The following is a 57,671-nucleotide window of genomic DNA, read 5'->3' as shown; positions in this document are numbered from 1 at the left end:
TGCAAAGCGCCGACATCAACCTGGAAGCCCGCGCCACCATTGAGGTGCGTTACACCCCCAAAATTGCCCTGGGACCGATCAACAATCCCGAGGCCCTGCCCGGCGGCGAACTGAGCAGCGACGACACCCAGACGAGGGCGCTGGCCTTCCTGAACCGTGAGCTCTGCTTCCAGCACACCTTGAAAAACCTTGGCGACGTGGACGACAACCTCAGCGTCAGCGGCCAGGTCGTCACCGGCAACGCCACCATCCGCTTGACCGAACTCGGCGGCGCGCCACTCAAGCAGCCCATCGCGCTGGCTCCCGGTGGTCTTTACTCCTTCGCGGCCTGTTACACCCCCACCAGCGTTGCTACACCTGCCGGAGCCGAAGCGTTGCGGGTCGTCCTGACCGCCACCAGCGCCCAGGGCGGCGCGCAAAACCAGACCATCGACGTGGTGACGACCATTACCGACGTGTTGCCGCAGCTCCTCAAGACGGTTGCTCCCAGCGGTGTGGTCAAGCAGGGCGCGCAGCTCACCTACACCCTGAACGTGACCAACCCGCTGAGCGTGCCGCTCAGGAACGTGGTCATCACCGACTCGCTCGATGCCAATCTCACCTTCGTATCGGCAGACAACGGCGGCACCCTGCAAGGCGGCGCGGTCATCTGGAAGTTCGACAGCCTGGCGGCGGGAGCCAGCATCAACCTGACGCTGGTAACCCAGGTCAAGCCCGAGACGCCCGACGACACCGTCATCAAAAATAGCTTCACCCTCAAGAGCGACGAATTCGGTGAGCAGATTCCTTCCAACGAGGTCACGACCCCGGTGTTCGGCAGCTCGCTGATCTTCGCCAAGACCTCGACCCCTGCCGAGGCCGCCATCGGCGACACCATCACCTACACCTTTACCGTCACCAACCCGTCCAAAGCCGCCACCTTCCGGCGTGTGGAAATCGTGGACACCATGCCGGTGGGCATTCAGTACCAGCCGGGATCGAGCCGCCTGGACGGCACGCCCATCGGTGATCCCAGCGTGGACGGTCAGAAGTACACCTGGGTCATCAGCAACCTCGGCCCCGGCCAGACGGCAGCCATCACCTTCGAAGCGCTGGTCACGCCCAACGTCGGCACGACCATCACCAACGTCGCCATCGTCAACGCCATCAGCAGCGAGAACGTGCCGCAGAGCAACCAATCACAGGCCACCAACCGGATCCGGGCGCGCGTCTTCGAACCGATCTGCGATATCGTCGGCTCCGTCTTTATCGACGTGAACCGCAGCGGCACCTACGACAAGGGCAGTGATATCCCGATGGTCAACGCGCGGGTCATCCTCGCCAACGGCCGCACTGCATTGACGGACGTGCAGGGCCGCTACCACTTCGCCAACCTCAAGGAAGGCTTCTGGGCGCTGCGCCTCGATCCCAGCAGCATCTACGCCCAGAACCTGAGCGTGCCGCAAGACGGCGGCCTCTCCGGCAGCCGGGGCGTGATGTGCCGCCAGCTCACCAGCGTGGACTTCCCGCTGGCCCCCATCGCCGGTGATATCGGTGTGATCCGCGACACCACCCTCAAGATGGGCAGCTTCAGCGTCCACAAGCAGGTCTTTACCACCCCCGAGGCCAACACCTACCTCGTGCAGCTCACCCTCAGCACCCCAGCGGCGCTGCCCGGCTTTACCCTGCAAGACCCGCTGCCCCAGGGCGCGACGCTGCTCGACGGCCAGAACACCCTGAGTCTTGATCCGCTGCCGGAGGGAAGCCGGGCTGTGACCTACCGCTTCCGCTTCGGCGGCGATCAGAAAGCCGCTGTCACTGACCCGTCAGCCGAGTGGAGGTACTGAGTGAAACGCGCCATCACCACCCTGACCGCCGCGCTGATCGCCAGCGCCGCCGCCCAGGACATCGCCACCTCACTGCCGCTGACCAGCGTGGGCAACAAGCTGCTGTGGACTGTGGGCGACCAGGACCTCAAGTTGGTCGTGGGCGTCAGCAGCAGAGTGCAGCTCGACCTCTACAGCGCCCAGTTCGACCCCAACGACTACCGCTCGGCGACCTACTACGGCGACGAGTCCTATGCCGATCCGAGCGTGGACAGCACCTTCTCGCTGATTAAGCTGACCAAGGTGGCTGGACAGCCCGACCAGGAAGAGGTGCTGCTCACTAAGGACTTCGGGCGCGGCCCGCAGGACTGGCAGACCTTCATCAACCAGGATTTGCCTGCCGGGGAATACACCCTGCGGGTGCAGACCGAAGGCAACGGCAAGAACACCTTCGCCATCCGGCTCAAGTCGATCAGTGCCGCCATCCAGTCCGACCACCTCAACATCAACATCCACTCGCACGACTGGGTTCCGGCGCTCAACGTCTACAACAAGGGCGGCCCGCTCGACATCCGCATGTACGACGGCGACGGCCCCGGCGAGTTGCAGGCCGAGCTGCGCGACGCAGCGGGTCAGGTGTACCCGGTCAAGGTTTCCGACCAACTCGACTGGGAAGACGTGGCGATTCCCGAGGCGGCAGGCAACTACACCCTGTATCTCAAGCAGCCGGGCCAGGAAAAGCAGTTTTCCAACACCGTGGGCTTCGACCTGCGCCGCGCCACCGAACCGGCAGGGCCGATTACCGTGGTGCAGGCCGATACCACCGGCCAGCTCGATGTCACCGCTCAACTGGTGCTGCCGGAAGGCAACGAGCCGACCCAGGCCACCGTGCAGGCGGGCGACAAGACCCTGGACGTCAACGGCGAATTCAGCTTGCGGGTCCCTGCCGGGGACTACCCGGTCAGCGTGGCGCCCGTCACCGGGGCCGAAGTCAGCATCGACAAGTCGAGCGTCAGCGTGCCCAAGCAGGGCGTCGGCAAGGTCGCCGTGCTGGTCAAGCCGGACGTGGCGCTGAGCTTCTCGGCCAACAAGCCCGAGGTCTGTATCGGTGACGTGGTGACCTTCACCGCCCAGGCGACTACCGCCTTCGAGCGTCAGCCCCTCAATGCGGCGCTGCAAGTGCAGTTGCCTGAGGGCTTCAGCGCGAATGGGTCAACCAGTCTGGCGGCCAAGGTGGACGCCAAGAACCCCGCCGTCCTGACCTTCGAGGCGATCGCCACCGCCGCCACGCCCGAGGCCAGCACCATCACCGCCGCGCTGACGCCCTGGAACAAATCCCAGACTGCCAGCGTGCGGGTGCTGCCCACGGCCACCCAGATCGAGCTGCGCCGCGCCGACCTCGCGCCGGTGCAGCCGGGTGACATCGCCACCATCACCCTGAGCCTCAAGAACACCAGCGCCGCGCCCGCGCCTTACACCCTCACCGACAGCAGCAGCGACCTGCTTGAACCGCTCGACCCGCCTACCTTCAGCGGGACGCTCGCGCCCGGCGAGGAAAAGACCCTGAGCTACCGTGCCCGCGTCAAGGCGCAGGGCGAGGCCCAGGCGCCGCTGGCCGCCACGCTGACCAGCAACTGTGATAGCAGCCAGCAGCTCGCCGGGGTGCTGGTCGTCACGCCGCCGCCGCCGGTCCCGGTGGTCGTGGCCCCGCCGACGCCCGACGTGGCGGTCGAGCCACAACCTGTCGAAGCGCCGCCGGTGGTACCCACACCTGCCCCGGCCACCGCGCCGGTCATCATGCGCGAATCGGTGGTCCAGATTCCCTTCGACGCTCCGCGCAGCGCCAACCAGATCATCATCGCCCACACCGCTCCGGCAGGCAGCAGCTATGTCGCGGGCAGCAGCGCCCTGAACAGCAAGCCCATCAGTGATCCGCAAATCGGTCCCAGCGGGCGCTTTTACTGGACCACCCCCGGTGCGCCGCAGGGCATCCTCACCTACAAGGTGACGCACGAGGGCAGCTTGCCTGCTTTGCAGTCGCCCGCGCTGGTCGGACGCTACGCCCATGACCGCCAGGAAGTGCTGATCGGTGACGTGGACCTGGCTGACCTCAACGCCGCCAGCGACGTGCAGACCCAGAGCAGCAGTGAGAACGCGGGCGCGGTCAAGTTGCCGCTCTCCGGCAGCGTGTTCCGCGAGCGCGACCGCATCACGCTGGCCGTCTCTGGCACGCCCGACGACACCAGCCTGCCCAGTGTCAACGGCGTGCCGGTATCTGCCGACTCGCTCGGCAAGACGGTCCTCGACACCGCCAACAACGTCAAGCGCCGCGAATTCTACGGCGTGATGCTGCGGGCCGGGGCCAACACCATTCAATTCGGGAGCGAGAGCATTCAGGTGTTCCTGGCCGGGGTGCCGGTCAAGGCTCAGATCTCGGCGCGCCAGCTGGTCGCCGACGGCATCAATCCGATTCAAATCAACATCAAGCTGCTCGACGCCCAGGGCATCAGCACCTTCACGCCCACCGTGACGGTGGAGAGCAGCCTGGAGCCGACGGTCAAGGACGCCCAACCCGCCGTCGCCAGCTACCAGATCGCCCTCAAGGATGGCGAGGGGGTGCTGGAGTTGCAGCCGCTGGCCGCACCCACCCGTTTCAACGTCAAGGTGAAGGTCGGTGACAAGGTCTTCGAGGAGAAGTTCGATGCCCAGCCCAGCCAGAACCGGGTCGGAATCGGCTTCCTGAGTGCGACCGCCGGACTTGATCTGGCCGGGGCCGACAAGTCGCCGTATTACGGCGTGCGCGGGGCGGCTTACTACGAGACCCCGCTTGGCGGCGGCAAGCTCTACGTGGCGGGTGCGGCAGCCGGAACCGGCGGGCAGGGCACCAGCGGTTTCTCGCTCGACGCCTCGCAGGGCCTGGCCAAGTCCACCAACCCGCTGGAGCGCTACTCGACCTTCGGCGACAGCAGCAGCGAGGACCTTCCCCTGCAGGGCAGTGACCCGCTGGCCTTCCGCTACGAGCACCCCAGTTTCAACGTGCAGTACCGCCAGTCGAGCTTGCCGATCAGTGTGTTCGGCATGAACATCACGCCCACGGCGCTCTCCGGCTTCACACGTACCAACCCCGGCGTGTCGGGCTTCGCGGCCTACGTGTCGGGCGACCAGATCAACGAGGACCTGAGCGCCAACGGCACCCGCGTTCTCAACCTCTCGCACACCGATGTGACCCGCGACAGCGAAACGGTGCAGCTCGTCTCGGTCAGTCCGCTGACCCAGACCGAAACGGTGCGCAACCTCAAGCGCTACGTGGACTACACCCTCGATCCGGTGGCCGGGGTGCTGTACTTCAGCAGCCCCGTGAATCTGGTCGACGAAACCGGCTCGCGTCAGATCGTGCGGGCCAACTACACCCTGGTCAACGCCGACCAGAACCGCTCGCTGGCCTGGGGCGTGCAGGTGCAGCAGGACATCGGCTCGCAGTTCAACGTGGCCGCCGCCGTCGTCAATATCGGGGGCGTGATGAGCAGCGGCGCGCGGGTGCGCTACACCGCGCCGCAGGCCAGCGGCAGTGTGCTGGCGGCGTATGCGGGCGGCTTCCACGCCGACGGCGGACTGGCAGGCACGGCGGGTCCGGTCACCTTCGGGGCTTCGTTCCGCTACCAGGACGCCGATTACGCCGGACTCAACAGCACGCCGGTCGGCACCGCCGCTGTCGGTCAGGCCGATGTCAAGCTGACCGACCGCTTCGGCGTGCGCCTCGGCGGTGACTACACGTCTACCAACGCGGTGGACGATCAGGCTGGAACCTCCCAGGCCACCACCCGGCAGGGCCACGTCAGCTTGCTCGGCACCTACCTGCTCGATCCTTTCAAGGTGGGCGCGGGCCTGGAGTACGGTTTCGGCGACACCGCCGGACTCGCCGGGGTGGCCAGCCTGGGCTACGTCAAGGGCGACAACAGCGTCGATCTCCAGCACAGCCAGCCGATCAGCGGTGACCTCAAACCCCACACCAGCCTGCGCGGCAAGGTGGGCCTGGGCCAGAATGTCACCCTGAACGTCAGTGACGACTACGAGTGGGGCGGCGACAACGCGGCCACCATCGGCCTTCAGAGCACCCTCGGCGGCACCAACCTGAGCGTGTCGTACGATCTGCCCGGTGCGGACGGCAGCGGCAACCGCGCCCGCTTCGGCGTTGATACCAGCTTGCCGCTGGGCGAGCACGTGGGCCTGGGACTATCGGGCAGCTACGCCTACAGCATCGCCACCCAGAAAAGCGAGTGGAACCTGGGGCCGAGTCTGAAGTACACCACCGACAATCTGGTGGCGACGGCGGGCGTGGACCTGGCCCAGACCGATCACCTGCGCACCGTCGTCAAGGGCGGCGTGAGCTACAGCATCAGCGATCAGTTCAGCGTGAGTCTCGACGGCACCAAGGTCTTCTCCGGCGTGCAGAGCGAGACCGGCAACCAGTTTGCGGTCTCGGCGGCGCTGCGGAACGGACCCTGGCAGGGCTTGAGCTACCTGCGCTACGCCGACGGCGCGCTGGGCGGCACCAACCCGCAGTTCATCGGCGAGGCCAACCTCGAATACCACCGCGCCCAGTACGCCCTGCGCGCCGGGCTGGCCGGGCGGATGCTGGCCGGGGACACCGGCAGCCTGACCTTCCAGCCCTCGGCCAGCGGCACCTACTACGTCACTGACGCCATCGGCATCGGGGCGGCGGCGCGCGCGCTGTTCCAGCCGGGCAGCGGCTACTCCGCCTACAGCCTGGGCCTGGAAGCCAGCGCCCGCGTGCTGCCCGGCACCTGGGCCACCCTCGGCTACAACCCCATCGGTTTCGAGGGGGTGGCCAGCAACCTCTATACCCGCCGTGGCCTGTATGTGCGCCTCGATTTGATGCTCGACGACGGCCAACGTCAAAACAGTTTGGGCTTGTCCCAGGGAGATACGAAATGAGCCTGCCACGCTTCATGCAGCCGCGCCGCAGCGCCCGAGCGGCGGATACCTCGCTCCCGCTGGCGGTTGAGACGCGGCCCAGGCGGGTGTGGCTCAGTCGTCTGGCCCTGGCCTGCGCAGCGTTGTCCGGCGGACTGGCCAGCGCGACCACAGCTTTCCCCACTTCGTGCCAGGAGCAGGGCGGAACGTTGTCGGCCAACCTGATCACGGCGGAAAACGGCGGCACCTTCGGCAGTCTTGCTCAGACCTCCCCCAGCTACCGCGATCTGGAATCGGCAGACCGGCCCGGCGCGCCCTACAATTACACCAACAACACCGACGGCACCGGCCGCATCCGGCCTGAAGGCACCTACGCCGTGACGTCCTCTTACGGCAGCGGCAGGCTGCTCGATACGTTCGGTCCCTGGCAAGCCTACACGGGGCACACCAGCGGCAGTGCCAGTGACGCTTACCTGGCCGTCAATGGTGCGGTTTCGCAGGCCACCTTCCTCAACCAGAGAATCACGGTCGAGGCCAACACCAACTATGAGATCGGGTTGTGGGGCCGCTCGACCCACGCGGCCAATTCGGCGTACGGCGGCAGCGATCAGGCCGCCCGGCTGGCCATCTACGCCGGAACGATGGCCAACGGCGTCACCAACAACCTGGTGCGGGGTGACGACTGGGAGCGCGGCTCGATCATCTTCAACTCGGGCAACCAGACCAGCATTCCCGTGACCTTCCGCAACATCTCGACGGCGGCAAGCGGCAACGACTTTTATGTCGACGACCTGTTCCTGCAAAAATGCGTGCTGCCTTCCGGCACCATCAGTGGCAAGGTCTACCGTGACAACAACGGAAACGCGACGCAGGACGCCGTAGAACCCGGCATTCAGGGCGTGAGCGTCAAGGCCACCGACAAGAACGGCTCGGTGGCGACGGTCATGACCGATAGCACCGGCACCTACACCTTCTCCAACCTGGCGCTCAGCAACGGGCCTTACAAGATTGAGGTGGTCGGCAGCTCGGCTCCGCTCTCGGGCCTCACAGCCACCACGCCGACCTCCACTTCGAATGTCGGCCTGAAAGCCAATACCACGGTGCCGGGCGGCAACTTCGGCTACAAACCGCCCACGCCGCCGGTCCCGGATTCGGGCGTCTGTAAGGTGGGCGTGCCTTACGTCCAGAGCTTCCCCACCTCCGGCCCGCTGGCCGAGGTCCGTAACCACAACTACCTCAGCAACGCCGACACGGTGACGACCACCGACGGCACCTACAGCGTCTGGAACCAGATCGACCACACCGGCAACGGCGGCTATGGTCTGTATTACAACGTCGCCAACTTCGAGAACAAGAACGGCGGCACGCTCGCCGCGCCCGGCCTGCTCTACGAAAGCCAGATCACTGTCCCGGCAGGCGCGAACATCGATTACGAGAACTGGATTCGCAGCCACTCGAACACTGCCACCCAGTTGCAGTACCGCTTCTACGACGGGGTCAGCGGCACACTGCTCAAGAGCGTGAACGGCGCAGTGGCGAGCACCATCTACACCAAGCAGACGGTGGGCGGCTTCACCTCGACGAGCAGCAAGCTGATCATCCGGATTTACACCCTGAAAGATGGGACCACCGCCGACGCCAACGTGGTCAAGCTCGACGACCTCAAGCTGAGCTGTGGGGACCTCCCGACGCCCCCGGCCCTGAGCATCACCAAGACCCATAGCCCGGCGACCTTCCAGGTCCTTCAGCCCGGTACCTACAGCCTGAACGTCTCGAACGCGGCGGGAACCAGTCCGACCAGCGGCACCATCACCGTGAAAGACCAGTTGCCCGTCGGCATCGGCGCGGCGCTGCCCAGCGGTTTCTCCCCAGCCAGCGGCTGGAACTGCACCTACAGCGGCGAGGCCGAGCAGGGTGTCGGCTACGCGCCGAACCCCAACGAGGCCCAGCTCCTGACCTGTACCTCCAGCACCGTGATTGCGGCGGGCGGCTCGGTCAGCCTGACGATTCCGGTCAACGTGACCCCGGCAGCAGGCAGCAGCGTGCTCAATAAAGCCAGCGTTGGGGGCGGCGGCGACCTGGATGTCCAGCCCAACCCGGCCACCTGCACCGTCGGCGCGCAGTGCGCCCAGGACACGGCCGCAGTGACCCCACTTCCCACGCCGCCCACCACCTGCACCACCGGCACCCCCACCAATCTGCTGTCCAGCACCCTCAAGGGCTACCAGGACAATGACAGCGCCACCATCCAGACCGACGGCGTACTGATTGCCAACGCCGCCGCCTACAGCACCGGCACCGGCCCCTCGGGCAGCTTTGTGATCGACGGCTCGTACTTCTTCAACAACGGCTACGGCAACGTCAGCAAGGCCAGCACCCTGCAACTGATCGTCAACGGCACGGTGTATGCCAGCTTCCTGACCGAGAACGCCTACAGCGGACGGGCGACCGTGACGCCGCAAAATGGTGCCACCCTCCCCGGCAGCGTCAGCAGCATGACGCTCAACCGCTACAGCAACTCGCGCATCTGGATCACCTTACCGGCCAGCCTGAAGGCGATTGCCAGCGTGCAGATCAAGTTCATCTCCACCGGCGGCGGCGGTGAGGTCAGCGACGACTACAACTACAACCTGCCCACCCTGCTGGCCTGCGTGCCGCCCACACCGCCCAAAGCGGTGGTCGGCAAAACGGTGCAGAACATCAGCGCTGGCGGCCCGGTGACCAACGCTGCCATCGGCAAACCCGGTGACATCCTCGAGTACTGCATCAAGGCGACCAATATCGGCGGCAGCAGCGCCACCAAGCTGGGCCTGGGCGACAACATCCCCGCCAGTACCGCTGCCCTGCCGGGTGGCTACGGTGCGGGCAAGGACATCAAATACACCCTCCCCAACGGCACGGTCCAGTACCTGACCTTCGCCGCCGACGCCGACGCGGGACTGCTCGGCAAGGACACCAACGGCGTGATCCCGCGCGTGGTCGTGAGTGATCCGGCGCTGGTCCTGGCTCCGCAGCAGAGCTTCGAGGTCTGCTTCCGCACGACCATCAACTGAGTCGTCTCTCGGCACACAAACGAAAGAGCCTGCCTTGTTTCTGGCAGGCTCTTTCGTTTGGCGTTGCGCTCAATACAGCTTGTCCAGCACCTCATCTTTGATGATGAAACTGTTTTCTTTGGCCGGGAACGTCTTGCTCCGCACCTCGCCCGCGTAGGCTCTGAGCGCCTCAGTGGCGAGCTGGCCGAGTTCGGCGTAGCGCTTGGCAATCTTCTTTTCGCCGTCGGAGACGCCCAGCACGTCGTGGTAGACCAGCACCTGACCGTCACAGTACGGCCCCGCACCGATGCCGATGGTGGGAATCGTGGCCCGCTCGGTGATCAAACGCGCCAACCGTGCCGGGATGACCTCCAGTACCACCGCGAAGGCTCCGGCTTCTTCCACCGCCCGTGCCGATTCCAGAATCCTCTGCGCGCCGACCTCGTCGCGGCCCTGCACCTTGCGCCCGCCGAGCGACACCTCGGTCTGGGGGGTCAGGCCGAGGTGGGCCATCACCGGAATGCCGTTGCGGCTCAGCACCGTGATGGCCTCCAGCACTTCCGGCGACGCGCCTTCGAGCTTCACCGCGTCCGAGCCGGTTTCCTGAATGATCTTGACAGCGGCGCGTACGGCGTCATGCAGACCGGTGTGGTAGGTGCCGAACGGCAGATCGGCCACCAGAAAGGTATCGGGCGCGCCCCGGCGCACGGCGCGGGCGTGGTGGATGATGTCGCCCAACGTGACCGGCGCGGTGCTGTCGTAGCCCAGCACGACGTTGCCGAGGCTGTCGCCGACCAGGATCAGGTCCATTCCGGCCCGCTCGGCCTGCTGCGCGCCGGGGTAGTCGTAGGCCGTGACCATCGCCAGCGGGGTCTCGCGGCGCAGTTCAGGGAGGGTGAGTTTCATGGTGTTCAGGCTAACAGAGGCGCGCCCAGAAGGCCTCGTCTCAGCGCAGACTGAGCTGCCCGTAGCGGTTGAGCACCAGGTAGATGACCCAGCCGGTGACGGCCACATACAGCCACACCGGCACCGTCCAGCGGGTCCAGCGGCGGTGGGTATTGAAGGCGGCGCGGGCGATGGGCGCCTCGTCCAGTCGGCTCAGACTGCCCGCCGCCCGAATGCCCTTGTAAGCCCAGTAGAGTGCGCCGAGCGCCAGCGGCACGTTCAGGGCGGCCATGAAGATGTGGGTGATCAGCAGCACGTAGTAAGCCGAGCGCCACTGCTCTGGGCCGACGTATTTCTTCTCGTAGCCGAGGCCCAGCCGGGTCAGGTAAAGCACCAGAAACAAGGTCGCCAGGGTGCTCGCCAACAGCATGAAGCGCATGTGCATGGTGCGGTTGCCCCGGCGGATAAACGTGACGCCGATGATCAGCGCGACGCCGCTGAGGACGATGCAGATGACGGCCCACTGGTTGATGATTGAAGCCATCTGAGCATTCTAAAGACGCGGGGCCGGGCCGCCCAGGGTCATTTGCTGGCTGGCCGCTGGACCGGGCCTGCCGGGCCGGTACAGACGGGAAGCCAAATTCAGCGTCCCAGCGCAGCTTTTTTGAACCTGAACTGAGGACAATTGTACCCACCCCGGGCCTGCCGCTTCTCTTAAACTGCAGTGAACAGGCGGTAAAGCATTCGACCCCGCGCCCGCTTTGCACGGGGACGGCGGCGCGGAAAGCGGGCGGGCCAGAGAGCCGCCGAGGAAGGGGTGAGAAGGCTTGAGAACGATTCTGGAGCGGGGCGCTGAACCCAGCAGGGGGGCGGTGCGGTTACTGACCGGCCTGAGCTGGACCGTGCTGGCCTACAACATTCTGGTGATCTTGTGGGGCGCATATGTGCGGATCAGCGGCTCCGGGGCGGGGTGCGGTGACCACTGGCCCCTGTGCGACGGGCAGGTCATTCCGCGCTCGTTTACCCTGGAACGGATCGTGGAATTCAGTCACCGGGGCAGCAGCAGCCTCAGCGGCCTGCTGGCCATCGCAGTGGTGGTGCTGGCCTTCGTGGTCACCAAGCGCGGCCACCCGGCCCGGCTGGGTGCCACATGGTCACTGGGCCTGATTCTGTTCGAGGGCGTCATCGGCGGCGTGCAGGTGCTGCTGGGGCTCACCGCAAACAGCACCGACCCGGCGCGCGGCTTCGTGCAGGGCCTGCACCTGGCCAACACCTTCGCGCTGCTGGGGGCGCTGCTGCTCACGGCGCTGTGGGCGGGCGGCGCGCCGCGCTTCACGCTGCGTGCCCAGGGCTGGCTCGGCTGGGGCAGTCCGCTGGCTGCCGTGTTGATGCTGCTCCTTGGTATGGCGGGCGCGGTCACGGCACTGGGCGACAAGCTGTTCGTTCCGGCTCCCGGCACCCCGCTCGATACCGTCAAGCGCGACTTCGGGGCCACCGCGTCCATCATCGAGAATCTGCGGGTCATTCATCCGGCACTGGCTCTGGTCGTCTGCGCCTACCTCGTCTGGTTCGCCGGGCGGGTGCTGCGCGAGCGCTCCAGCGCGCAGACCCGGCGCTGGAGCTACGCCCTCTACGGCGTCATCGGCGCGCAACTATTGATTGGCGTCATGAACGTGGCGCTCAAGGCGCCTGGCGCAATGCAGCTCATTCACCTGCTGTTTGCGTGCATCATGTGGCTTGTGACCGTCATGCTGATCTTCTATGCGCTGGTGGCCCGGCCCACCGCGCAGCCCGCGCCCAGGGCGGTGGCCGCGTGACCGCCGTGCCGAAGGGGCCGGCCGTGCGCGCCACCTGGCGCGACTACCTGTCGCTGACCAAGCCCAAGGTCATCAGCTTGCTGCTGTGGACCACCCTGGCGGCCATGTTCATGGCGGCGCGCGGCTGGCCGGGCTTGTGGCCGCTGCTGCTGGTCGGCGTCTGCGGTTTCATGTCGGCAGGGTCGGCGGGTGTCTTCAACATGATCATCGACCGCGATATCGATCTGAAGATGGCCCGCACCGCCAAGCGCCCCACCACCAGCGGCTTGATTTCCAGCCGCAGCGCCTTCATCTTCGGCTTGAGCCTGCAAGTCGTCTCGTTCGTGCTGCTGTTCACGCTGGCGTCCCCGCTCTCGGCACTGATGAGCCTGGCCGGATTCTTCACCTACGTGTTCGTCTACACGTTGTGGCTCAAGCGCACCACCTGGCACAACATCGTGCTGGGCGGCGCGGCGGGTGCGTTTCCGCCGCTGGTGGGCTGGGCTGCCGTGACGGGCGACCTCAATCTGTTCGCCTGGTTTCTGTTCGCCATCGTCTTCTTCTGGACCCCGGTACACTTCTGGGCGCTGGCCCTGATGATCAAAGACGAATACCGGGCGGTGGGCATTCCGATGTTGCCGGTGGTGCACGGTGATCGCCTCACCGTCGAGCAGACCTTTCTATACGCCATCTACACCCTGGTTCTCTCGCTGATGCCGCTGCTGCTGCGCGAGGTGTCGTGGCTCTACGGCGTCTCGGCGCTGCTGCTGGGCAGTTGGCAGCTGTGGCTGGCCTGGAAGCTGAGAATCCACGTGGTCAAGGGGCGCAAGATCGAGCGCAAGGTGACGCTGCCGCTCTACCTGTTCTCGATGCTGTATCTGGCGCTGCTGTTTCTGGCTGCTGCCCTGGACCGGGTGATCTTCGTGTGAAGGCTGAAGAAGGCTTTATGCTGGGCGCGAAGCTTCAACCCAGGTTGCTGGGGCCGTCAGAGACGCGGCCACCCTCGGCGCTCGGCGCTTTCGCCTCTGCCCGTGCTGCTCTACACTGCACCAAGATGAAAGGAAAGGAGTGATGTTGAATATGCTACCCGGTCTTCCCGCGCCGCCGCGCCGCCAGGCGCTGAGTCTCGCCGCGTTGCTGCTCGGCGGTTCGTCGCTGGCCCAACAGGTCAATCAGACGGTGTCGATTCTCGATACGTCGTCCGGCTACAACCGGGAAATGAATGTGCTGGTGTTCTGGAGCCTGGCCTTTGCGATCGTCATCTTTATTGGAGTCTCGGCAGCGCTGTTCTACACCGTCCAGAAGTACCGCGAGGACAAGAACGACGCGCCCCCGGCCCAGTTTCACGGCAACAACCGCCTGGAAGTCACCCTGGTGGCGGTGCCGGTGGTCATCGTGATTTTCCTGGCGCTGCTGACGGTGCGGGCGATGGCCCGGCTCAATCCGACGCCGGAAGGTGCGTATCCGGTCAACGCGGTGGCAGCCCAGTTCTACTGGAATTTCGAGTACCCCAAAGTGGCGGTGGACAAAGCGGCGGGTACAGGTCTGGTGACCAACGGCAACGAGCTGATCGTGCCGACCCAGACCAAAGTCGCCATGACTGCCACCTCGCGCGACGTGATTCACGGCTTCTGGGCCCCCAATCTGGGCGGCCAGCGCGACGCCATTCCCAGCGTGAAGAAGACCTGGCAGATCGACACCGACAAGCCCGGCGTGTATCAGGGCAACTGCACGTTGCTGTGCGGCGCGTCGCATGCCAACATGCGCTTCAAGGTCATTGCGCTTCCGCAGGCCAACTACATCCAGTTCGTCAGCGCGGCTCAGGCGTACAAGGCTCCCACGGCGGCGGCGGGATCGCCAGCGGCGGCAGGCTACACCATCTTCATGCAGGGCAAGGACGGCAGCGGCGCGTGCGCGGCCTGCCACCGGGTGCAGGGTACCCCCGCCGCCGGACAGTCCGGCCCCGACCTGAGCTTCTTCGGCTCGCGGCGCACGCTGGGTGCGGGGGCCTGGGAAGGCGCGGACGTGGACACTCACCTGCACCAGTGGATCAAGGCGTCGAGCAGCATCAAGCCTGGCAGCGTGATGCCGCACTACGACGGCTCCACCCAGGGTTACCCGGCCCTCAGCGATCAGGAACTCACTGACCTGGAAGCTTACCTCAAGACCTTGCAGCTCCCGACGGAAGGCAACTACTGGACCAAGATCGCGGCGCTGGTGCCGGGCGCGCCGGTGCCGGTTGCGCAGAGTCCGACCCCGTCCAGCGTGAACGCGACCACTTCGGCCAGCACGGCCATGAACGGAGGCAACTAAGCATGGCTGTTCAAACGCCCACTCAGGTGGCAGGCAAGCCCGGTTTCGGGGCGGTGGTGTGGGATTACATGACCACCACCGATCACAAGAAGATCGGTACCCTCTACATCGGCACCTCGGTCATCGGCTTCGCCATCGCGGGCATCCTGGCGGTGCTGCTCCGATTGCAACTGGCGGTGCCCAATAACACGCTGCTGGTCGGCAACGCCTACAACCAGGTGTTGACCACCCACGCGGCCATCATGATCTTTTTCTTCCTGATTCCGATTGGCCTGTTCGGCTTCGGCAACTGGTTCGTGCCGCTGCAACTCGGCGTGCGTGACGTAGCGCTGCCGAGGCTCAACAACTTCGCGGTGTGGCTGTTTATCTTCAGCATGATCCTGATTCTGACTGGCCTGTTTCACGGCGGCGTGCCGGGCGTCGGTTGGACGTTTTATTACCCGCTCTCGGTCGATGCCAACCAGACCGGCGTGAATGTCCTGATGGTCGCGCTGATTCTCAACGGCATCGCCTCGCTGCTGGGATCGGCGAATTTTGCGGCCACCATCGTCAACATGCGCGCGCCTGGCATGAGCCTGTGGAAAATGCCGATCTTCGTCTGGTCGATCTTCTCGACCTCCATCTTGCAGCTCGTCTCGCTGGGCGGCCTGACCGCCGCCGCGCTGGTCACCTTCCTCGATCTCAAGATGGGGCTGAGCATGTTCAACCCCGGCATCAACGGCGTGCCGGTGCTGATGCAGCAGTTCTTCTGGTTCTATTCGCACCCCGCCGTGTATGTGATGCTGCTGCCTTACCTGGGCATCGGCGCGGAAATCGCCTCGACGATGGCCCGCAAGCCGATGTTCGGCTACCGCGTGATGGTGTACTCGCTGCTGGGCATCACCATGGTGTCTCTGCTGGTGTGGCTGCACCACATGTTTGCCCTGGGCATTCCCGAAACCTGGCAGATCGCCTTCATGGTCGCCACCATGGTGGTCGCGGTGCCCACCGGCGTCAAGATTTTCAACTTGATCGGCACCCTCTGGGGCGGGCGCATCATCATGAAGACGCCCACCTACTGGCTGATCGGCTTCATCTTCAACTTCCTGATCGGCGGCATCACCGGTATCACGCTGGGCCTGATTCCCTTCGACTATCAGGTCACCATGAGTTACTACGTGGTCGCCCACTTCCACAACGTGATGATGTTCGGCACGGCCTTTCTGGCAATGGGCGGCCTGTACTACTGGTGGCCCAAGATGACCGGGCGCTTCATGAACGAGAAGCTGGGGCTGTGGCACTTCTGGCTCTTCATGATCGGCTCCTGGATGACCTTCATGCCGCAGTACATCCTGGGTCTGCTGGGCATGCCCCGGCGCTACTACACCTACCCGGCGGGAAATTTTGCCTGGAACGAACTGAACTTCATCTCCACCCTGGGCGCGCTGATGTTGCTGGCGGGCGGCATGGTGTGGTGGTGGAACATGTACCAGAGCTGGCGTCGTCCGGCCACCGCGTCGGCCAACCCCTGGGGCGGCTTCACGCTGGAATGGACTGCCGACAGCCCCCCCAAGGACTACGACTTCGCCCACGACTTCCCTACCACCTTTCCCACCGAGCGTCCCCTGTACGACTGGGAGCAGAGCGGTGCGAAGTTGATTCCGGTGGATCCCAGCAGTATTCACCTGCCGCAGAGCACCGTCTGGCCGTTCATGACCGCCATCGGTCTGGCGCTGATGGGCTACGGCCTCTCGTTCGGCTGGTTTTCGAGCTGGAGTCCCTCGGTGGCCCAGACGCCCAACCAGCTCGCCAGCATCATCCTCTATGTCAGCATTCCGATTTTCCTCTACTCGCTGTTCAAGTGGGCCGGAACGCCCGAATACGATGTGCCAGTGCATCACCACACCCTGACCAAGTACAGCAACGGCTTCATGGGCATGGCTTGGTTCATCATCTCGGAAGTTAGCCTCTTCGGGGTGCTGATCGGTGGGTACGTGTACCTGCGCGTGGCAGGCAACGCGGTGCCGCCGGTGACCCGTCCGAGCATCTGGCTGGCGGCGCTCAACACCCTGATCCTGGTCAGCAGCTCGTTCGTGATCCACAAGGCCGAGCAGGACCTGCACCACCATCGCACCAGCCGGGGCAGCCTGGGCCTGCTGCTGACCCTGATTCTGGGAGCCTTCTTCATGATCTTCCAGGTCTACGAGTTCTCGCTGTTCGGCTCCGAGAGCAACTGGATGCAAAACCTCTGGCAGACCTGCTTTTTCATCATCGTCGGGTTGCACGGCTTGCACATCATCATCGGCGGCGTGGGCGTGGCCCTGCCGTACTACCAGTACATGACCGGCAAGATCGACAAGACCAACCACGGCTCCCTGGTGCCCGCCAGCATGTACTGGCACCTGGTCGACATCGTGTGGCTGTTTATCGTGGCGATCTTCTACGCCTGGTAGCGAATGCAACCTCAAAAAAGCGGCTCCTGAGGGGGCCGCTTTTTTGTTGCTCAGAACCTCAGCTCACGCCCACTTTTTTGCATACGCGTCAGCGTCGAATTTGCGTTTCAGACCGCTGGCGGCCATATAGCGCACCGTGCCGAAGATGGGCCGTCGTGCCCAGGGCCGGTCATGGTTGCCGAATACCCAGTTGATGCCCGCGTAGCTGTTGGCGTTGCGTCCGTCAGTCTCGTACTTGTTGTTGAGCTGCACCAGTACGGCGTAGGCCTCCTGCGGCGTGGCCGACCACTCCAGTACCTTCTTGCCCCAGTACATTCGCAGGTAGTTGTGCATTCGTCCGGTGCGGACCATCTGATTTTGCGCGGCGTTCCAGTAAGGGTCGTGGGTGCGTGCGGCTTCCAGTTCGGCGCGGGTATACAGATGTTCGCGCTTATCGTCCTGGTGTTCGGCCAGCGTCTTGCGGCACCACTCGGGCAGCCCGTCGTAATCAGCGTAACGCGGGTTGTAGAAGCACAAATTGAAGCTCAACTCGCGGCGCACCACCAGTTCCTCGGTGAAAGCGTCCAGGCCCGCGGCACCCGCTTCACGCGCCTGCAAGATGGCGTCGATGGGGGAGAGGTGGCCGTAGTGCAGGTAAGCCGAGAGCCGCGACGCGCCGTCGACCAAGGGATTGTTGCGCCGCTCGTCGTAATGGTTCAGCCCGTCCTTGACGAACGCGCTCAGCCGCGCCTGGGCGGCGTCCTCGCCGCCGCGCTCCTCGCCGGGCGGCACGCTGCGGTCAATGTCCAGCGTCTTGAGCACCTCAGCCGGGTCGCTCACATCCACGCCGGCTATCAAACCGAGCGAGTTCACCTTGACCGGGCAGGGTTCCAGCGGCACCAGAAACCCGTCCATCCGCTTGTGGATCTTGGGGCGGATGGTGCGGGCGGCCCATTCCAGCTTGCCGGAGGCGGTCTCGATCGGCACCACCGCGTCGGATTCCACCTGAATGAGCGGCACGTCCAGCCGCTCGGCCAGCCAGGTGCGCCAGCTGCGCGACGGCTGAAGGTAGGCCCGGTCGGTGACGACCAGACTGGCCCTCGTCGCCAGCGCCAGGATCACCTCGGGCGGGTGGCCCAGCCGCAGCACGAAGACGATGCCGCGCTCTTTGAGGTTGCGCTGCACATCTCTGAGACCTTCGAGCAAAAACGCATAGCTGCGCTCGTTGGCTTCCGGGTAGCCGGGGGTCAGGCCGAAGGCGACGATCAGGGGCAGCCCGAGGTCGTTGGCCTGTTCAGCGGCGTATTCCAGCGCGTGGTTGAAGCGGGTGCGCACCGACGCCTGCATCCAGTAGAGAACGTAGTCGCCCTTGCCCGGCTGACCTTCCTTGAGAATCTGCAACCGTTCCTGCTGAATCATGGTGCTTGTTCTAGCGGCCCGGCCCGGCCCAAACCGTGCGATGCGGCGCGGTTTGAATCGGCCCGCTAGACTGCCTTCATGAAACGCCTGTCGCTGGTTGCCCTCGCCTGCACCCTCGCCGGTTGTGCTCCGCGTCTGAGCGCTGCGCCTCCCACCCTCAACTGCACTGGCCTGCGCTCCGGCACGTTGACGAGTGTGCCGTTCAAGCTGTCGGCCAATCTCGATCCGCACACCAACGAGGTGGCGGGCGTGCTGACCGAGGGCGCGGGCAAGTCGTTCTGGGTCTACGGGCGGCGCATTGCCGACGGCCCCAATTTCAGCCTGATTCTCAGCGTCAGCGATCATACCGAGAGCTACGCGGGTGTGGACCTGATTTTCAAGAAAGCGCGGCTGGGCTACTTCTCCAACTCGCAGAGCACCCTGTCGGGCGTGCTGAGCGGCCAGAACTTCGTGGGGCGGCAGAAGGCGGGCCTGAACAACTACGAAGTGACGATGACTTGCCGCTTGAGTTGACGGGCCGCAGCAGCTTGAACAAGAGAAGTGCGGCGATGGCCCGAAACGCGCTCAGCCTTACACTGAAGGATGACTTCACCCAGCTCTCCTGAGTTAGACCGCCTCATCCGGCAGCTGTTCGGTGCTGTAGAGCGTCAAGATCTGCCAGCCACCCTGGCAATGCTGGCAGATGACGCCGTGATGGCCGATCCGCACTATCCCAATCCAACCATGCGCGGCAAAGCCGAAATTGAGGCGGGGCTGCGCTGGGGCTTTGGCAGCATGCAAAAATTCGGCTTTCCCATCGAGCAGATCTACTTCGCGCCGGACGGTCAAAGTGCCGCTGTGGAAGTCGCCACCCATCATATTCTGAAAGTAGGAATGCACCTGCGGTTTCCACAGATGTTTGCAGTAGAGATGCGCAACGGCAAAATCACCCGCCTACAGGCCTATGAGCCGTATGGGCCGCATGGCATAGCAGGTGCGGTACTGGTCATTACCCGTGTGGTCAAGGCCCTTCAGCGGGGAAAGACCCGGCTCAACCGCCGCTAATTTGCTGTGTGCGGCTGCTCGTTGACGCCCAGCACCCTGACCGTATGACTTTGGCGAGAGAGGCTCAGGCGGGCAAAGCCGGTGTCGCCAAACTCGAACCAGGCCCGCGTGCTGCCGAGCAGTTCGCGCAAGACCGAATTCAGAAAGCCGCCGTGCGACACCACCAGCATGTTCGAGACTGGCATGGCCCAGAGTTCGTGCAGGGCCGTCAGCGCCCGCGCCCGGATCTGCGCTTGCGATTCGCCGCCGTCTGCCGTGAAGGGGGAGAGGTCGTGGCGAAACGCTGGGACGGGGTAACGCCGCGCCGATTCCTCACGGGTCATTCCGGCCAGTGGCCCGTTGTCCCACTCGCGCCAGAAGTCGCTCACTCTCGGCCTCAGGTCCAGGGGCGCGCAGACGATCTGGGCCGTCTCGTGGGCACGCACCAAGCTGGAACAGAGCGCCACTTCGAATCCTGGCGGGTGGGCCTGCCAGTACGCGGCCAGCTTTCGCGCCTGCGCCCGCCCCACCTCGGTCAGCGGCGAGTCGTAGCGGCCCTCGTGCACGTTCTCGTCGTCGGCGCGGCTGCGGCCATGTCTGAGCAGAGTCAGCTGAAGGTGGGTGGTCATGTTCAAGTCTCCTGCAAAAGGTGCAGGTAAGCCGTCTGGGCGCTCCACAGCTTCGACACCGTTCCCACCGTATGCAGCCGCTCGGCCACCCGCACCGCGTTCGGCACCGCCGTTTCGAAACGCTCCCGGAAGGGGCCGCTCAAGTTTCCGGCGGCCAGTTCCTCGAGCAGATGCAGCACCTGCACTGCCCGCGCCAGATTACTCGGTCCCCGTGAAACCGTCACCCGTTTGCTGGCCATATAGGCATTCTCGGCAAACAGCGAGGCGCACCCTGCCCAGGGATCGGCGGCGGCGTAACTCAGCCGCCGCACCTGGCTCATCACCAGCGTTCCGGCACACTGAGGGCAGGGTTCCAGGGTGGTCAGCAGTGTCAGGACGTGGCCTTCCTCGCGGCTGACTTTGGGCAGACCGAGCAGGGCATTAACCTCGGCGTGGGCCAGATCAAAGCCCGAAATCACGCCGTTGACTTGCCTTGCTTCGCGCGTGCGGTTGCGACCCGCCGCCAACACCTCGCCCGCCTCATTCACGATGGCTGCGCCCACCGGCACGTTGCCGCTCTGGTAGGCTTCCCAGCCCTGCGCCCAGGCGACCTGCCAGCCGGGAGAGAGGTGAGTCCAGGCGCTCACGCCAGCATCCCGAACGCCACCGCGAATTCGCGCTGCTCTGTGCGTAGACGCCGCAAGGTACCGTCCATGTGGAGTTTAAGCGCCCGCTCAAACTGCTGCGGCTGTGCTTCCCGGTTCACCTTGAAAAAGCCGTGGTTCCGTGCCATTTCACTGTCCAAGAAGAAGGTCAGCAGCAGCGTGGCGCAAAACCTTTCCACCTCAGGCGGGGCGCGGTAAATTTCGGTGGCCTTCTGGCTGAAATAGAAGGTCTTATCCAGTGCGTCCACGTGCCCGGCCCAGGCATCGGCGGCAGCGTAGGCCAGCTTGGTGATGCCCTGCATCCGCATGGCTCCCAGGCACATCGGGCAGGGTTCCACGCTCGATACCAGCGTCAGTGTGCCGGGCGTTTCGGTACTTACTTCCGGCAAGTTCAGCAGCGCGTTCACCTCGGCATGGGCCAAGCGGTGGCCGGAAATCATTTCGTGTACCCGGTGCTCTTCTCCTAGGCGGTTGCGCCCACGGGCGATGATCGCGCCCTCACCGTCCAGCACGCATGCGCCGATAGGATACGAGCCGTGCAGGTAAGCGCTCCAGGCTTCCTGCATCACGGTTTGCCAGCTGGACGTAGGGTCAAATCCCCTCACAGCGCTCCCCGGTTTTTCTCGATCAGGTCGTCAAGCGCTTCTCTGAGCAAACTGGCCTCGGTGCGGCTGTGCGCCGAGGCGAGTTTGGCGAGGCGCTCCAACTGGCTTTTCGGGTAGTAGTTGCTCTTCAGGACCATCTTGGACTCCACATAGATGCAGGCCCTTCCGCGCCCCTCGCGCTTGGCCCGCAGCAGCGCCTCGTCAGCGGCACGCTGCAAGTCGAAACTGCTCTCGGCGTGGGCCGGACGGCCGGCCAGTCCCACCGACAGCCCCAGGGCACGCGGCCAGTCGCTCTCGCGGTTGATCTGAAAGTGCTTGATGATCTCGTCGAAGAGGATGAGGGCCGTCTCTGCGGCGCTTTCCGGCAGAATCACGGCATACTCGTCGCCGCCCAGCCGTGCCACGTGGCTGCCCGCCGGCAGGCTGCCCGAGAGAAGTCGCTCGACCTGCCGCAGCACCCGGTCGCCCTCGGCGTGACCCAGCAGATCGTTGAGCTGTTTGAAATGGTCGAGGTCGACCAGCGCCAGTGTGAGCGGCACCTTGACGAGGTCTTGCATCGTCTTCTCAAACTCGGACCGGCTGAGAATCGGCGGACGGGCCATTTATACCTCCCTGAGATGTATCTGGCATAAACATATATATGTCGAATGTGTTTGTCAATCACCGGTATATGCCCGTCTCAATGCCCATGCAGCCGCAACTTGAGCGTTTCTGACTCAGATTCCCGCACTCTCAGGGTTGACACTTGGCTGAGTCCGGTGCTAAGGTTCCCACTGTCGGATTGGCGCTGGGACGGCAAAAATTGTGAGTCTTGCCTCAAGGCCGCTGCCGTTTTTCCCCGCGCCGCACATCACATCAACTTATGGAGGAACCACATGCTGAAACCTTTAGGTGACCGAGTTCTCGTGGAAATTATCGAAGAAGGCGAGCAGAAGACCGCTGGTGGTCTGTTCGTGCCTGATACTGCCAAAGAAAAGAGCCAGCGCGGCAAAGTCATCGCCGTCGGCAGTGGCAAGACCCTCGACAACGGCACCAAGGTGGCCGTCGAGGTTTCCGAGGGTGACACCGTCTACTTCGCCAAGTACGGCGGCACCGAAGTCACGCTGGACGGCAAGAACTACAGCCTGCTCAGCGAGCGCGACATCCTCGCCATCGTCGACTGAAGTTCGTTCCCCTGTTTTGGTTATTCAGTCTCTTAACCTCACTTTTTAAGGAGTTCACATGTCAAAACAACTGATTTTTGATGAATCGGCCCGTCGTAGCTTGGAGCGCGGCGTCAATGCCGTTGCCAACGCCGTCAAGGTGACCCTGGGGCCCCGTGGCCGCAACGTGGTCATCGAGAAGAAATTCGGCAGCCCGACCATCACCAAAGACGGCGTGACTGTCGCCAAGGAAATCGAGCTGGAAGACAAGCTCGAGAACATCGGCGCTCAGCTGCTCAAGGAAGTCGCCAGCAAGACCAACGACATCACGGGCGACGGCACCACCACCGCCACCGTGCTGGGCCAGGCCATCGTCAAGGAAGGCCTGCGCAACGTGGCTGCTGGTGCCAACCCGCTGGCCCTCAAGCGCGGCATTGATAAAGCCGTTGCTGTGGCCATCGAAGAAATCAAGAAGCTGGCCGTGCCGATTGAAGACTCCGAGGCCATCAAGAAGGTCGCGGGCATCAGCGCCAACGACGAGACTGTCGGTCAGGAAATCGCCAACGCGATGGACAAGGTCGGCAAGGAAGGCGTCATCACCATCGAGGAATCCAAAGGTTTTGACACCGAAGTGGACGTCGTCGAGGGCATGCAGTTCGACAAGGGCTTCATCAACCCCTACTTCGTCACCAACGCCGAGAAGATGGAAGCGGTCTTAGAGGACCCCTACATCCTGATCAACGAGAAGAAGATCAGCAACCTCAAGGACCTGCTCCCGGTGCTTGAGAAGGTTGCCCAGACCGGTCGCCCGCTGCTGATCATCGCTGAAGACGTCGAAGGCGAAGCGCTCGCCACCCTGGTCGTCAACAAGCTGCGCGGCACGCTGAACATCGCCGCTGTCAAAGCTCCCGGTTTCGGTGACCGCCGCAAGGAAATGCTGCGCGACATCGCCGCCGTGACCGGTGGGCAGCTCGTGACCGAAGACCTCGGCTACAAGCTGGAGAACACCACCCTGGACATGCTGGGCAGCGCCAAGCGCGTCCGTATCACCAAGGACGAGACCACCATCATCGACGGCTCGGGTGACCAGAGCGAGATCGAGTCGCGCGTCAACGCCATCAAGGGTGAACTCGACAACACCGACAGCGACTATGCCCGCGAGAAGCTCCAGGAGCGCCTCGCCAAGCTGGCCGGCGGCGTGGCCGTCATCCGTGTGGGTGCCGCCACCGAGACCGAACTCAAGGAAAAGAAGCACCGCTACGAGGACGCCCTGTCTACCGCCCGCTCGGCTGTGGAAGAAGGCATCGTGGCCGGCGGCGGCACCACCCTGCTGCGCATCATCCCGGCGGTTCGTAAGGCTGCCGAGAGCCTCATCGGCGACGAGGCCACCGGCGCGCGCATCCTGATCCGCGCCCTGGAAGAACCCGCCCGCCAGATCGCCATCAACGCCGGTGAGGAAGGCAGCGTCATCGTCAACGCCGTCATCAACAGCGACAAGCCCCGTTACGGCTTCAACGCCGCGACCGGCGAGTACGTGGACGACATGGTGGCCGCCGGGATCGTCGATCCGGCCAAAGTCACCCGCACCGCGCTTCAGAACGCCGCTTCGATTGGCGCGCTGATTCTGACCACCGAGGCCATCGTGGCCGACAAGCCCGAGAAGCCCCAGCAGGGCGGCCAGGGTGGCGGCGGCGGCATGGGCGGCGGCGACATGGGCGGCATGGACTTCTAAGCACAAACAAATTCAACAGTTTGAAAGGGCTGGGGATAAGTTCCTCCGGCCCTTTTTTATGACACTGTAGGTCATGTTAATCGTCTTCAGTGGTCTCCCTGGAACTGGCAAATCCACGCTGGCCCGCCAGCTTTCACATAAGCTCAACGCCACCTATCTGCGCCTGGATACGGTCGAAGCTGCACTTCTCAATACAGCACTTCAGGTCACGGTGGAGGGCTACGCGGTTCTTTATGCACTCGCAGAGGACAACCTGCGATTGGACCGAACGGTGGTCGTGGATTGTGTGAATCCTTTGCCTGTCACGCGTGAAGCCTGGCACGAAGTGGCGCGTCGTTGCTCAAGTCAGTGCATAGATATTGAAATCATCTGTTCTGACGAAACCGAACATCGGCGGCGGGTCGAGACGCGGCGTGAGGATGTGGAGAACCATGCTGGACAGTGGAAGCCCCCCACCTGGTCGAACGTTCAGGTCAACGACTATCAGCCCTGGATGACCTCGCGCTTCCAACTGGACACGGCAAAAGGCACGCCGCAGGAGAACTTTCAGGCGCTGGTTGAATTGCTCGAGTGACCGGAGGGTTTCTAAATGTTCAGGGCGAGCGGGAGCCGTCATGATCAGGGAACGTTGTTTTGACAAGTTGGAGGCCAGATGCCCGTCAGCCAATCTCAGCGTGTGCTCAAGCACTTCGCCGAGATTGGCTGGTTGGTAGGACTCGTGGTGGCGCTCAGGGAAGCTGCTACCGTCGACTACAATGGGGTCGATGAAAACCGAGCCTCTCCCTCAATCGTCAGGTGAACTCAAGGTCGGTCTGGTGCAGATGGCCCCAGTGTGGCTCGACCGCGTGGCGACATTGCAAAAAGTGGAGCGTTTCATTGAGCAAGCGGCCTCCAGCAGCTGCCAGCTGGTCGTCTTCGGTGAAGCGCTCGTGCCGGGCTATCCGTTCTGGGTCGAACTCACGGGCGGCGCGAGGTTCAACGATCCGGCCCAGAAACGCATGTACGCCCACTACCTCGACCAGGGCGTGGTCATAGAGCGCGGCGACCTCAGTAGGGTTTGTCAGCTGGCAGCCCGGCATCATCTGGCGGTGTATCTGGGCATCATGGAGCGTGCGCCGGACCGGGGTGGGCACAGCCTCTACTGCTCGCTGGTGTACATCAACGAGCGCGGTGAGGTCGCCTCGGTGCACCGCAAAACCCAGCCCACCTACGAGGAGCGCCTCGTCTGGGCGGCGGGCGACGGTCACGGTCTGCGGGTGCATCCGCTGGGCGCTTTTCAGGTCGGCGGCCTGAATTGCTACGAAAACTGGGTGCCGCTCCTCAGAACAGCGCTGTACGCCCAGGGTGCTGATGTGCACGTGGCGGTCTGGCCCGGCGGAATGCACAACACGCCCGACATCACCCGCTTTATCGCCCTCGAGAGTCGCTCTTATGTGGTGTCGGTCAGCGGGGTGCTGCGCCCGGATGATATTCCGGTGGGCACGCCCTTTCGAGATGAACTGCTGGCCACCAACCGTCCGTTTTTTGGCAATGGGGGCAGCGCCGCCGCCGCGCCGGACGGAACGTGGTTGCTGGAGCCGGTGGCCGAGCAAGAGGGCCTGTTTGTCGTTGCCCTCGACCATGCCCGCGTGCGCGAGGAGCGTCAGAATTTCGACCTCGCCGGGCATTATGGCCGCCCCGACCTGACCCACCTGCGGGTCAACCGGATTCGCCAGGCCATCGCCCGGTTTGACGACGCTGACGACACGACGCCTCATTCTTAAGGTTTCGCAAGTCCAATGACGCCCTCCCAGCGTGCCACAGTATTCCCATGCGCCGCCGCACGCTGCTGTTTCGCACCGCCTTCGCCTTCGCGCCTGACAAGTGGCGGCCCGGCACGGCGACCCGCTGCGCCCTGGGCGTGGCGATTCCGATTGTCCTGGCCTCGCTGACCGGGCACGCGGCCTGGGGCATTCTGGCGTCCACCGGGGCACTCAACGCCGGGCTGGCCTCGTACAGCGGTGTGTACCGCAGTCGCCTGCGCCTGATGCTGAATGCCAGCGCCGTGATGGGGGCAGTCACGCTGCTGGCGCTGCTGGTCGGTCCGCACCCCTGGTGGCTGGCCATCATCACCGCGCTGCTGAGTTTCGGGCTGGCCATCTACGGCGCGTCCGGTGCGGCGGCCACCACCATTGGCATTCAGGGCACCATGGTCTTTATAGTGCTCTCGGGGCTGAACCTGCCGCCCGCGCTGGCCCTGTCCGGCGGCGTGCTGGTGCTGCTGGGTGGGCTGCTGCAAACCCTGCTGCTGGGTGTGATCTGGCCGCTGAGTCCGCGTCATCCCGAACGCCAGGCGGTGGCGCGGGTCTACGGCCAACTGACGGCGCTGATGGCCCGCCTGCCGCAGCCGGGCCATCAGCTGGTCGACCCGGCGGCGTTTCAGGACGCCTGGACCGTGCTCGACCAGGCCCGCCAACTGGCCTGGCGCGGCGAGCATGCCGATTTGCGCCGCTCATTGCGGGTGGCCGAGGGCCTGCGGGCCGCGCTGGTCGGCTACGCCCGCGCCGACTGGACGGCCCGTCAAGGGGACGGTGACCCGGCTGCGGGCCAGGCCGCCCAGCAGATGGGTGCGGCGCTGCTGACGGCCCTGCGGGCGCTGGAAACTGGGCTGATGCACGGTCGGTCCCACCTGACGCCGGAGGACCGTGCCGCGCTGAACAGCAGTTTGCAGCGCTTGAACCCCACTGGTACGGCTGATCGCCAGCGAGCCGACCTCCACGAATGGGCCAGTTTGATGGTGCGGCTGCTGACCGATCTGACGGCCGAAGACCGGGCCGCAGCAACCGACCCCGAGCCGCCCCCGCCGCCCGCCCAGCCGGACAGCGCCCTGGCCCAGTGGTGGCGCAACGCCTCGCCGCGCGGCAGCCTGGGCCGTCACACCCTCAAATATGCCCTGACGCTGGCCCTGGTGACGTTGCTGACCCGGCTGTTCAGCGTGCCCCACGGCTACTGGCTGGCCCTGACAGTGGGCGTGGTGCTGCGTCAGGATTACCTCAGCACCCTGACGCGGGGGTTGGCCCGTTTCGGCGGCACGCTGGTGGGGGTGCTGCTGGCCTCACTGTTCGTCTGGGCACTGCACCCCGGCCCGGCGGCGCTGGGCGTTCTCAGTCTCGGCGCGGCCTGGCTGGTCTACGCGCTGTTTCCCACCAGTTACGCGGCCTTCTCGGCGGCCATTACGCTCTACGTGGTCTTCTCGGTGTCGGCCTCGGGTCTCCCGGAGCGTCTGGTCGTCGAGCAGCGCATCTTGCTGACGTTGCTGGGCGGGCTAATTGCGCTCGGCGTGTATGTGCTGTGGCCCGAGTGGCCCTCGGTGCAGCTTCGGGGAGCCTTGCAGCAGGCCGCCGAGGCGCAGCACCGCTATGTGCAGGCGGTGGCGGCCCTGCGCAGCGGCGGCGACCCCGAGCAGGCCAGCGCTGAGCGCCGCGCCGCCCGCACGCTGCGGATTCAGGCCGAGCAACTGGCGCAGGCCGCCCGGCTGGAGCCGCCCTGGGGCCACACCGGGAGCGACCTGACGCCCGCCGAAACCGACGCCGCCCTGATGCAGCTTCACGCCAATGCGGCGCTGAGTCTCTCGCTGCACGCCCGCAGCCTGCCACCGCCGGGTTCGGCAGCGCTGGCCCAGGAACTGGGGGCCGCCGCCCACGCTGCTGAGCAACTGGGCCAGCAGCTTCGCCGGGAGCCGTAAGAAGTGCAGATGGACACCGGAAATCACAAGATTCGCTCAATGTCCGCTGCGCCCCGCTTACGGTGGCGGATTTTGCCCGGCGCTAGCGTGGCGCGCAGATGAGCCGCGCCGCCCCCACCGCCAGCAAGCTTCACACCTTCGACGCCCTCAAGAATCCGCAATTTCGCGTGCTGTGGCTGGCCCTGCTGCTCTCTGCCGTCGGCACCTGGATGCAGATCGTGACCCTCAGCTTGCTGGTGCTGCGCCTCACCGACAATTCCAGCACTGCGCTGGGCTTCGTGTCGCTGGCCCAAGCGCTCACCTTCATTGGCTGCTCGCTGTTCGGCGGCAGCCTGGCCGACCGCTTCGACAAGCGCAAGCTGCTACTGTTCACCCAGACCCTGCTGGCCATCACGGCGGCGCTGCTGGGCTTCCTGACCCTGACCCAGCACATCGCCCTGTGGAGCATCATCGTGCTGTCGGTGGTCTCCAGCGCGGTGCTGAGCATCGACCAGCCCACGCGCGGAGCACTGGTGCCGCTGCTGGTGCCCAAAGAACTCCTCACCAACGCGGTGGCGCTGCAAGCGGTGGCTTTCAGCTCGGCAGCGGCCATCGGCCCGGCGTTGGCAGGCTTCTTGTCAGGACCGCTGGGCCTGGGCGGCATCTTCCTGCTCAATGCTGCCAGCTTCGCAGGTATGCTGATCGCCCTGTGGCGCATCCAGCTCTCGGGCAGGGCCGCCGTGCGGGGGGGCGAAGGTAAACCCGATTTCAGGAAATCGCTCACCGAAGCTCTCGAGGTCATCAAGCAAGACACCTTCCTGCCCTGGATCATCAGCGGCTACGGCGCGGTACTGTTTTTCGGGCCGAGCGTCTCGCTGATCCTACCGATCTTCGCCCAGCGGCAACTGCACCTGAGCCACGTCGGACTGGGCTGGCTGTTTACCGCCGTGGGGCTGGGCACCGTCGTGGGCGGGCTGGCAGTGGCCTCGTTCAGGAAGCTCAAGCAGCAGGGCCGCGTTTTCCTGGGGGCCACTGCGGTGTGGGTCGTTTCGCTGATCGCCTTTGGCTTCACCCACACCCTGGCGATGGCGATGGCGGCGCTGTTCGTGCAGGGACTGGCCCTCAACGTGGTGCAGTCGGTGGCCATCTCGGTGATGCAGGGCCGCGTTGAGGAGAGGCTCAGGGGCCGGATCATGAGCGTCAACACCCTGCTGATGATGGGCGTGCGTCCGCTGGGCGACTTTCCCGCCGGAGCGCTGGCTGGGGTCATTGGGCCGGGCGGGGTGGTGTGGGTGGGCGCGGGCATCGTCGGCCTGCTGACCGCCTGGCTGGGCACGCGCTCCAAGCTGCCGGAACTCTAGCTTGTTATACTGCGGCGTGACCACTCCCGCTGACCGCTTTCCCATCGGCCCGCTGCCGCAGCTTCCCGCCGCCGAGCGCTCTCCCGCGACCCTGGAGCGCTTTTCCGCCTCGCTGGAAGAATCGGTGGCCGGCTGGCGCGGCCTGACCGGGGCGCGGACCGTGTCCGAACTGGCCCGCACCTACCGACCTGGAAGCTGGAACGTGCGCCAGCTCGCCCACCACGCTGCCGAGGCGCATTTGCATGGCTTAGTGCGGCTCAAGGGCGGGCTGACGCAAGACGGGTACGTCATCCAGCCGTTCGATCAGGACGCCACCATCTTGCTGCCCGACACAGCGCTGCCGCTGGCCCCAGCTCTCGATTTGCTCGATGCCCTCAATCTGCGCTGGCTGGCCCTGCTGCGCGGCGTGGAGAGCGCCCGCTTCGCCCGCCAGATCGTGCATCCGCAGGAAGGCCAGCAGGATCTGTGGCAACTGGTGACCAAGCACGACTGGCACCTGCGCCACCATCTGGCCCAGGCGCGGGCGGCGCTGGAACTCTAGGTTGCCCGGTTCTGGCGACTCGCCTCAGTTCAGCGTTCGCCCTTTGCCCGCACCCATCAGCGTCTCGGCTTTGGTCAGGTGGTCTTGCAGGGTGCCGAACCAGTCGTCGCTGGCCTCGGTGTGCTCCAGCGCTTGCTGGGCGTGGGCGTAGGCCGCCGCCGGGTCGGGAAAGCCCTGCTGGGCCATCACGTCGGCGGCCATCTGCTGTCCGGTGATCCAGTCGCGGCTGCCCGGCGCGGCCTCCCGGATGACCCGCTGGTAGTGCTCCAGGGCGTCGTCGAGGTGGTAATAATCGAGCGCCACGCTGCCCAGCACCAAGCTGGCCGGAATGGTCGCGCCCTGGGCGAGTGCCTGCTCGGCTTCCTGCTGGGCTTCCTGTAGTCGTCCCAGGCGGTAGTCGCACTCGGCCACGTCAGCCAGCACCTCGGCCAGAAAAGGGTAGTCCGAAGCGCCCAGCACCGCTTCGAGTTTCTCGCGGGCGTCCACCGGGCGATCCAGGTCCAGCAGGGCCACGCCGAGTTCGTGCAGGGCGTAGGGCCGGTCCTCGTCCTCGGCCCGCGTGAGTGCTTGCTCGAACAGGGGCAGGGCTTCTTCCGGCTGGCCCCAGCTGGTCAGAATCTGGCCCCACACCAGCGCCACTCCGTAGCTGGCTTCGTTTTGCGACGCCTCCAGCCGGGCAGCTTCCTGAATGCTGGCCAGGGCGGTGTCCAGCTCGTTCTGATGCATCTCGAACTGGGCTTGCAGGTAGTGCCAGCTGGCCAGATGCAGGGTGTCTTCCTCCGGCAGCGGCTTGCCGTACAGGGGCCGCGCCCGCTCCAGCACCGCGCCCGCCTCGTCGGTGCGGCCCAGTTGCAGCAGCAGGGCAGACTGCTCCTGCCACATCACCGCCTTGTTGATGCCCAGGGCCAGGTGGGCCGCCTCGCCGTAGAGGGCGACAGCGTCCTCGCTGTGGCCAAGCTGCTCCTCGGCGTCGGCCTGCCAGCTGCGCAGCCGCCAGCGCAGATGAACCGGCAACTCCGGCGCGGGCGGCGCGACCTGCAGGGCCGCTTCCGGCTGCTCGCCCAGGCTCAGGGCGCAGGCGGCATGGTAGCGGCTCAGGGCGTCGAGTGCGTGCTGGGCTTCCGGGCGCGGCGGCTGGGCGTCGGGGCCGCGCGTGCGGGCGTCGAGTTCAGCACTTAGCGCCAGGTACAGCGGGTCGGCCCGCAGCGAAGCGTCGAGGGTGCGGGCCTCGGTCAGTCCCCGGCGCATGTCCTCGCTGCCCGAGTCGCCGTACAAGCTGCTCAGGCTCACCAGATACAGTGCCAATCGGGCACGGGCCGGGCGCGCAGCCTCGTTGTAGGCCGCTTCCAGAATCTGGTAGGCCGCGTCGTAGTCGTCACTGGACAGCGCTTCGCAGGCCTGCTGCCAGGTGAGGGCGGGATCAATCATTCTTCCCAGCATACCCTGAGTGCCCAGCTCCGGGGGCGCCAGCCTCAACGCGCGGACTGGTCACATCGCGGGCGTGCGAGATGTGAGAATCTCCAGATCCAGTTAAAGACGCGCTCAGCGCCGAGCGGGACGAAGCGTACACACCCTTATCTTGAGTCTGATACACTCAGATTCACTGGGTGCGCCTCCCGCAGATGATGCTCTCGTCTGATCCGAGTCAGCGCGTCCCACACACCCTTTTTCGTTCTCTTTGGAGGAAGTGCCTTGAAGCGTTTAAATCCGTGGCTGATCTTGCTGTTCGTGGTGGCCCTGTACCTGATGTTTACCAACGCGCCCATCGGGGGCCGCGCCACGGTGGACTACAGCACCTTTAAATCTCTGCTCGGTCAGGGACAGGTGCAGCAGGTCGTCTCGACCGGCGACGTGGCCACCGTCACCCTCAAAACCCCGGCCCAGGTTCCGGCCAACACGGCCAGCGGAACCCAGAGCGTCAAGCAGTTTCAGGTGCGGCTGCCCAACTCCTCGGCCACCCCCGACACCGAGCTGACGGCGCAGCTGCAAAAGCAGAACGTCAATTACAGCTACGCCGCGCCGAGCCAGTGGCTGAGCTTGCTGGCGACCTTCCTGCCGATTCTTCTCCTGTTCGGCATGATGTACTTCTTCTTCATGCGCGCCCAGGGCGGTCAGAACGGCGTGATGCAGTTCGGGCAGAGCAAGGCCAAGCGCTACGGCAAGGAAAACCGGGTCGCCACCAAGTTCACCGACGTGGCCGGACACGAAGAAGCCAAGCGCGAACTCATCGAGGTCGTGGACTTCCTCAAAAACCCCGGCAAGTACCACCAGATCGGCGCGGAAATCCCCAAGGGCGTTCTGCTGGTCGGCCCTCCCGGGACCGGCAAGACCCTGCTGGCCCGCGCCGTGTCCGGTGAGGCCGAGGTGCCGTTCTTCTCGGTGAGCGCGTCCGAATTCATGGAGATGTTCGTGGGTGTGGGTGCTAGCCGCGTGCGGACCCTCTTCGAGGACGCCCGCAAGAGTGCGCCCGCCATCATCTTCATCGACGAGATCGACTCGATTGGCCGTAAGCGCGGTGCGGGCATCGGCGGCGGTCACGACGAGCGTGAGCAGACCCTCAACCAGATTCTCTCGGAAATGGACGGCTTCGAGAAGAATGCCTCGGTGATCGTGCTGGGAGCCACCAACCGCCCCGACGTGCTCGACTCGGCCTTGCTGCGCCCCGGACGCTTCGACCGTCAGGTCACCATCGATCTACCCAACCTCAAGGAGCGCCAGGCCATCCTCAAGGTTCACATGCGCAACAAGCCGCTGTCGGGCGGCGTGGACGTGGAAGAGATCGCCAAGAGCACCCCCTACTTCTCCGGCGCGGACCTCAAGAACGTGGTCAACGAGGCGGCCCTGGAAGCGGCCCGCATCGCCAAGACCCAGATCGACATGAGTGATTTCTACCGGGCGCTCGACAAGATCACCCTGGGCCTGGAGAACTCCAGCCTCACCATCAGCGAGGCCGAGAAGAAGGCGATTGCCTACCACGAGGCCGGGCACGCGGTCACCGCCGCCGTGATTCCGGGCTCCGACAAGCTTCAGAAAGTCAGCATCATCCCGCGTGGCCGGGCACTGGGCGCGGCGTTCTACCTGCCGGAAGAGCAGGTGCTGATGAGCAAGGAGCGGCTGGAAAACCAGCTGGTCGTGGCGCTGGGGGGTCGCGCTGCCGAGGAAGTCTTTATGGGCAGCGTGACCTCGGGAGCCGCCGACGATTTCCGCAAGAGCACCAACATCGCCCGCCGGATGGTGCTGGAGTGGGGCATGGGCGAGAACTTCAAGAACATGGCGCTCACCACCGATTCCGGCCCGGTGTTTCTGGGCGAGGACATGGCCAAGCCCAAGGCCTTTTCCGAGCACACCTCACAACTCGTCGACGAGGACATCAAGCGCATCCTGCAGGCCGCCTACGAGAAGAGCCGCCAGCTGGTCAGCGAGTACGCCCAGGCGATGCACGAGGTGGCTTCCGAGCTGCTCAGTAAGGAACTGATTACCGGCGACGTGGTGCGCGAAGCCGTGGCCCGCATCAATCCGGATCTCAGAGCGCCGGTGTCGCTCGGCAAGAACTGAACCCAGCTTTTCTCCCGGCTGACTCCGCCTTCACCGGCTGGGGTCAGTTTTTTGTGGTTCTTGCCGGGTGCGCTACCGCTTTGGTCCCCAGGCGTTAGACTGCCCGGAATGAATGCCAAGGTAATTGTGGTGACAAGTGGCAAGGGTGGGGTCGGAAAGACCACCACCACGGCCAATATCGGTGTCGGGCTGGCCAAGCTCGGGGAAAAAGTGGCCGTGATCGACGTGGACGTGGGCCTGCGCAACCTCGACGTGGTGATGGGTTTGGAGAGCAGGGTGGTCTTCGATCTGATTGACGTCATCGAAGGCAAGTGCCGACTTCAGCAAGCGCTGATCCGCGACAAGCGGGTCGAGAATCTCTATCTGCTGCCCGCCTCGCAGACCCGCGACAAGGACGCGCTCGATCCTGAAGTCTTCAAGACCGCTGTCAAGCAGCTCATTGAGGAGGAGCAGTTCGACCGGGTGCTGATCGACTCGCCCGCCGGAATCGAGTCGGGCTTCAGGACGGCGGCGGCCCCAGCCCAGGGTGCCCTGGTGGTCGTCAACCCGGAAGTGTCGAGCGTGCGTGACGCCGACCGCATCATCGGCCTCTTGGAGGCGCAGCAGATCAGCGAGATCAATCTGGTCATCAACCGCCTGCGCCCCAAGATGGTCGCCAGCGGCAACATGCTCTCGGAAGCCGACGTGCTGGAGATTCTGGGCGTCAAACCCATCGGCATCATTCCCGAGGACGAGGGCATTCTGGTGTCCACCAACATCGGCGAACCGGCGGTGCTGGGGCAATCGGTGGCGGGGCAAGCTTTCATGGCGACGGCCCGGCGGCTGCGCGGCGAGGACCTGGCCTTCCCCAAACTGGAGGAAGACCGGGGATTCATGGCCGTGCTGCGCCGACTGTTCGGGGGGAAGTGAGATGGCTTCTTTTTTTGACCGCCTGGGCTTTAACCGCAAGGGCAGCAAGGAAACGCTCAAAGACCGCCTGGAACTGGTCCTTGCCTATGACCGCGCCAAGATCGCGCCAGGCAAGGTCGACGCCCTGCGCGAGGATCTGCTGGCGGTGGTGAAGAAATACTTTCCGACGGAAGGCAGCAACATCGAGGTCGAGCAGCGCGGCGACACCATCATGCTGGTCGCCAATATTCCGCTGGAAAAGGAAGGCGCGCCGGGCAAACGCTGAGTGCCTCAGTGGTAGTCGGCTGCGGAGCCGCTCCTGTTGGGGCGGCTTTTTTCCGGGTTTCTTTTGCGAGCATGGCGCGGTGAGGGCGAACGCTTGAAGTTCATCGGCCTCGATCTGGCCTGGTCCGCCCGCAACCCCAGTGGCGTGGCGGTGCTGGAGGGAGACCGACACGGTGCTCGGCTGATGTTCTCCGGGGTGCTGGGTGACGACGCCGAGTTGCTGGCTTTTCTGGACGCTCAGCTTTCCGGTCCTGCTCTTGTCGCCATAGACGCGCCGCTGAGCGTGCCTAACCTGACAGGACAGCGCCCCGCCGAGGCGCAACTGGCGGTGGTCTTCACGCGCTTCCAGGCGGGCGCACATCCGGCCAACCGGACCCTGCTGGGCCGCTACAACGGTGGCGTCCTGCGTGGCGAGTGGCTGAAAGCCGCTCTGGAAGCGCGCGGTTTTATCGACGACCCGCACCATCTGTCCGCCCCCGACGCGCGGGCCTGCGTGGAGGTCTACCTGCACGCGGCGATGGTGGTGCTGTTCGGGCTGGACCGGACCCTCAAATACAAGCAGAAGGGACAGGGCCGGGCCACGCTGCTGGCGGCCTGGGCGGAGTACCACCGCCACTTGGTCGCCTTGGAACAGGCCGAGCCACCGCTGACCGGGCTGGCCACGCTGCTGGCCGCCGAGCCACTGATGCTCAGGGGTCGGGCGCTCAAGAGTCACGAGGACGAGGCTGACGCGGTGATGTGTGCTTACGTCGCCCTCTATGCTCACCGCTTTCCGGAGCGGTGTGAGGTGTTCGGCAGCGTGGCGGAGGGCTCCATCTTGACCCCAACCCTGTTAGAGCGCTGGAAACGGACTTGAGCCTTAACCTCGCCTTATGCCCTAAACCCGCCCAGTGCTTTAAGAGTTAAAGTGAAGGTTATGGAATACCGCAATCTCGGAAAAAGTGGTCTGAAGGTCTCGGAAGTCGCGCTGGGCGGCTGGGAAACCTACGGCGTCAATGTCAACGAAAACCAGATGGTGCGCGATATCGTCACCAAGGCCTACGACGAGGGTGTTAATTACTTCGACGAGGCCGACATCTACGCCCGTGGCAAATCCGAGGAGCTGATGGGCGCGGTGCTGGGCGAGTTGCCCCGCCAGAATCTGGTGATCGCCTCCAAGGTGTTCTGGCCGATGAGCGATAACGTCAACGACAGAGGGCTGTCGCGCAAGCATGTGCTGGAGAGCATTCGCGGCACCCTCAAGCGCCTGGGCACCGATTATCTCGACATCTACTTTGCCCACCGCTACGACCCCGAAGTGCCGATCGAGGAGATCGTGATGGCCTTCGATCAGGTCATCCGCAACGGGCAGTCGCTCTACTGGGGCACCAGCATGTGGCCCGCCGCGCGCATTGCCCAGGCAGTCGAGTTTGCCAAGGCCAACGGCCTGCACGCGCCGGTCGTGGAGCAGCCCGAGTACAGCATGATCCGCCGCGAGCGGGTCGAGGGCGAGATCTTGCCGTACACCGAGTCGGCGGGGGTGGGCTTGGTCGTCTGGAGCCCGCTGGCGATGGGTCTGCTGACCGGCAAGTACGACGACGGCAAACCCGCCGGAGCGCGCCTCACCGAGAAGGAAAACTGGGGCAAGAACCTGCTCACCGACGAGAATATCCAGAAGGTCCGCGCCCTCAAACCCATCGCCGACGACCTAGGCCTGACCCGCGCTCAGCTGGCCCTGGCCTGGATTCTGCGCCAGAAAGGGGTCAGCAGCGTGATCACCGGGGCCACCAAGGTCAGCCAGATCGAGGACACCGTGAAAGCAGCGGGCGTCAACCTGAGCGACGAAGTGGTCAGCAAGATCGAGGATATTCTCTCGCCGCGCTGAGACGAGGCAGAGCTGCAATAGAGCAAAACAGTCGGACAGAACCGTTCGCCGGGGGCCTCGTGCCCCCTTTTTTGCTCGCTCACCGGCGACCGCAAGTCAACAGACAGCCCCGCTCACCGGCAGGCGCTACCTTTTGGTGGACGCTCTCATGAAGGCGCAGTGTCAGGCTGGACGAAGACCCATTTCACGGGAGCCACAAAGGAAAACGCATGACTCTAGCCATTCAGACCCAGCAGCTCCGCAAAGAATACAAGGGCCGCGCCGTCGTTCAGGGCCTCGACCTCGAAGTGGGGGAGGGCGAGGTGTTCGGCTTCCTCGGTCCCAACGGTGCGGGCAAGTCCACCACTGTCAAGATGCTGCTGGGGCTGGTGCGCCCCACTTCGGGCAGCGTCAGGGTGCTGGGCGGCTCGCCTGACGACCCTGCCGTGCGCGCCCGCCTGGGCTTCTTGCCGGAACAGTTCCGTTTTCAGACCTGGATGACGGCCCAGGAGTTCCTCAACTTTCACGGCCAGCTGGCTGGACTCAAAGCTGAGGAGCTGCGAACCCGCATTCCCACCGTATTGGAGAGGGTCGGGCTGGGTGGGCGCGGCACTGAGGCGCTGGGCGGCTACAGCAAGGGCATGCTCCAGCGCGCCGGGCTGGCCGGAGCGATTCTGGCGCATCCCCGGCTGGTCTTCCTCGACGAGCCGACCTCGGCGCTCGATCCGGTGGGCCGGGTGGAGGTGCGCGAGATCATTCAGGAACTGCGCCGCGAGGGCGTCACGGTGTTTCTCAACTCGCACCTGCTGAGTGAGGTCGAACAGGTTTCCGACCGGGTGGCTTTCGTCAAGGCAGGCGAGGTGGTGCGCGCCGGAACCATGAACGAGCTGCTGGGCGGCGCGCTGCCGGTCATGATCAAGGTGGACGCGCTGACCCCGCAACTGCTGGCCGATCTGGGTCGCCTGGGCCAGCTGGAGCAGCAGAGCGCCCAGCAGGTCAGCGTGATGGTCAGTGGGGAAGAGGCGATTCCCGCGCTGGCGAGTGCCGTGGCCGCGTCGGGCGCGCAGCTCTACGCCCTGACTCCGCAGCGCCACGACCTCGAAGACCTGTTTCTGGAACTGGTGGGCACGAGTGGCGACAGCAGGCAGGCCGCTCTTACGGGACGGGTTGCGTGAGCAACGTCCTCTTGATGGCCCGGCTCTCGCTCAGCGAGGCGCTGCGCAAGAAACTGATCGTGGTGCTGCTCGTTCTCACTGCCGCCTTCCTCGGCTTTTACCTCTACGGCATATTGCGGTTGGAACAAAACCTCACCGAGCGTGCCGCCAACGCTGGGCTGAGCGCTGGCCCACGCCGGGGCCTGGGCGCGCTGCCAGTGGTGTACTCGGGCATCTTCGGCATGTATCTGGTCTACTTTCTCGGTTCGTTGATGGCGGTGCTCTCCACTGTGGCCTCGGTCAGCGGCGACATCGAGAGCGGGGTCATGCAGTCGGTGATCGCCCGCCCGGTAACCCGCGCTCAGGTGGTGCTGGGGCGCTGGCTGGGCTTTACCGGCATGAACGTGCTGTACGTGCTGCTGGTGTCGGTGGCGCTGCTGACCGGGCTGTACCTCATCACCGGCTACCTGCCGCCCAATCCCACCGCCGCCGTGGCCCAGATTCTGCTGGGCATCGTGCTGATCACCAGTCTGACGGTGCTGGGCAGCACGCTGTTCGCCACCCTCGCCAACGGCATCGCGGTGTTCGTGCTCTACGGCCTGGGCTCGGCGGGCGGCATTCTCAAGTCCATCGGAGCGCTGGCCAATTCGCCTACCATGGAAAGCCTCGGGAACGCCGCCAACATCGTGATGCCCACCAATGCACTGTGGCTGGGGGCCAGCTACAACCTCCAGACCGAGGGTGCTCTGCAACTCGCCCAGGTGGCGCGTGGAGCCAACCCGTTCGCCTCCACCACCCCGATCGAGCCGGGCGTGCTGATCTGGGCCGCCGTCTACACGGCGCTGGCGGTGGCCCTGGCGATGTGGCGCTTCTCAAGGCGCGATCTGTAGCGCCTTCGCTCACTGACCATCAAAGCGGGGCCAGTCGTGAAATGGACTGGCCCCGCTTCTTTCTGCCTGTATCGCCCTCGAACTCAGCCTTCCTCGTACTCCAGATAGGTGTAGCCGAGCAGTTCCTCGCCGTAGTCCTCAAGCATCTCGGTTTCCTGCTCGTCGGTCAGCAGCCCTTCTTTGATGGCCTCGTCAGCCTGGTCCTCGATGCTGTCACGCAGCATGCCTTCCTCGTAACCCATCGACTCGATCATGCGCCGGGCCTTCTGGCCGCGCACGAACAGATCGATGTGGTAGCGGCCCCCGGGCCGGGCTGTCACGTGCGCCTCGCTGACCTTGCCGAACAGGTTGTGGGCGCTGCCCAGCACGTCCTGGTAGGCCCCCGAGAGGAAGATGCCCAGGTAATAGGGCTTGCCGTTGGGTTCGTGTAACGGCAGGGTGGCCTTCACGTCGCGCAGGTCGATGAACTTCTCGATCTTGCCATCCGAATCGCAGGTGATGTCCACCAGGGTGCCCTGGCGGGTCGGCTGCTCGTCGAGGCGGGCCAGCGGCACGATCGGAAACAGCGCCTGAATTGCCCAGTTGTCCGGCAGGCTCTGGAACAGCGAGAAGTTGCAGATGTATTTGTCGGCCAGAACTTTTTGCAAGTCTTCCAGCTCGTCGGGCACATACTTTTCGCCCGCGATCAGTTTGCTGATTTTGCGAAGGATGGCGTTGAACAGCGCTTCTCCACGCGCCCGGTCACTCAGGGTCACGTAGCCCAGATCGAACAGGTTGTGGAGCGTCTGCTTGTCGCCCACCGCGTCGTTGTACATCTCGCGGTAATTGCGCGCCGAGATGGTGTCGAGAATCTCTTCCATGTCCTTGACGATCTGGTGGGTGTTCTCGCCCGCTGCGGGAATGTCCTGAAGGTCGCGGGTCGGCCCGGTCACGTCGACCACCGGCACCACCAGCACTGAGTGGTGAGCGGTGAGTGCCCGGCCCGATTCCGAGACAATCACCGGTTCCGGCACGCCGCGCGCCTTGCAGACTTCCTGCACGGTGTAGACGATGTCGGCGGCGTACTCGGCCAGGGTGTAGTTCATGCTGGCGTAGAAGGTGGTCTTGGAGCCGTCGTAATCGACGCCCAGGCCACCGCCCACGTTGAGGTATTTCAGCTGCGCGCCCGCTGCGATCAGGCCCGCATAGGTCTGGGTCGCTTCGCGCACCGCCACTTTGATGCGCCGGATGTCGGTGATCTGCGAGCCGATGTGGGTGTGCAGCATCACCAGACTGTCGAGCATGCCCTCCTCGCGCAGCTTCTCGACCACCCGCAGCAGTTCGTAGGCGTTGAGGCCGAACTTGGCCTGGTCGCCGCCCGACTCCTCCCACTGCCCCGAGCCGCGCGCATGCAGCTTGAAGCGCACGCCGATGGCGGGCTTGACGCCCAGCGCCCGGGCCTGCTTGAGAATCCGGTCGAGTTCGCTGTACTTCTCCAGCGTAATGACCACGTTCTTGCCCAGCGTGCGGCCCCACAGCGCCAGCTTGATAAAGCCGTCGTCCTTGAAGCCGTTGCAGCACAGCAGGGCGTCAGGGTTCATCTTCTGGGCCAGACAGAGGGCCAGCTCGGCCTTGCTGCCCGCTTCCAGGCCGTGCGCGTAGCTGTAGCCCGCCTGGGCGATGGTCTCGACGACGAGGCGGCGCTGGTTGACCTTGATGGGGAAGACGCCCTGGTACGCGCCCTTGTAGTTGTACTCGGCCATTGCCTTATGGAAAGCCTCGTTGAGCTGCTTGACCCGCCCGGTCAGCACCTGCGGAAACCGCAAGATGACCGGCAGACTCTCGCCGCGCTCCAGCACACTGTCAACTACATCCTGAATCACCACGTGCAGGCCGGGAGAGGGCGTCACTTCCATCATGCCGTCGTCGTTGACCCTGAACCACCCGCCGCTCCAGTTGGGGACCAGGTAGGTTTCGGCGGCGTCGGTAATCGAGTATTTCGTGCTGGTTTTCAAAGTAGGGGCGTCCTCCAGAGTGGCAAACTGAGGCTCGCCGTGCGCGGGGCAGTGGCCGAACTGAGCGCTGTGGATCAGTGCTGTGTCCGGCAACCACGCCGTGCGAAACCGGGGGACATGATAGCGGCAAGGTGGTGCGTAGAGGTCAAGCCGGATGACATTTCGTGCGGCGATGCTCGCCCCGTGCGGTGCGCTCAGCCCAGGGTGTTCAGCACGGCATAAAAAAAGGAGCAAGGCTTTTCACCTTGCTCCTCTCTTGGCGGTCCGGACGGGATTTGAACCCGCGACCTTCTGCGTGACAGGCAGATATGCTAACCGCTACACTACCAGACCCCACCATTACTTCTACTTCTTCGTACATATAGCCGTTTCACGGGCGGGTTAAAGGATAGCCGCCGCCTGCGGGCTTGTCAACCTGGCCCCCTTCCAGAACCCGGCCAGGGTTTGCTACACTGGCGAGGTTGCACGGTTGCCGCGCGCAGGCCTGCGTGCCCGAACATCAAAGCGCAGCGGCAAACCCGCCAAGAGGGAGCAAAGACCAATGGAACTGAAAGCCACCCAGAGAAACACCCAGGAAAAGCTGGCGGAGGGCATGCTGCCTGCCGTCGCCTACAACAAAGACCACAACGTTTCGTTCACCGTTGACCGCAAGGCGTTCGACCGGGCCTTTCGCGCCCAGGGCACGGCGGGACTGTTCGACATCAGCATCGAGGGCGGCGAGACCTTCCCGGCGTTGGTCAAGGCCGTCCAGATGGACAAGCGCAAGCGCGTGCCGCAGCACGTGGACTTCTTCATGGTGACCTACGGCCAGGCGATCGAGGTTGCCGTGCCGGTGCACGTCAAAGGCAAGAGCCAGGGCGAGGTCATGGGCGGCCTGGTCGATATCGTGACCCATAGCCTCAGCATCATCGCCCCCGGTCCGCGCCGCATTCCTCAGGAAATCATGGTGGACGTGAGCAAGCTCAATATCGGTGATCACATCACCGCAGGCGATCTCAAGCTGCCCGAGGGTGTCAAGCTGGCCGTCGACGAGAGCACCATGATCATCAGCGTGTTGCCGCCGCGCCTGAGCGCCGAGGAAGCCGAGGCCGAGACCCAGGCGGCCCAGGTCGCCGGGATGGTCGCTTCGGGCGAACTCAGCGAAGCGGCTGCCGAGGCGGTGTTGGAAGGCGAAGTCAGCTTGGAAGACGCCAAGACCGAGGGCAGCGAGGCGATGGCCAAGGAAGAAGCCGAGGGCGCAGGTTCGGGCAAGCCTGCCGAAGAGTAAGCTCCGGCACGTCAATTCAGCAGCGCGGCTCCGAATAGGGAGCCGCGCTTTTCTGTTCGACTGTTAGTCGGGTGCGGCGGCCTCGCTCAGCCGGGAGGCCGAACCATCACGCCCTGCATCAGAAAACTCAGGGTCAGGCGCATCTCCTCGGCCAGCGAGCGCTCGGTGCCGTAGGCGCTCCAGCGCAGCGCGATGATCAGGTAAGTGTCGGCAATCAGGTTGCTCATGCGCTGGAGGCTCAGGTCGCTGCGGAGTTGCCCGGCCTGCTGCATCGGCCCCAGAATCAGCTCGATGACCCGGCTCAGCGGCAGCGCCTCATACGCGGTGCGGGCGCGGTCGGGACTGGGGTTCATGACCTCGTAGGCCAGCGGCGGAATCAGATCGCGCTCCTGACCGCTCTCCTCGGCCAGCCGCTCCCAGACTTCCGAGAGCACCTGCTGCGGGGCGTGGCCCTCACGCAGCCGGGTCTCGGCCAGCTCGCGCAGCCGGGCCATGATCTGCGCCCCGTAATCGAGCAGCACCGCTTCCTTGTACGGGTAGTAGTTGAAAAAAGTGCCGCGCGAGACATTGGAGGCCTTGGCGATGTCGGTGGCGGTGGTGGTCTGAAAGCCCCCGCGCTTGAACAGATCGATAGCCACGTTGTAGATGCGGGTGCGGCGCTTTTCTTTCTGGCGTTCGCGCAGCGAGAGTGAATCCATGATGCTCCAAAATACTGTATCCGGGTTCAAATTTGTACGGGGTATAGCAAAGCCGCTTCCGGCCCGTGCCGCCTCAACGGATGGCCCTTGACTTACGGCTCGAAGCTGTCCTGAAAGGCGTAGCGGTCGCCGCGCACCCAGTAGTTGACATAGGACACCCGCTTGGTGCCGCTGTAGGTGGTGCGCCGCAGCAAGAAGGCTGCTGTGCCGACCGGTACCCGCAACAGGTCGGCTTCCTCCTGGCGCAGATTGACCGCTTCGAGCGCCTGTTCCACGCGGGTCAGCGGCACGCCCATCGCCACCATCACCTCGTGGATGCTCTCGGCGGAGAGGTTCTGGGCCAGCAGATCGCCGACCATCGCCGCGTTGATGTATCGTTTCTCGATGACCAGCGCTTCCTCTCCGGCCGTCCGCAGGCGGTGGATAAACACCACCGGGTCGTGAAGCTGCACCTGCAAGACGATGGCGATTTCCGGCGTGGCCTGAATCTGCATGGCGTGCAGGACCCCGGTGCGGTGGTCGGGGTGGCGTGCCCACTCCTTGAAGGGCCGGATGCGGAAATTGCCCTGGCGAAAGCGCTTGCCGGTGGGAAAGGTGCCCGCGCCCTGCACCCGGTAGACGTAGCCCTCGCGCTCCAGCTCATCGATGGCCCGCCGGGCGGTCATGCGTGAGACCTCGAACTCGCGGGCCAGTTGCGGCTCGCTGGGCAGCGGCAGGCCCTCCTGATAGTGGCCGCCCAGCAAGCGGTCTTTGAGGGTGGACTTGATCAGTGGATACTTGGCCATTCAGCCCTCCGGTACACTCACAGCGTCGAACACCAGCAGCACTCAGCACGGCAAAATCAGGCGAATCGGCGACCTGCGACCACAGCAGCTGAGCGGGGCGAAGGCCGAAACGCTTTCATCTTAGCCTAATTTGTGTACTCCGCACACCTGTTGGGTCGGTGCTCGGCGGCGTGACGGAGCGAGGCCACCGAATCAGGCAGCCGCGCTCAGCCGCCGATGTGCGACATCTCGATTTTCTGCGGTTGCCGGGCGGCGCTGAGTTCCCCGCGCTCCTCGCTGTAGCGGTCGCGCCGCACGCTCCAGACCCCCCTCAGGAGCCTGAGCAGGTCGTCTTCGCTGGCTCCGGCCCGCAGTGGGGCGCGCAGATCGGTGCCCTGGCTGGCGAACAAGCAGGTGTAGAGCTGGCCCACCGCCGAGAGCCGCGCCCGGGAACAGTCGCCGCAAAACGGCGCGGTGACGCTGCTGATCACACCCGCCTCGAAGCCCTGGGCATCGGCGTAGCGGGCCGCCACCTCGCCTTTGTAGTGGGCGTCGAGTGGATGCAGCGGCTCGCCACCGTCCGCCAGGCGGGCGATCACCTCACGCGAGGGCACGACCTGGCTCATGTTCCAGCCGTTGTGGTTGCCCACGTCCATGAACTCGATGAAGCGCACCACCGCCTTGCCGCGCAGCGCCGCCCACAGTTCACTCAGCGCTTGGTCGTTGACGCCGCGCTGCACCACCGTGTTTATCTTGACCCCCAGCCCGGCGGTGAGCGCGGCCTCAATGCCCGCCATCACCCGGTCGGGATGCACGCCCAGGCCGTTCATCTGGCCGAAAATGGCCGGGTCGAGGGTGTCGAGGCTCACCGTGACGCGCTGCAGCCCAGCGGCCTTGAGATCGGCGGCCAGACGAGGCAGCAGCAGCCCGTTGGTGGTCATGGCGATGTCCTCGACACCCCCGATCTGGCTAAGCTGCCCGATCAGTTGAGGCAGGTCGCGCCTGAGCAGCGGCTCACCCCCGGTGATGCGGAGCTTTCGCACGCCCAACGCCACGAACAGCCGGGCCAGCCGCTCGATTTCCTCGAAGCTGAGCAGTTCCTGGCGTGGCAAAAAGGCGTAATCGGGGCCGAAGACCTCAGCGGGCATGCAGTAGGTGCAGCGCAGGTTGCAGCGGTCGGTCACGCTGATGCGCAGATCGTGCAGGGCGCGGCCCAGGGCGTCGGTGAGGGTGGGCACGGGGGCGGTCACCTGCCCGTTATAGCCCAGCGGCGGCGGTGGCGTGGGAAGGCAGGGCGCAATCGCCCACGAAGTCTTGAAGGCCACCCCGCATCCGGCCTCCCGCGCCGTGGCCGAAGCGGGGTATAGCATGTCCCCAGCCACATACCGAGCTGGACACCAAAGGGGAATGCCATGACCGATCAGATCGACAACGTGCTGCACGAAACCCGCGTGATCGCCCCGCCCGCCGACTTCGCGGCCAGGGCCAACGTCACCCGCGAAGAATATGAGCGCAGATACCGCCAGAGCCTGGACGACCCCGACACCTTCTGGGCCGAGGTGGCCGGTGAGCTGACCTGGATGCAGCCCTGGACCCAGGTGCTCGACTGGCAGGAGCCGCATGCGCAGTGGTTCGTGGGCGGCCAGACCAACATCGCCTACAACGCGCTCGACCGTCAGGTGGCGCTGGGGCGCGGCGACAAGCGGGCTTTTATCTGGGAGGGTGAGGACGGCGAGGTGCGGACCTTCACCTACGCCGAACTGCTGCGAGACGTGAAGAAAGCGGCCAACATGCTGCTCTCGCTGAATGTGCAGCCCGGCGACAGGGTCACGCTGTACCTGCCGCTGATTCCCGAGGCGGCGATTGCCATGCTAGCCTGCGCCCGCATCGGGGCGGTGCACAGTGTGGTCTTCGGCGGCTTCTCGGTGTCGGCCTTATCGGACCGGCTCAACGACGCCCAGAGCAAGCTGCTGATCACGGCGGACGCGGGTTACCGCAAGGGCGCCCTGGTGCCACTCAAGGCCAACGCCGACGCGGCGGCCCACAACGTGCCCACGCTGGAGCACCTATTGGTGGTCTGCCGGGCTGACTGTGACGTGTCCATGCAGCCGGGGCGCGACCTGTGGTGGCATGAGATGATGGCCGCTGCCAGCGACGAGCACCAGGCCGCGCCGCTCGGCAGCGAGCACCCGCTGTTTATCCTCTACACCTCCGGCAGCACCGGCAAGCCCAAGGGCGTGTTGCACACCACCGGCGGCTACATGGTCGCCGCGTCCATGACCATGCAGGCGGCCTTCGACCTCAAGGAAGACGACGTATTCTGGTGTACGGCGGACGTGGGCTGGGTCACCGGCCACAGCTACACCGTTTATGGACCGCTGCTGCGCGGCGCAACCGCCGTGATGTATGAGGGCGCGCCCAACCATCCGGACTGGGGCCGCTTCTGGCAGATCGTCGAGAAGCACAAGGTCAGCATCCTCTATACCGCGCCCACCGCCATCCGCGCCTTCATGCGCCAGGGAGATGAGCTGCCGGGCAACCATGACCTCTCCAGTTTGCGGCTGCTGGGCAGCGTGGGCGAGCCGATCAACCCCGAAGCCTGGATGTGGTACTTCCGGGTCATCGGCGGCGAGCGCTGCCCGGTCATTGACACCTGGTGGCAGACCGAGACCGGCACCATCATGCTGACCACCCTGCCCGGTGCGTTTCCCAGCAAGCCCGGCAGCGCGGGCTTACCGATGTACGGCATCGAACCGGCCATCGTGACCCGTGAGGGCACCGAACTCGGCCCTGACGAGGGCGGCCTGCTGATTATCAAACGGCCCTGGCCCAGCATGCTGCGCACCGTCTATGGCGACGACGAGCGCTACCGCAAGACCTACTGGGGCGAAATCCAGCACGTGTACTTTGCCGGAGACGGTGCGCGCAAGGACAAAGACGGCTACATCACCGTGATGGGCCGGGTAGACGATGTGCTTAACGTCTCGGGCCACCGCTTGGGCACCATGGAGATCGAATCGGTGCTGGTAGCGCATCCCAGCGTGGCCGAGGCCGCTGTGGTGGGCCGTCCCGACGACCTCAAGGGCGAGGGCGTGGTGGCCTTCGTGACGCCCCAGGGCGGCTACACCCTTGATCCGGCAGCCATCCGCGCCCATATCACCAAAGAAATCGGCGCGCTGGCTCGTCCGGACGCCATCGTGGTGGCCGATGCCCTGCCCAAGACCCGCAGCGGCAAGATCATGCGCCGGTTCCTGCGCCAGATCGCGGCGGGCCAGGCCATTCAGGGCGATACCAGCACCCTGGAAGACCCGGGGGTGCTGGAGCGGCTGCAAGCGGCGGAGCTGCTGTGAGGAACGCAGGGGGCGGCTAGGTCAGCTCGACTTCGCTGGCATCCGACAAGGTCAGTTTCAGGGTGCGGGGCACGCGCCGCCCGCCCCGGACTCGGGCACGTACCCCGAGTAAGCAGTCTTGCAGCCGGATGTCCACGTTCTCGATCTGCGCCAACGACTCGATCACGCTGTGCTCCACCTCGGCGTTGCGGATGACACTGCCGCGCCCGATGCTGGTGAACGGCCCCACGTAAGCATTCTCGATGATCACGTCCTCGCCGATCAGCACCGGGCCGACGATTTTGCTGTTGATCACGCGGGACGAGGCGGGAAGTTGCACCCGTCCGCTCAGGCGTGAGCCGACGACCTCACCTTCGATGCACGCTTCGAGCCGTTCCAGCAGCAACCGGTTGGCGTCAAGCAGGTCGATGGGTTTGCCGGTGTCTTTCCACCAGCCCTGCACCCGCTGGCCCAGCACCACGCTGCCCTCGGTGATCAGCCGCTGAATGGCGTCGGTGATCTCGTATTCGCCGCGCGGTGAGGGGGGCAGATCGCTGAGCGCCTCGAAGATCCGGGACGAAAAGAAATAGGCTCCGGCGACTGCCAGATTGCTGATCGGCACCTTGGGTTTCTCGATCAGTTCGACGATTCGCTCGCCGTCCAGCCGCGCTACCCCGAAGGCGCTGGGGTCGGCCACCTCGACCAGGGCGATCAGGGCGTCGGGCCGCTCGGCCTCGAACTGCCGGGCGAAGCTGCCGATGCCGAACTCGAAGAGGTTGTCGCCGAGGTACACGCAGACGCTCTCGCTCCCCGCCCAGTCACGCGCCATATTGACGGCGTGCCCCAGGCCGAGCTGCTGGTGCTGGTCGATCAAGGTCAGGTGCGGTCCACTGAGATCCTTGAGGGTGTATTCGATCTCGGTGCGGGTCAGGTCCGAAACGATCACCGCAATCTCGTCAATGCCCGCTGAGCGCAGCGTTTCGATGGCGTGAATGATGATCGGTTTGCCCGCCACGTTGAGCACGGGTTTGGGCCGGGTGAAGGTCAGGGGCCGCAGCCGTGTGCCCAGACCCGCCGCTGGAATGATGCCTTTCATGTGAACTAAGTGTAGAGCCTGTAGCAATTCTGTATCACGACGCAGGCTTAAGGTCCGCTCATCTGACGGGTTGGTATGTCCCCCTGCTGATCTCTTACCTTCTTTCTAGAGGTGTTTACGAAGCTGACGGTGGGCTGAGACCTCGATTGCTGTATCTCCCACCTCATGAGTGTTCTACTCTAGTGAGCGTGATAAGGTACGGCTGATTGCCGTTGCAGTGAAGAGGAGTTAATGTCAGATGACCATTCATTCAGTTCCAGAACGTTGGGCCACGCGCCGTGAGGGCACTGTGAAGCCGCAGCAAATAGAAAGTGGGAATGCCCGGTGAGCGTCGTTAGTGAAACGGTCCTTTTCATCCCGGTGGTTCTGGCGGGCGGTAGTGGTGAGCGGTTCTGGCCGCTTTCGCGCCGCAGTAAGCCCAAGCAGTTCTTGACGCTGGACGATACGGGCCGCAGTCTGCTGCAAGCTACAGTAGACAGACTGAGTACACTGAGCGGCGGCGCGGACTCGGTGATGGTCGTGACCGGTAGCGAGTACCGTAGTCAGGTGCTCGACCAATTGCCCGAGATGCCTATTGAGAACCTGATTGTGGAGCCAGTGGCGCGCGATACTGCGCCTGCCGTATTGTATGCGGCGCTCCGGATCGCGCGTGAGTACCCGAACGCCGTGATGGGTGTTTTTCCAGCAGATCATCGTATCGTGGACGTGCCGACGTACCTTCAGGTCATCTCACAGGCTACTAAGGTCGCAGTCCAGACACAACAGTTGCTGACTATCGGCATCACGCCGACATTCCCGGCCACCAGCTACGGCTATATCCGCCAGGGTGACCGGCTTGATGTTGAGGGGACGTTCGCTACTTACCGTGTGGACCGCTTCGCCGAGAAGCCGAGCCAGGAAGTAGCTGAGCAGTTTTTATCCGAAGGGCATTACAGCTGGAATAGTGGCATGTTTATCTGGACGGTGCAGGCTATTGTCAGCGCTTTCGAGCAGCATCAACCAGAATTGTACCGGCAGCTTAGTCAGGCCATAAAGCAGCGCACCCTCAAACAAGTGTTTCCGACATTGGAGAAGATCAGCATCGATTACGCCATTCTCGAAAAGTCGGACCAGGTGGCTGTGATTCCTGCTGAATTTGGCTGGGACGACCTGGGCGACTGGAATGCCCTGGAGCGCCTGCTCAAAGCGGAGGGTGAAAATGTGGCGGTGGGCCGCCATGTGGGGCTCGATACCGGCGGCGCGATTCTCTATACGACCAACGGTGACGACCTGATCGTGACCATCGGCCTCGAAGACGTGGTCATTGTGCGCACCAGTGAGGTGACGCTGGTGGTTCGTAAGGACCGTACCCAGGACATTAAGAAAGTGGTGCGCCAGCTGAAAGCTCACCCCGAATTGGAGCGCTTCGCGTGAGTGACCGCTACAGAGGGGAGACGTCAAACGACGGTGTGGACAATGAAATTGAATTGAGTGTGTTGTGGCGCGGAATACGCCGCCGCCTGCCAGTGATTCTGGCGGCCACCGTACTCGTCGGCACAGCGACGTACTTCTGGTCGCGTGGTCAGCCGCCGGTTTATGAAGCTGCTTCTAGCGTGATCACAGTGCAACCCGCTGCGGGTGTGGTTGGAGCCACGCTGGTGCCCGCATCTGCTTTACCAGTTGGCGCACTGGATGAAGCGCTCAAAGGCTCAACGGTACTCGGTAACGTGATTGCGGCGCTCAGGAGCAGTCCACTTGTGCCCAGCGTCAAGAACGAATTGATCATTGAGCTGCAACGTGAATTGCAAAGCAGCACCCTCTCCACAGTGAATCTGACGTCGCAGCTCGATCCTGGTGGCAACGGGGTGTATACCGTTACTGGACGCGCGCCCAGTGCCGCTTCAGCCCGTGTGCTGACCAACCTGACGGCTCAGGCACTGCTGGCCTGGGATGAGAACCGTGCCCTACTGTCGGTGCAGCGTGCGCTCAAAGTACAGCGCGCCCAGCTGGCCGAGATCGAACGCCAGATTGCCCAGCCGAAGCTGCCTGCGCTGGAACGGGAAACGCTGGTGGCGACTCGCGCCCTAACGCAGCGCAATCTGGCGCAGACCAGCATTCTGGCCCAAGCCACCACCGGATCACTCTCGCTGGTTTCGCCTGCCGTCGAGCCACTGAACCCGGTGGCCCCCCGGCCTACCCGCAATGCTGTGTTGACCGGATTGCTCACCCTGCTGCTGGGTCTCGGTCTTGCCGCTCTGTTGACCGTTACGGACCGGACCGTGCGTAATGAAGAGGATCTGCTCAACTTTGGTCTGCCGACACTGGGTATTATCCCCCGACTGCGTAAACGCGATGTTGTCCTGATGGGTATTGTCCGCGCAGCACGACAAGCAGGCCTATACGAGGCCATAGGCTTCCTGCGGGTCAATTTGCTGGCCAATGTCGATCAGCAGAGTGGTAGGCGAATCATGCTGTCCTCGACTGCGCCGGGTGAGGGCAAGAGCAGCATGACGGCCACGCTGGCCGACGGGTTTGCTTCGTCTGGTCAGCGTGTGCTGATTATTGACGCTGACCTGCGACGCGGGACCCAACAAGCGGTCTGGGACAAATACGAGCGTCAACATGAGTGGCACCAACTGATTGGCCAGGGTGGGTCACGTACCCTGCAAGAAGCGCTGCGCGACCCGGAAAATGTTCAGGTGATCGAGGTAGAACCGAACGTTTACCTTCTTCCTGCTGGTCCGGGTCTGCATGATAGTTTGACCTTGCTCAACCGCCCTGATCTGGGGAGCATTTTTGAGCGCTGGGGACAGGGCTATAGTATTGTCTTGATCGACAGCCCGCCATTGCTGGCCATTGCGGATGGCCTGGTTTTAGGTCGTCATGTCGACGGTGTTGTTCTGATTACTGAAGCGGGCCAAACGACATTGCAGGCAGTGAAGCAGGTGATGCGCCGCACCCGAGAGGCTAGAGTGCCGATGATGGGCTTTGTTCTCAACAAGGTGTCTCAGTCGGACCGCGAAAGTTATGGTCAAGCTTACAGCTACAGCAGCCGCACTTCTGAGGGCGCTTGAGTATGGGTCTGCACACGCCCAACGCGCCTGTTGTACGGACATCAAGCCGTGGTGTGACGCTGGCACGGCGTGGTATCTCACAAGGACTGGTGCTAGTTCTTAGCGATGTCCTGAGCGCTGCACTGTGTTTTGGAACAGGTCACCTGATCCTCGATTTGTTCAGGATCCCCAGCGCACGTATCGAGACCTTGGTGATCTGGCTGGGTGTCTGGCTAGCTTGGCGGTTCTATCAAGGTCTCTACCCTGGCTATGGACGCTCTCCGCAAACGGAACTGCGCCTTCACACCATTAGCACCGTTCAGGTCTTGTTGGTTCAACTGGCTGGAGCGTTGGCACTCGAGCGTTTTACCATCAGCGTTGCTGGGGTTGTTGTTGTTTGGCTGCTGATTTTACCGGTTGCGCTACTGATCCGCTATGCTATACGGGCGCTGCTGGTGCGGGCTGGAAACTTTGGGCGGCCTATTAGCATTATCGGAGCGGGTCGGACAGCTAGCCTGACTATTGCCCATCTTCAGAATCACCCAGCATATGGTCTCAATCCTCTGGTTGCTTATGATGACAATTTAGATCTTCAAGGTAGTGAAGTCTATGGTGTACCAATTTGTGGCCCTATTGAGCAGGCATTGACTGATCCGTTAACTGAGCAGGCATTGATCTCTATTCCCAGTGCTCGTGCTGAGGTTCAACAGAAGTTGGTCAATTCTGTGTATGCAGCTTTTCCCGTTACCTGGGTCATTCCTGATTTGTTTGGTGTCCCCAACCAAGCGCTCCAGACACATAATATCGGTACGGTAGCGACCTTGGAGATTCGCAATAATTTGCGAAGTCGGCGCTCTAGAACAATTAAGCGAGTCATTGACTTGCTAATGTCTGTGACAGGAACAGTTGCGATTTCTCCTATATTATTACTCATCGTAATTGCCATCAAATTTGACAGCTCTGGGCCAGCCGTTTACCGGGCGCGCCGTTTGGGCAGAGATGGACGGCTGTTTGACTGTTTTAAGTTCCGAAGTATGCATAGGGATGCTGATACTAAGCTTAAAGAGGTATTGGATGCCGATCCGATGCTCAGATTAGAGTTCGCGGCAACCCATAAGCTTAAGGATGATCCGCGGGTGACCAGGGTGGGCAATTTCCTAAGAAGGACAAGTTTGGATGAATTTCCACAATTATTAAACGTTATTATGGGGGAAATGAGTTTGGTGGGGCCGCGCCCTATTGTGGAAGCGGAGATAGCTAAGTATGGTGAAATTTATACGGCGTATAAACAAGTACGCCCTGGGATGACAGGTTATTGGCAAGCTAATGGTCGTAGTGACACTAGCTATGATGAGCGTGTTGCTATGGATAAATTTTATGTGACAAATTGGACTCCTTGGCTCGATTTGATAATATTAATGCAGACAGTGAAAGTAGTTGTAGCCGGAAAGGGTGCATACTGAATGAGGAAGTCTGATCTTCTTAAAACCCTAGTTACAACAATTTTAATCCCGATATTAAATTTAGCATTTACGACAATTTACATTCCAAATATTCTCAGTGTTGGAGCGTTTGCCGAATGGAGACTGGCATCATCAGTGATCGCATTTGCTGGAATCTTGCATTTTGGAACAGCAGACGGTATTTACAGGTTATGGCTGTCGAATAAGACTGGGAAGGTGGAAGTTTCCGTCGTAACTATTAATCTTGTCTTGGTAATGGTAATATTATCATCAATAATAGTAAGTTGGATGTCATTTAGATATCTTGGATTAGGGATTAGCTCCCTGTTAGCTTTGGCCTTTAGCTTGGCTCTAGCTTGTCTTTTTTCATTCTCTACTTATTACGCCCAGGTTTTCTTCAACGGTAATAGGCTAAGACTTGCCCTTTCAAGTCAAAGCTTACTGTTTTTTTTGTTTGTATCTTTACTCGGCATTTACAAATTGGAAAGTGTTTCATTAGTGATTCTCTCTTACGGTTTGGCTACTACCCCGGCTTTGTTTCTGATGATCTTCAGTAGGTCTTTTGTGATCGTTGTTGACAGAAGTGTAAGCGAGGCGTACAATATTTTAACGTTAGGAGCTCCTCTAATGACCATAAACGTATTGATCATACTCTTTATTAATTTGGATAAGTTTTACGCCAAGATACAACTCGGTAATAGTATAACCTTCGCTGAATATGCAGTTCGAAGTTCACTTTTTGTGGCCTCATGTGGCTTAGGCATGGCTCTAGGTTCTCTTTTGGTATCGAAGAGAATCCATCTTGTGAAAATGAAGATCCGGTTTATAATACTTATTATCACCTTGGTATTAGCAATTGCATTTGCTGGTAAGATATCAATCATTTTAAATTTATTAATAAGAAAATACGATGTCGATTATACTGGAATTACAGTTGCTTCTGCTGGAGCCTTTGTCTTCTTCCTAACGTATGTATCATATGGCAGAATTCATATGATATCTGCATCTAGAGCTATATTTCTTACATTTCCATTCTTTTATATAACAGCTGTTTATCTACAGCTTAAATTTAATGTATCTAATTTTTCTAACTCTAGCATCTTCGCCCTATCGGTTTTTATCGGTATATCTATTATATTGTATGAGTTCATCTCGTATAAACTGAGAAGGGGAGTGGGGCATGTCTGATTTTGATGTAGCGGCTGTAGTAATCGCTTATAATCCTAGTTCAAGTTCCCTGATAAATATGGTGCTGAACTCTAGTCAATTCTCCAAAACATATATTGTAGACAATTCTGATGGTTTAACCAATTGGGATGCGGCTGAACTCAATAATCCAGCAGTTAGAAGGCACGTTATACTGATGCAAAAAAATGTAGGAGTTGCTGCTGCGCTCAATGTAGGATTGGAGCATGTAGTAGCTGATGGGTACAACTGGGCTGTTACTCTCGATCAAGACTCTCTACTAGATACCAATTTTGTTCATTATATAGGCTCAGTAGCGAAGAATGAAGACCGACTTGGCATTATTAGCCCAATACATTTGCATAACGGTCTCGCTATAGAGCGGAATGCTCCGAAAGAAGGATATATTTTAACCTCTCATGTAATGATGTCGGGAAATTTACTTTCTTTGAAAGCTTATAAAGAATGTGGAAAATTTTCCGAAGAGTTGTTCATCGACTATGTAGACACTGAATACTGTCTGCGTCTAAACTCACAGGGATTTAAAGTTCTCCTTACCAGCGATGTTCAAATCGCACATGAGTTAGGTCAATCAAAGTGGTTTGACGTAATGGGTATGAAACTGAAGCCCACAAATCACTCTCCTTTACGTAGGTATTACATTACTAGGAACAGGATATATCTCTACGGGAAACTTAAAAAACTGAACATACCATTCGTAATTAAAGATTTGTTCATGTTTGTCAAAGAAGTACTCTTTATCCTCCTGTTTGAGCAGGACAAAATAAAAAAAATAAGAGCAATCATCCTAGGCATCTTCGACGCAAATAGCAAGACTATGGGTAAGAGCATGAGGAAATTCTGATGATTCTGGTCATTGTCACAGTTAATTATGGAGATCCAAGTGACACTTTAACCCTATTAGAAAGTGTTTTGGGCGCGGATTTAGATGAAACCACTTATTTTGTCGTTGTTGACAATGGCAGTACAGAAGCTGATAGGAATGCCCTGTTTAACGGTTTCGATTCTGTGTTTAAATATATAGGTGAATCAAAAAACGTCATTGTTATCGCGAATGAGACTAACCTAGGGTTTTCTGGTGGCAACAATGTAGGTATTAAATATGCGTTAGAGAATCTAAATGCTGAATACGTCTGGCTGTTGAATAATGATACTACGCTAGACAATATGGCAATAAGAAAAATGAGAGAGCACATAAGTAAGAATAAAAAAACAATCATTGGCTCCACGATAGTCGATGAGCAATCAAATAGAATTCAGTGTCTAGGGGGCGCGGAGCTAGATAAATATACATTTACCGGGAAATATGTAGGATTGGGCATGAATGTTAATGATGTTTCAATTATGGAAGCCGATGCGACAGCGGCAAAATTTGACTATATTCATGGCGCATCCCTCCTAATTCCCAGAGAAGTACTTCATCGCATAGGATATTTAGATGAAAGATATTTTTTATATTATGAGGAAGTAGACTATTGCTTAGCCGCCTCAAGAGAAGGTATCCATTTAACATGGGCCAAAGATGTATTTATTACTCACAAAGAAGGTTCTTCGATAAACGGTGGTTCATATAAGAAAAAGAGATCATCACTTTCTGAATATCACTCTACTAGGAGTTTTCTCCTATTTGTAATGAAATGGTATCCAAGAAGATTTACTACATTATTAATCATAAGAATAATTTCAAAGACGCTTATAAACATATATAAAGGTCGATTCTATTTAATAGCGACTAACTTTAAAGCCTCTTTGTCTGTGATCCGAGGAGGAAATTGAATACGATCTCAAACAACGGCAAAGATATAGTATTTTTCTCTTTCTTTTCATTATCCAACATCTCTCTTATGTTGACCCTAGTCTCTTGGATAGTTTCATACTTGTCTTACATCAAAGAAAGAAACATATACTCTTGGAATTTATATCCTCTTTTGCAGATTGTAACATGTGAAGCTTTCTTTCTTTTTGGACTCAGATTTGCCTTAAGAATTAAAATAAGGAAAAGATTTTATCTATCTAAGCCATCACAAGAAAATTTGATCTCTATCATAATACCTTCCTATGTATTATCTTTTTTATCCTTTTTTATATAATTAAAATGATTTCTCTTTATACGATACATCCACCTTTTTACCGACGGTGCTCAATTTTGGCTCTGATGGGAATAGAATAAAGAGCTATTTTTTACTTAATCTGTATGTCTAGAGCGGGTATCCTAGATGGTATTTTCTTTGGTTGTATATTTTTTCTACTTACTGGTAACCAATATACGCGGCTGGAAGATAAAAATTCCAGATATATGATGAGTATATTGTATCTATTAGTGGCTCTTTCCAGTCACATAGAATCATCTTTATATTGTTTTTAGCTGGAATCTCCTCTTATGCTTTTTATAAATATAAGGGAAAATTAAGTTTTTCTTAAAACATTATCTATATAATTATCATATTCATCTCAGGATTCAACATACTATTGTACAATAACTTAACTCAAAACAAAGTATATTCTAACAATTAGGATAGGGGTGCAGCTGAAATAATTAGATATGGATCAGAATCTTTCAATCGGACAGCAGCAATTCTGGAAGAGCGTCTTCTCATTGTAAACTCTAGCGTTGGATACCACACTAATACTTGGCTTTGGGGAATTCCTGGAGTCATGGATAGTGCAAAGAGCAGTGAATTTCTTGAATTTAATGTGCCGCAAAACGCATGGATAAATTTGCTTGATACTTTCAGATATGTCAGAGATCAGGATTTATGAAAAGTACATCTGGACTACTATCTATGAAGAGGCCTCGATTGATTAAGGCTATCCTTCATAATTTGGTCATTGCGATACGATACTCCTGATCAATTGTTTTGGGAGGCATCCTTATAAAGGAGGGAGCAAGTATGTGATAATCTAGAGTGTTTTTAGATTTCTGACCTACGATTCATGCTACAATGTCTATTGTAAATAAAAATTTACCGTTTAGTTTTTTATTTCTCATTTTCATAAATCTAGTGCCATATATGGTAAAGCAAATTCAAAAGCTCAAACCGAGGTAAATAATATGTAAATTCTAACGGGAAATAATTATATATCGATAGCTTTACTGGGGGGATGAATATGAATAAGAAAGCAATCATAACAGGTATCACAGGCCAGGACGGCTCGTATCTTGCCAAGTTGCTCCTTGAGAAAGGATATGAAGTTTATGGAGCTTACCGCCGCAGCGCTTCCGCTAATGTCTGGCGGCTTGACGAACTTGGCGTGGCCGACGACGTGAAAATGATCTCACTGGAGCTTCTGGAATACAGCAACATTCAGAAGGTCATTGACAAGGTGCAACCGGATGAGTTCTATAACCTGGCTGCCCAGAGCTTTGTCGGCACCTCGTTTGATCAACCCCTCTATACAGCCGAAGTTGATGGCATGGCCGTAACGCGGATTCTCGAAGCTATTCGCACTGTCAATTCGTCTATTCGATTTTACCAAGCATCCACTTCCGAGATGTTCGGTAAAGTCCAAGCTATTCCGCAAACCGAAACCACGCCATTTTACCCGCGTAGCCCTTACGGCGTTGCCAAGCTTTATGGTCACTGGATCACCGTGAATTATAGGGAATCGTTTGGTCTGCACGCTTCGTCGGGTATCTTATTTAATCATGAGTCGCCGATGCGCGGCATGGAATTTGTAACCCGTAAAATCACTGCCTCTTTTGCGAGGGTGAAATATGGTCAGCAAGACATATTAGAGCTGGGCAACATGGACGCCAAGCGCGACTGGGGCTTTGCGGGCGACTATGTGGAAGGCATGTACCGCATGCTTCAGCAAGAGCAAGCTGACGACTATGTGCTGGCCACTGGCGAAACCTACCCGGTACGCGAGTTTGTGACGCTGGCCGCGCAGGCGGCGGGTTTCGAACTGGACTGGCAGGGTGAGGCTGAAAACGAGAAGGCGTTCGACAAGAAAACTGGGAAGGTGCTTGTGCAGGTCAACCCCGAGTTCTACCGCCCTGCTGAGGTTGAACTACTCATCGGTTCGCCCGAGAAAGCGGATGGCAAACTGGGCTGGCAGCGCCAGGTGACGTTCCCGCAATTGGTTGAGATGATGGTCAATGCTGACCTGAATCGGGCATCAAAGGGCAATCGTATCTGATTAGCGCCCCCCAATTCCGTCGTTGGATGGGGGTGCTGCCGTTAAGCTGGGGTGGATGACTGGGACGCCGAGGGAGCAAGAGCTGCTGGAG

The 57,671-nt window shown here is 61.6% G+C and carries 45 protein-coding genes and 1 tRNA gene (1 of these 46 running past the window's edge); 32 read left to right on the top strand and 14 right to left on the bottom strand.

Features of this window, described 5'->3' with window-relative positions; all coding sequences use genetic code 11:
• The 3 genes in view from GUI70_RS08270 to GUI70_RS08260 are tightly spaced (each overlapping or abutting the next) and all read left to right on the top strand, a layout consistent with a single transcriptional unit that may run on beyond the window.
• A protein-coding gene (locus tag GUI70_RS08270) for a DUF11 domain-containing protein (RefSeq protein WP_161881835.1) crosses the window boundary here: on the top strand, nt 1-1,826 show its 3' portion. It extends 967 nt beyond the left edge of the window; the window shows 1,826 of its 2,793 coding nt (coding positions 968-2,793); its start codon lies off the left edge, out of view; it ends in the stop codon at nt 1,824-1,826.
• Nucleotides 1,827-6,761, top strand: coding sequence for a porin family protein (locus GUI70_RS08265; RefSeq protein WP_161881834.1), 4,935 nt, complete (start codon nt 1,827-1,829; stop codon nt 6,759-6,761).
• A complete protein-coding gene (locus tag GUI70_RS08260; RefSeq protein WP_161881833.1) occupies nt 6,758-9,793 on the top strand; it encodes an SdrD B-like domain-containing protein in 3,036 nt (1,011 codons plus the stop codon). The genes GUI70_RS08265 and GUI70_RS08260 overlap by 4 nt, the downstream gene beginning before the upstream one ends.
• Before the next feature lie 69 nt (nt 9,794-9,862).
• Here GUI70_RS08260 and panB read toward each other — a convergent pair whose 3' ends face one another.
• Nucleotides 9,863-10,678, bottom strand: a complete 816-nt coding sequence (panB, locus tag GUI70_RS08255; RefSeq protein WP_161881832.1) for a 3-methyl-2-oxobutanoate hydroxymethyltransferase — start codon at nt 10,676-10,678, stop codon at nt 9,863-9,865.
• A 40-nt stretch (nt 10,679-10,718) separates the two neighbouring features.
• A complete protein-coding gene (locus GUI70_RS08250; RefSeq protein WP_161881831.1) occupies nt 10,719-11,201 on the bottom strand; it encodes a DUF420 domain-containing protein in 483 nt (160 codons plus the stop codon).
• A gap of 328 nt (nt 11,202-11,529) precedes the next feature.
• On the opposite strand from GUI70_RS08250, the gene GUI70_RS08245 reads away from it, so the two are divergent.
• The 4 genes from GUI70_RS08245 (at nt 11,530) to GUI70_RS08230 (ending at nt 17,198) form a co-directional block, all read left to right on the top strand.
• Complete coding sequence (locus GUI70_RS08245; protein WP_161881830.1) at nt 11,530-12,474, top strand: COX15/CtaA family protein; 945 nt, start codon at nt 11,530-11,532, stop codon at nt 12,472-12,474.
• Nucleotides 12,471-13,382, top strand: coding sequence for a heme o synthase (locus GUI70_RS23965; protein ID WP_202630435.1), 912 nt, complete (start codon nt 12,471-12,473; stop codon nt 13,380-13,382). The genes GUI70_RS08245 and GUI70_RS23965 overlap by 4 nt, the downstream gene beginning before the upstream one ends.
• Nucleotides 13,383-13,524: 142 nt before the next feature.
• Nucleotides 13,525-14,766, top strand: a complete 1,242-nt coding sequence (gene coxB, locus GUI70_RS08235) for a cytochrome c oxidase subunit II (RefSeq protein WP_202630434.1) — start codon at nt 13,525-13,527, stop codon at nt 14,764-14,766.
• Between the two features lie 2 nt (nt 14,767-14,768).
• On the top strand, nt 14,769-17,198 hold the full coding sequence (locus GUI70_RS08230) for a cbb3-type cytochrome c oxidase subunit I (RefSeq protein ID WP_161881828.1): 2,430 nt from the start codon (nt 14,769-14,771) through the stop codon (nt 17,196-17,198).
• A gap of 63 nt (nt 17,199-17,261) precedes the next feature.
• On the opposite strand, the gene GUI70_RS08225 is transcribed toward GUI70_RS08230, so the two are convergent.
• A complete protein-coding gene (locus tag GUI70_RS08225) occupies nt 17,262-18,596 on the bottom strand; it encodes a deoxyribodipyrimidine photo-lyase (protein WP_161881827.1) in 1,335 nt (444 codons plus the stop codon).
• 78 nt (nt 18,597-18,674) lie between these two features.
• On the opposite strand from GUI70_RS08225, the gene GUI70_RS08220 reads away from it, so the two are divergent.
• Together GUI70_RS08220 and GUI70_RS08215 are read left to right on the top strand one after the other, a co-directional pair.
• Entirely contained in the window at nt 18,675-19,109 is a 435-nt protein-coding gene (locus tag GUI70_RS08220; protein ID WP_161881826.1) for a hypothetical protein, read from the top strand.
• A gap of 69 nt (nt 19,110-19,178) precedes the next feature.
• Complete coding sequence (locus GUI70_RS08215) at nt 19,179-19,640, top strand: nuclear transport factor 2 family protein (protein WP_161881825.1); 462 nt, start codon at nt 19,179-19,181, stop codon at nt 19,638-19,640.
• On the opposite strand, the gene GUI70_RS08210 is transcribed toward GUI70_RS08215, so the two are convergent.
• Genes GUI70_RS08210 through GUI70_RS08195 form a run of 4 tightly spaced genes read right to left on the bottom strand, consistent with a single transcriptional unit; the run spans nt 19,637 to nt 22,099 of the window.
• On the bottom strand, nt 19,637-20,248 hold the full coding sequence (locus GUI70_RS08210) for a histidine phosphatase family protein (protein WP_161881824.1): 612 nt from the start codon (nt 20,246-20,248) through the stop codon (nt 19,637-19,639). The two genes, GUI70_RS08215 and GUI70_RS08210, sit on opposite strands and share 4 nt — an antisense overlap.
• Before the next feature lie 2 nt (nt 20,249-20,250).
• Nucleotides 20,251-20,874, bottom strand: coding sequence for a nucleoside deaminase (locus GUI70_RS08205; protein ID WP_161881823.1), 624 nt, complete (start codon nt 20,872-20,874; stop codon nt 20,251-20,253).
• The gene (locus GUI70_RS08200; RefSeq protein WP_161881822.1) at nt 20,871-21,497 is read right to left on the bottom strand and encodes a nucleoside deaminase; all 627 of its coding nucleotides are present in this window, start codon (nt 21,495-21,497) and stop codon (nt 20,871-20,873) included. Before GUI70_RS08200 ends, GUI70_RS08205 begins: the two co-directional genes overlap by 4 nt.
• Nucleotides 21,494-22,099: a GGDEF domain-containing protein gene (locus GUI70_RS08195; RefSeq protein ID WP_161881821.1), complete on the bottom strand. Its 606-nt coding sequence runs from the start codon at nt 22,097-22,099 to the stop codon at nt 21,494-21,496. The genes GUI70_RS08200 and GUI70_RS08195 overlap by 4 nt, the downstream gene beginning before the upstream one ends.
• A 273-nt stretch (nt 22,100-22,372) precedes the next feature.
• Between GUI70_RS08195 and groES the strand changes: the two genes are divergently transcribed.
• The 7 genes from groES to GUI70_RS08160 all read left to right on the top strand — a co-directional run bounded on the left by groES (nt 22,373) and on the right by GUI70_RS08160 (nt 29,976).
• Nucleotides 22,373-22,660, top strand: a complete 288-nt coding sequence (gene groES, locus GUI70_RS08190) for a co-chaperone GroES (protein WP_161881820.1) — start codon at nt 22,373-22,375, stop codon at nt 22,658-22,660.
• Between the two features lie 58 nt (nt 22,661-22,718).
• A complete protein-coding gene (groL, locus tag GUI70_RS08185) occupies nt 22,719-24,371 on the top strand; it encodes a chaperonin GroEL (RefSeq protein ID WP_161881819.1) in 1,653 nt (550 codons plus the stop codon).
• A 73-nt stretch (nt 24,372-24,444) separates the two neighbouring features.
• The gene (locus tag GUI70_RS08180; RefSeq protein WP_161881818.1) at nt 24,445-24,945 is read left to right on the top strand and encodes a P-loop nucleotide/nucleoside kinase family protein; all 501 of its coding nucleotides are present in this window, start codon (nt 24,445-24,447) and stop codon (nt 24,943-24,945) included.
• 190 nt (nt 24,946-25,135) lie between these two features.
• Nucleotides 25,136-26,134: a carbon-nitrogen hydrolase family protein gene (locus tag GUI70_RS08175; RefSeq protein ID WP_202630433.1), complete on the top strand. Its 999-nt coding sequence runs from the start codon at nt 25,136-25,138 to the stop codon at nt 26,132-26,134.
• Between the two features lie 47 nt (nt 26,135-26,181).
• On the top strand, nt 26,182-28,095 hold the full coding sequence (locus tag GUI70_RS08170) for an FUSC family protein (protein ID WP_161881816.1): 1,914 nt from the start codon (nt 26,182-26,184) through the stop codon (nt 28,093-28,095).
• Nucleotides 28,096-28,193: 98 nt separating this feature from the next.
• The gene (locus GUI70_RS08165) at nt 28,194-29,435 is read left to right on the top strand and encodes an MFS transporter (protein WP_161881815.1); all 1,242 of its coding nucleotides are present in this window, start codon (nt 28,194-28,196) and stop codon (nt 29,433-29,435) included.
• Nucleotides 29,436-29,451: 16 nt separating this feature from the next.
• Entirely contained in the window at nt 29,452-29,976 is a 525-nt protein-coding gene (locus GUI70_RS08160; RefSeq protein WP_202630432.1) for a DinB family protein, read from the top strand.
• A gap of 24 nt (nt 29,977-30,000) precedes the next feature.
• Here the strand turns inward: GUI70_RS08160 and GUI70_RS08155 are convergent, their stop codons facing one another.
• Nucleotides 30,001-31,404: a tetratricopeptide repeat protein gene (locus GUI70_RS08155; RefSeq protein WP_161881814.1), complete on the bottom strand. Its 1,404-nt coding sequence runs from the start codon at nt 31,402-31,404 to the stop codon at nt 30,001-30,003.
• 264 nt (nt 31,405-31,668) lie between these two features.
• Between GUI70_RS08155 and ftsH the strand changes: the two genes are divergently transcribed.
• From ftsH to GUI70_RS08120, 7 genes are all read left to right on the top strand, one after another.
• Entirely contained in the window at nt 31,669-33,531 is a 1,863-nt protein-coding gene (ftsH, locus tag GUI70_RS08150) for an ATP-dependent zinc metalloprotease FtsH (protein WP_161881813.1), read from the top strand.
• 108 nt (nt 33,532-33,639) lie between these two features.
• A complete protein-coding gene (gene minD / locus GUI70_RS08145) occupies nt 33,640-34,440 on the top strand; it encodes a septum site-determining protein MinD (protein WP_161881812.1) in 801 nt (266 codons plus the stop codon).
• Between the two features lies 1 nt (nt 34,441).
• On the top strand, nt 34,442-34,705 hold the full coding sequence (gene minE / locus GUI70_RS08140) for a cell division topological specificity factor MinE (protein ID WP_161881811.1): 264 nt from the start codon (nt 34,442-34,444) through the stop codon (nt 34,703-34,705).
• Nucleotides 34,706-34,798: 93 nt separating this feature from the next.
• Nucleotides 34,799-35,560, top strand: coding sequence for a DUF429 domain-containing protein (locus GUI70_RS08135; RefSeq protein ID WP_161881810.1), 762 nt, complete (start codon nt 34,799-34,801; stop codon nt 35,558-35,560).
• 60 nt (nt 35,561-35,620) lie between these two features.
• The gene (locus GUI70_RS08130) at nt 35,621-36,568 is read left to right on the top strand and encodes an aldo/keto reductase family protein (RefSeq protein WP_161881809.1); all 948 of its coding nucleotides are present in this window, start codon (nt 35,621-35,623) and stop codon (nt 36,566-36,568) included.
• Between the two features lie 209 nt (nt 36,569-36,777).
• A complete protein-coding gene (locus tag GUI70_RS08125; RefSeq protein WP_161881808.1) occupies nt 36,778-37,722 on the top strand; it encodes an ABC transporter ATP-binding protein in 945 nt (314 codons plus the stop codon).
• Complete coding sequence (locus GUI70_RS08120; RefSeq protein ID WP_202630431.1) at nt 37,719-38,591, top strand: ABC transporter permease; 873 nt, start codon at nt 37,719-37,721, stop codon at nt 38,589-38,591. The genes GUI70_RS08125 and GUI70_RS08120 overlap by 4 nt, the downstream gene beginning before the upstream one ends.
• A gap of 83 nt (nt 38,592-38,674) precedes the next feature.
• Here the strand turns inward: GUI70_RS08120 and speA are convergent, their stop codons facing one another.
• Together speA and GUI70_RS08110 are read right to left on the bottom strand one after the other, a co-directional pair.
• A complete protein-coding gene (speA, locus tag GUI70_RS08115; protein WP_161881807.1) occupies nt 38,675-40,585 on the bottom strand; it encodes a biosynthetic arginine decarboxylase in 1,911 nt (636 codons plus the stop codon).
• 257 nt (nt 40,586-40,842) lie between these two features.
• Nucleotides 40,843-40,918 (bottom strand) — tRNA-Asp (locus tag GUI70_RS08110).
• A 208-nt stretch (nt 40,919-41,126) separates the two neighbouring features.
• Between GUI70_RS08110 and GUI70_RS08105 the strand changes: the two genes are divergently transcribed.
• The gene (locus GUI70_RS08105; RefSeq protein ID WP_161881806.1) at nt 41,127-41,852 is read left to right on the top strand and encodes a 50S ribosomal protein L25/general stress protein Ctc; all 726 of its coding nucleotides are present in this window, start codon (nt 41,127-41,129) and stop codon (nt 41,850-41,852) included.
• Between the two features lie 86 nt (nt 41,853-41,938).
• Here the strand turns inward: GUI70_RS08105 and GUI70_RS08100 are convergent, their stop codons facing one another.
• The 3 genes from GUI70_RS08100 to moaA all read right to left on the bottom strand — a co-directional run bounded on the left by GUI70_RS08100 (nt 41,939) and on the right by moaA (nt 44,684).
• Nucleotides 41,939-42,550, bottom strand: a complete 612-nt coding sequence (locus GUI70_RS08100) for a TetR/AcrR family transcriptional regulator (RefSeq protein ID WP_161881805.1) — start codon at nt 42,548-42,550, stop codon at nt 41,939-41,941.
• A 92-nt stretch (nt 42,551-42,642) separates the two neighbouring features.
• Nucleotides 42,643-43,335: a GntR family transcriptional regulator gene (locus GUI70_RS08095; protein WP_161881804.1), complete on the bottom strand. Its 693-nt coding sequence runs from the start codon at nt 43,333-43,335 to the stop codon at nt 42,643-42,645.
• Nucleotides 43,336-43,541: 206 nt separating this feature from the next.
• A complete protein-coding gene (moaA, locus tag GUI70_RS08090; RefSeq protein WP_161881803.1) occupies nt 43,542-44,684 on the bottom strand; it encodes a GTP 3',8-cyclase MoaA in 1,143 nt (380 codons plus the stop codon).
• 42 nt (nt 44,685-44,726) lie between these two features.
• Between moaA and acs the strand changes: the two genes are divergently transcribed.
• Nucleotides 44,727-46,664 carry an acetate--CoA ligase gene (gene acs, locus GUI70_RS08085; protein WP_161881802.1) on the top strand — a complete coding sequence of 646 codons (1,938 nt, stop codon included), beginning with the start codon at nt 44,727-44,729 and terminating at the stop codon, nt 46,662-46,664.
• Nucleotides 46,665-46,680: 16 nt separating this feature from the next.
• Here acs and GUI70_RS08080 read toward each other — a convergent pair whose 3' ends face one another.
• Nucleotides 46,681-47,739: a glucose-1-phosphate thymidylyltransferase gene (locus GUI70_RS08080; protein ID WP_161881801.1), complete on the bottom strand. Its 1,059-nt coding sequence runs from the start codon at nt 47,737-47,739 to the stop codon at nt 46,681-46,683.
• Nucleotides 47,740-48,063: 324 nt separating this feature from the next.
• On the opposite strand from GUI70_RS08080, the gene GUI70_RS08075 reads away from it, so the two are divergent.
• The 7 genes from GUI70_RS08075 to gmd all read left to right on the top strand — a co-directional run bounded on the left by GUI70_RS08075 (nt 48,064) and on the right by gmd (nt 57,580).
• Nucleotides 48,064-49,152 carry a mannose-1-phosphate guanylyltransferase gene (locus GUI70_RS08075; protein ID WP_161881800.1) on the top strand — a complete coding sequence of 363 codons (1,089 nt, stop codon included), beginning with the start codon at nt 48,064-48,066 and terminating at the stop codon, nt 49,150-49,152.
• Complete coding sequence (locus tag GUI70_RS08070) at nt 49,149-50,792, top strand: tyrosine-protein kinase domain-containing protein (protein ID WP_237724789.1); 1,644 nt, start codon at nt 49,149-49,151, stop codon at nt 50,790-50,792. The genes GUI70_RS08075 and GUI70_RS08070 overlap by 4 nt, the downstream gene beginning before the upstream one ends.
• Nucleotides 50,793-50,794: 2 nt before the next feature.
• The gene (gene wbaP, locus GUI70_RS08065) at nt 50,795-52,234 is read left to right on the top strand and encodes an undecaprenyl-phosphate galactose phosphotransferase WbaP (protein WP_161881799.1); all 1,440 of its coding nucleotides are present in this window, start codon (nt 50,795-50,797) and stop codon (nt 52,232-52,234) included.
• On the top strand, nt 52,235-53,422 hold the full coding sequence (locus GUI70_RS08060; RefSeq protein ID WP_161881798.1) for a hypothetical protein: 1,188 nt from the start codon (nt 52,235-52,237) through the stop codon (nt 53,420-53,422).
• Nucleotides 53,415-54,284, top strand: coding sequence for a glycosyltransferase family 2 protein (locus tag GUI70_RS08055; RefSeq protein WP_161881797.1), 870 nt, complete (start codon nt 53,415-53,417; stop codon nt 54,282-54,284). The genes GUI70_RS08060 and GUI70_RS08055 overlap by 8 nt, the downstream gene beginning before the upstream one ends.
• The gene (locus GUI70_RS08050; RefSeq protein WP_161881796.1) at nt 54,284-55,216 is read left to right on the top strand and encodes a glycosyltransferase family 2 protein; all 933 of its coding nucleotides are present in this window, start codon (nt 54,284-54,286) and stop codon (nt 55,214-55,216) included. The genes GUI70_RS08055 and GUI70_RS08050 overlap by 1 nt, the downstream gene beginning before the upstream one ends.
• 1,326 nt (nt 55,217-56,542) lie before the next feature.
• A complete protein-coding gene (gene gmd / locus GUI70_RS08045) occupies nt 56,543-57,580 on the top strand; it encodes a GDP-mannose 4,6-dehydratase (protein WP_237724788.1) in 1,038 nt (345 codons plus the stop codon).
• The last annotated feature ends 91 nt before the right edge of the window (nt 57,581-57,671 follow it).

Source organism: Deinococcus alpinitundrae (assembly GCF_009982895.1).
GTDB lineage: Bacteria > Deinococcota > Deinococci > Deinococcales > Deinococcaceae > Deinococcus > Deinococcus alpinitundrae.
Note: the sequence above shows the minus strand (reverse complement) of the source record. Positions and strands in the feature narration are given on the sequence as shown.

Bases quoted from the DNA above. Each gene is read 5' to 3' on its own strand.
- GUI70_RS08260 (WP_161881833.1), top strand. From the start codon at position 6,758: ATGAGCCTGCCACGCTTCATGCAGCCGCGCCGCAGCGCCCGAGCGGCG.
- panB (WP_161881832.1), bottom strand. From the start codon at position 10,678: ATGAAACTCACCCTCCCTGAACTGCGCCGCGAGACCCCGCTGGCGATG.
- GUI70_RS08250 (WP_161881831.1), bottom strand. From the start codon at position 11,201: ATGGCTTCAATCATCAACCAGTGGGCCGTCATCTGCATCGTCCTCAGC.
- coxB (WP_202630434.1), top strand. From the start codon at position 13,525: ATGTTGAATATGCTACCCGGTCTTCCCGCGCCGCCGCGCCGCCAGGCG.
- GUI70_RS08230 (WP_161881828.1), top strand. From the start codon at position 14,769: ATGGCTGTTCAAACGCCCACTCAGGTGGCAGGCAAGCCCGGTTTCGGG.
- GUI70_RS08225 (WP_161881827.1), bottom strand. From the start codon at position 18,596: ATGATTCAGCAGGAACGGTTGCAGATTCTCAAGGAAGGTCAGCCGGGC.
- GUI70_RS08220 (WP_161881826.1), top strand. From the start codon at position 18,675: ATGAAACGCCTGTCGCTGGTTGCCCTCGCCTGCACCCTCGCCGGTTGT.
- GUI70_RS08215 (WP_161881825.1), top strand. From the start codon at position 19,179: ATGACTTCACCCAGCTCTCCTGAGTTAGACCGCCTCATCCGGCAGCTG.
- GUI70_RS08210 (WP_161881824.1), bottom strand. From the start codon at position 20,248: ATGACCACCCACCTTCAGCTGACTCTGCTCAGACATGGCCGCAGCCGC.
- GUI70_RS08195 (WP_161881821.1), bottom strand. From the start codon at position 22,099: ATGGCCCGTCCGCCGATTCTCAGCCGGTCCGAGTTTGAGAAGACGATG.
- groES (WP_161881820.1), top strand. From the start codon at position 22,373: ATGCTGAAACCTTTAGGTGACCGAGTTCTCGTGGAAATTATCGAAGAA.
- groL (WP_161881819.1), top strand. From the start codon at position 22,719: ATGTCAAAACAACTGATTTTTGATGAATCGGCCCGTCGTAGCTTGGAG.
- GUI70_RS08180 (WP_161881818.1), top strand. From the start codon at position 24,445: ATGTTAATCGTCTTCAGTGGTCTCCCTGGAACTGGCAAATCCACGCTG.
- GUI70_RS08175 (WP_202630433.1), top strand. From the start codon at position 25,136: ATGAAAACCGAGCCTCTCCCTCAATCGTCAGGTGAACTCAAGGTCGGT.
- GUI70_RS08170 (WP_161881816.1), top strand. From the start codon at position 26,182: ATGCGCCGCCGCACGCTGCTGTTTCGCACCGCCTTCGCCTTCGCGCCT.
- GUI70_RS08165 (WP_161881815.1), top strand. From the start codon at position 28,194: ATGAGCCGCGCCGCCCCCACCGCCAGCAAGCTTCACACCTTCGACGCC.
- GUI70_RS08155 (WP_161881814.1), bottom strand. From the start codon at position 31,404: ATGATTGATCCCGCCCTCACCTGGCAGCAGGCCTGCGAAGCGCTGTCC.
- minD (WP_161881812.1), top strand. From the start codon at position 33,640: ATGAATGCCAAGGTAATTGTGGTGACAAGTGGCAAGGGTGGGGTCGGA.
- minE (WP_161881811.1), top strand. From the start codon at position 34,442: ATGGCTTCTTTTTTTGACCGCCTGGGCTTTAACCGCAAGGGCAGCAAG.
- GUI70_RS08130 (WP_161881809.1), top strand. From the start codon at position 35,621: ATGGAATACCGCAATCTCGGAAAAAGTGGTCTGAAGGTCTCGGAAGTC.
- GUI70_RS08125 (WP_161881808.1), top strand. From the start codon at position 36,778: ATGACTCTAGCCATTCAGACCCAGCAGCTCCGCAAAGAATACAAGGGC.
- GUI70_RS08105 (WP_161881806.1), top strand. From the start codon at position 41,127: ATGGAACTGAAAGCCACCCAGAGAAACACCCAGGAAAAGCTGGCGGAG.
- GUI70_RS08100 (WP_161881805.1), bottom strand. From the start codon at position 42,550: ATGGATTCACTCTCGCTGCGCGAACGCCAGAAAGAAAAGCGCCGCACC.
- GUI70_RS08095 (WP_161881804.1), bottom strand. From the start codon at position 43,335: ATGGCCAAGTATCCACTGATCAAGTCCACCCTCAAAGACCGCTTGCTG.
- moaA (WP_161881803.1), bottom strand. From the start codon at position 44,684: ATGCTATACCCCGCTTCGGCCACGGCGCGGGAGGCCGGATGCGGGGTG.
- acs (WP_161881802.1), top strand. From the start codon at position 44,727: ATGACCGATCAGATCGACAACGTGCTGCACGAAACCCGCGTGATCGCC.
- GUI70_RS08080 (WP_161881801.1), bottom strand. From the start codon at position 47,739: ATGAAAGGCATCATTCCAGCGGCGGGTCTGGGCACACGGCTGCGGCCC.
- wbaP (WP_161881799.1), top strand. From the start codon at position 50,795: ATGGGTCTGCACACGCCCAACGCGCCTGTTGTACGGACATCAAGCCGT.
- GUI70_RS08060 (WP_161881798.1), top strand. From the start codon at position 52,235: ATGAGGAAGTCTGATCTTCTTAAAACCCTAGTTACAACAATTTTAATC.
- GUI70_RS08055 (WP_161881797.1), top strand. From the start codon at position 53,415: ATGTCTGATTTTGATGTAGCGGCTGTAGTAATCGCTTATAATCCTAGT.
- GUI70_RS08050 (WP_161881796.1), top strand. From the start codon at position 54,284: ATGATTCTGGTCATTGTCACAGTTAATTATGGAGATCCAAGTGACACT.
- gmd (WP_237724788.1), top strand. From the start codon at position 56,543: ATGAATATGAATAAGAAAGCAATCATAACAGGTATCACAGGCCAGGAC.